Below are 57,671 nucleotides of genomic sequence, written 5' to 3' on the forward strand. Positions count from 1 at the left end.
GAGTCCTGTGGAATACAGAATGCAGGCCGCCAAGGCAGCGTAGGTGGATAATTGTCCAACCTTCGGGGGTCATACCAGAGCGTGCGGAACGATGATCTCACTACCGCTATCGTGCGACGCTCCGCGTCGGCATGCCTTTCAGGACGCTCTGCGTCCTCGTTGCGACACGGCTCAAGACCGGACGCAACAGGTGAAATACGCTACTCAATCGCCTCATACGGCAAGCCCACATAATTCTCGGCAATGGTCCTGCGCCCGGCTTGCGAGCCGACGTAGTAGTCCAGTTCGGTCTGCTGGATGCGCTGGCTGAACGCATCGGTGTCGGGGAAGTTGTGCAGCACCGAGGTCATCCACCAGGAGAAGCGCTCGGCCTTCCACACGCGGCGCAGGCAGATCTGCGAATACTTTTCCAGCAGGTCAGTACGGCCTTCGCGATAGACCTTGAGCAAAATCCGGTACAGCGTGCTGACATCGCTGGCCGCCAGGTTCAGGCCCTTGGCGCCGGTAGGCGGGACAATGTGCGCAGCATCGCCGAGCAGGAACAGGCGACCGTACTGCATGGGTTCAACCACGAAGCTGCGCAGCGGCGCGATGCTTTTTTCGATGGACGGGCCGGTCACCAAGCGGTCTGCCAGATGCTCGGGCAGACGGGCTTTGAGTTCGGTCCAGAAGCGTTCATCCGACCAGTCTTCGACCTTCTCTTCGGCGCTGACCTGCACGTAATAGCGGGTACGGATGGCCGAGCGCATGCTGCACAGGGCAAAGCCGCGCGGGTGATTGGCATAGACCAGCTCTTCATTGACCGGCGGCGTGTCGGCCAGTACGCCCAGCCAGCCAAACGGGTAGACGCGCTCGAAGATTTTCAGCGTTTCAGACGGGATCGATTGCCGCGATACACCATGGAAACCGTCGCAGCCGGCAATGTAGTCGCAGTCCAGGCGCACGGTTTCGCCGTCTTTCACGAACGTGACATAGGGACTGTCGGTTTTTGGGTCGTGGATGTTCACGTCAGACGCGTCATAGACAGTCATCGCACCTGCTGCTGCGCGCGCGGCCATCAAGTCGCGGGTGACTTCAGTCTGGCCGTAGACCATCACGGTTCTGCCACCGGTCAGTGTTTTCAGGTCGATACGCTCGCAGCGCCCGTCGAAGGCCAGCTCGAAACCGTCATGAATCAAGCCCTCGGCGTCCATTCGTTCGCTGACGCCTGCTTCACGCAACAGGTCGGTCATGCCTTGCTCAAGCACGCCGGCGCGGATGCGCGAGAGGATGTAATCGGGGTCCTTGCGCTCGACAATTACGTTGTCGATGCCGGCACGCTGCAGCAGTTGGCCCAGCAGCAGCCCTGAGGGGCCTGAACCGATAATGGCAACCTGGGTTTTCATGGCGATGGTCCTGTTTTTGATCCCTGCCAAGCGTCATCAGCGGGATATGATTGTTTTTGTCTCCTGCATTTTTAATGGATGCCATCGAGATAAGAAGGCAATATTCGACGCATTATCTGGACTTTTCGAGGATCCGGACGGGAGAGCAACACATGGCCAGACCTGCCACTGCAACGATACCGGTGTTCAAGCTTTACGGGGAAACAGCCGCCTGGCCGACCCCGGACCTGATCCATTGCGAGTCGATCCCCGAGCGCAGCAAGATGCACGAATGGGAGATCAAGCCGCATCGCCATGGAGATCTGGTGCAGTTGCTGTATGTGCAGTCCGGCAGGGCGATGCTCAAGGTCGAGGATGTGGTCACCGAGGTCGAGACACCTTCGCTGCAGGTGGTTCCGGCGTTAAGCGTGCACACCTTCAGGTTTGCCGAAGATATCCAGGGGCACATTCTCAGTCTGGCCAAACCCTTGGTGGAGCAGCTTGAGACGGCACTCGACAGCTCGGCAATGCGCACGGCACGGTGTTACGAGCTAGGGGCGGACAGCCATTACGTTGATACGCTGTTCAGCGCCATCGCCCGCGAGTACCGGCAGCCCAGAGCTGGCCGCGATCTGATGCTGCATTCATTGATCAACGTGTTGGCGGTCTGGCTCAGTCGGCGCAGCAGCGAGCATGCTGGCGAAGAAATTCACGCCATGGACCGCGGCCGTGAGCATTTGCAGGTGTTCATGCATCAATTGGAGGCGAGCTTTCGCGAGCACTGGTCCATTCACCAGCATGCGCAGGCCATGGGCATCAGCGCCGCGCATTTGAATTCGCTGTGTCGGCGCCTGTGCAACCAGTCGGCCTTGCAGATCATCAGCCAGCGGCTGTTGCTGGAGGCCAGGCGCAACCTGATCTACACCACCATGACCATCAATCAGGTGTCCGACAGCCTCGGGTTTTCCGAGCCTGCTTATTTTTCGCGCTTCTTCAAACGTGCTACCGGGCAGTCACCCAAAGCGTTTCGTCAGCAGAAATAAAAACGGGGCGCTAAAGAGCGCCCCGTTTGCCTGCCGGTTATTGCCGTGGGATCAGGCCACGACCTGATAGCACGGCACGTAGGCCGCGCCACCGGGCAACTTCATCCGGTGCTGATCGACAAACGCCTGCAGCAGTTTGTCCAGCGGCCCCATGATCGAAGGATCGCCCTGAATCTGATAAGGCCCGTGCTCCTCGATCAGGCGAATGCCCTTGTCCTTGACATTGCCCGCGACAATCCCGGAAAACGCCCGGCGCAGGTTGGCGGCCAGCTCGTGAGTGGGCACGTCGTGGTTCAGTTGCAGTTTCGACATGTTCTCGTGAGTCGGATCGAAAGGGTGCTGGAAGCTTTCCTCGATCTTCAGCAACCAGTTGAAGTGAAACGCGTCATTCCGCTCGCGGCGGAACTGCTTCACTTCTTTCAGGCCCTGAGTCATCTGCCGGGCGACGTCTGCCGGGTTGTCGATGATGATCTGGTAATGACGCTGCGCTTCTTCACCCAGCGTGGCACCGACGAACGCGTGCAACTGTTGCAGGTACGGCTCGGTATTTTTCGGACCGGTCAGGATTACCGGGAACGGTACGTCCTTGTTGTCCGGGTGCATCAGAATGCCAAGCAGATAGAGGAATTCTTCAGCCGTGCCTGCGCCACCGGGGAAGATGATGATGCCGTGGCCAACGCGCACGAAGGCTTCGAGACGTTTTTCGATGTCCGGCAGGATCACCAGCTCGTTGACGATCGGGTTGGGTGCTTCGGCCGCAATGATGCCCGGCTCGGTCAGGCCCAGATAGCGACCGCCGACAATGCGTTGTTTGGCGTGGGCAATAGTCGCGCCCTTCATCGGGCCTTTCATTACGCCAGGGCCGCAGCCGGTGCAGATATCCAGGCTGCGCAGGCCCAGTTCATGGCCGACTTTCTTGGTGTATTTGTATTCTTCAGTGTTGATCGAGTGACCACCCCAGCACACCACCATCTTCGGCTCTACGCCAGCGCGCAGCGTGCGGGCATTGCGCAGCAGGTGGAACACGTAATCGGTGATGCCCTGAGAATTGCTCAGGTCGATGCGCTGGCTGTCCAGTTCGCTTTCGGTGTAAACGATGTCACGCAGGGCGCTGAACAGCATCTCGCGGGTGCTGGCGATCATTTCACCATCAACAAACGCATCGGCCGGAGCGTTGAGCAGCTCCAGGCGCACACCGCGGTCCTGCTGATGAATTCGCACTTCAAAGCTTTCGTACGCCTCAAGAATGGTCTTGGCGTTATCGACGTGGGCGCCAGTGTTGAGAATGGCCAGGGCGCACTGGCGAAACAGGGTGTAGGTGCTGCCTGAACCGGCCGCGCTGAGTTGTTGCACTTCACGCTGGGACAGGGTTTCAAGGCTGCCTTTCGGGCTTACGGTGGCGTTAATCACTTGTCTTGGGATCATTCTATTTTCCATTAGAGCGATGCAGTCGAGCATCAGGATGGTGAACATTGAGAACATTCACCCCTGTGGAGCCTTTTCTACAGCACTTGGCCGGGAAAGCAAACGCCGGACCGCAGACGTCCCCTGTTTGAGCCTTTGTGCGCCATCGCAGGATTGAATCGGCAAGCGAATTCTTTTGAAAGCAGGCACTTGCCCGGCATGACCGTGCGGCTGAATTTTGACGCGGACAACGGGCAATAGTGAACCTGACCCCGTTAACGGAGTCTGTTAGCTGATGGACTTTCTGGACGGCCTGCACGAAAGGGATCATCAGGTGCTTTTTAAGCGCGCCTGATAGGCAGACATTCCGTCCGGGCAGGAGTTGCAAAACCTTTGATCGCCTGCCGCTCCCATCCTTAGCCGGCCCGTTAAACGAGGCTTTATTTTCATTTCAGATAAAGATAATTATCGCCATGTCTCGTCATTTTTCTGCACTTCTTTCCCGTGCCCCTGGCCTGTTCGCCGTTTCGCGTCGCTTGCTCGGCGCAGGCCTGTTTGGCGCTGTATTGACCGTTGTCATTCCTGGCAACGCACAGGCCGCGGGCAGCGATCGCTGGGTCAGTGACAGCCTCACCACGTATGTTCGCAGCGGACCGACCGATGATCATCGCATAGTGGGGACGCTGAAATCCGGGCAGAAGGTCGAGCTGCTCAGCTCTTCGGGCAAGTTCAGCCAGGTACGCGGCGAAGGCGGTTCCACAGTGTGGATCCCCAGCACTGACCTGCAGGAGGTGCCTGGTCAGGCCGAACGTGTGCCGCAATTGACCCAGCAGGTCACCGAGCTGACCGATCAACTGGCAGGCATCGACAATACCTGGAAGACCCGCGTGCAAGGCATGCAAGAGACCCTTGATGCGCGCAAGAAACTGGTCGACGAACTGGAAGCCCGCACCAAGACCCTCAACGATCAACTGGCCGATTCTCAGGCCGAATTGCGTGCCACTCAGGCGCGGCTCGGCGACGAGAACAAGCAGGTAATGATGCGCTACATGGTTTATGGCGGCAGCATTGCCGGTGCAGGCCTGCTGGTGGGTCTGATCCTTCCGGCGCTGACCAAGGGCCGCAAGAAGAACGATGGCTGGGTGTAAACCTGCCTGAAACATCTGCTCATGCCCGCGCCGCGCGCAGGCATGAGCGATAGGTGACGAGCCTCCCCGAAACTCCCTTCCTGCTCCCGCAATTACGATCCAGCCCGCAAAATTTCTGCATGCCTGCCGCCCGGACAATGCGCGAAGTTGATGTTCGTTCTACAGTTTCTGCCCGTATGGTCGAAAAACTGAGTGTTGCCCTGAACCGCGTGGCTTGTTGCGGGGACGGCGGTAACGGCGAACTGTGTTATGGCATGTTGCCATCAGTTATTATGTGCGTCCTGAAAAATGGGCTGCCGAGTCGGGTCTGAGTGGTTTTCAGGCCGTGGGTCTCATATTTTCACCCTCTCCTGTGCAGGAATCCGGATGCTGGCGTACAACCAAAAAAGCTTTCTTATCGTTGATGACTTCTCTGACTTTCGCAGTTCAGTGCGGTCGATGCTGCGTGAACTGGGCGTCAAGGAAGTGGATACCGCCGACACCGGCGAGCAGGCGCTGCGCATGTGCTCGCAAAAGCGTTATGACTTCGTATTGCATGACTTCAATCTGGGTGATGGCCGCAAGAATGGCCAGCAGGTGCTGGAAGACTTGATGGTCGAGCGGCTGCTGAGTTACGAAAGCGTATTCATCATGGTCACTGCCGAAAACAGTCAGGCGATGGTCATGAGTGCGCTTGAGTGGGAGCCGGACGGTTACCTGACCAAGCCGTTCAACCGTGCCGGGCTGGCCCAGCGCCTGGAAAAGCTGGTACAGCGCAAGACCCTTCTCAAGCCGATTCTGCAGGCCCTCGACCGGCGCAAACCGGCCGAGGTACTGGCCGCGTGCAACAAGCTGATCGAGCAGGACCCGCGTTATGCACCGTTGTGCTTGCGCTACAAGGCGGATGCCTTGCGGGACCTGAAGCAGAACGAGCCACTGGAAGCCTTTCTCAAGACCATTCTGGCTGATCGTGCCACGCCGTGGGCTTATGGCGCATTGGGCAGTCTGCTGCTCAAGCGCGGCAAGACCGCCGAAGCGCAGGCCGTCTATGAACAGGCAATCAAGGCGTTTCCGGCCATGCCGGCGCTGTTCGACGGCCTGGCTGATGTGCTGGTGGCGCTTGGCGATGCCAAACGGGCGCAGACGGTGCTGGAAAGCGCCGTGCGCCTGTCGCCGCTGGCAGTCCGTCGACAGAAGCTGCTGGGCAAGCTGGCGCTGGGCAACGAGGATTTTGAAAGTGCCTCGAAAGCCTATCGCCAGGCGGTTTCCCAAGGCCAGCATTCGCGCTTCAAAGACCCGGAAACCAATCTGGGTCTGGCACATGCTCTGATCAGCAAGGGCGGCGAGCAGGGGCTGGATGCGCGCACGCGTGTCGAGATCAACAACGCCCTTGTCGACGTTGCCAAGGAACACACCGATGACGAAGGTCTGCAAGTGCGCACCCGGCTGATGAAGGCTGCCAGCCTGCAGCACTCGGACCCGGAAACCGCAGCCAAGCTCACCGAGCAGGCGATGGCCAGGCTCGATGGCATGGAGCAGGTGCTCAGCGCCGATGCCGCCCTGATGGTGGCTGCGCAGCTCAAGAAACTGGGCCAGGAAGAAGCGGGTGCCAGTGTTTTGAAGAGCTGTGCTGAAGCCTATGGCGATGATCCGGCGGTGATGAAAAGCGTCGCCAGCATGACCGACGATCCCGCGATTCTGGGAGCCAGCAAGGCTGCCGTCGATTTCAACCTGCAAGGCGTGCGCAGTTACAAGGCCGGCAACCTCACCGAGGCACAGGCGTTTTTCCGCAGCGCCCTGGGCTTGCAGCCGAAGAACATCAGTATTGTGCTGAACATGGTGCAGTCGCTGCTTCATCCGGGGCAGAACCTCGGGCAAGCCGGCATTGACGAGTGCCGTGCCAGCCTGACCGTGCTGGGCAAGATTCCGGAAAGTGATCCGCGTTATGAGCGTTACCAGAAACTCAGGGAGAGGGCGTTTGGCGCATGAGTGAAGAGACAGAGCAGGGCCTCGACTTTTCCATGGTGATCGCCTCCACCGTACATGACATGAAAAACTCGCTGGCGACCCTGACACAGGCGCACAGCGAGTGGCTGGCGAAGCTTTCCGGTCAGCAGCGTGACATGCCGGAACAGGGCGTCATCGACTATGAGTTCGCCAACCTCAACGGCATGCTCGTGCAGTTGCTTGGCCTTTACAAACTCGGTGTCAACCAGTTGCCGTTGCGTCCGGATTACCATGAACTGGACGACTTCATCGAAGCGCAGTTGGCGCACCATCAGGACGTGCTGGCCAGCCGCGGTATCGCCGCGCGCTATGAAATCGATGACATGAGCCCCTTGGGCTTTTTTGACCGTGAACTGGTGGGCTCGGTGGTCGGCAATATCATCGTCAATGCCATCGGCTTTGCCCGCGAGCAGATCGTGATCAGCATCGGTGAAGAAGGCGGTCAGTTGAAGATCACCCTCAATGACGATGGTCCCGGTTACCCGGCGTATCTGATCGAGCGTCAAACCGAATACGTGCAGGGCATCAATCAGGGCAGTGGCAGTACCGGCCTGGGCTTGTACTTTGCTGCGCACATTGCCCGGCTGCATGTGCGCAACGGCATGCGCGGGCGAATCGAAATCGCCAACGGCGGCGTGCTGGGCGGGGCAATGTTCAGCATTTATCTGCCCTGAAACCCGAACTGCAATTGCTGCGAAATATGAGACAACCGCGCACCAGCATTATATTGACGCGGTGCCGCGCACTTGCGTTATCCCGTTGTCGGTAAGCCTGTCATGTTTTTGACTTTGGTGTCCTCAATGCCTGCCTTTTGCCCCTGTCCAGCCCGGTAACAGGGGCTTCCCCGTATGCTCAATGGCTTGGTTCGATTATTGCTAACGTCCTGTCAGGCGCCGGCTTTGGTCCGCGCAGCGTTTTAATCCAATAGCAGGCTGTCCGGGAGCATCGAGATGGAAGACACAGTACTCAGGCTGATCGAAGAAGCGATGGAAGCAGACGAAGGCACCTTGAGCAAAGGACAAAGTCTGGATTGGGACTCCATTGCGGTCCTGACCTTCATGTCGCTTGCGAATGAAAAACTGGACAAGAACCTCTCGGCCAACCGTCTCAACGCTTGCAAGAGTGTGGATGACGTCATCGGTCTCGTTACAGAGTCATAAGCGATCAGGGGCTTTCCAGGCGGTGCCGGTCAGCCCGGAAGAGGAACGTTGGGTGGTGAGTAATCCGTTTTCATTGAGCGGCAAATTGATCATGGTCACAGGTGCCTCTTCCGGCATCGGCAGCCAGGTTGCGATATGGCTGAGTCAGCAGGGCGCCCGGGTGGTGCTGGTTGCCAGAAACACCGAGCGGCTTGAAGCGACAAGGTGCCAGCTTCACGGTGAAGGTCACGGGGTCGAGCCTTTCGATTTGCTTGACGGGCATGCTGTCCCGGCCTGGATGAAAACCCTGGCCAGGACCTACGCGCCCTTCGACGGGCTGGTGCATGCCGCCGGTGTACAGATGCCGCTACCGATTCGAGCCCTGGCAATCGAGCAATGGGAAACGGTATTTGCCACCAACGTGACCTCTGGCTTTTCGCTGATAAAGTCATTCAGGCAGAAAGGGGTCTTCGTTCAAGGGGCCAGTATCGTTCTGCTTTCATCGGTGATGGCTCAGGCCGCCCAGCCTTCCCTGATGGCCTACTGCGCCAGTAAAGGCGCAGTGGAATCGATGGTCCGCGCTGCGGCACTTGAACTGGCCAGAGACGGAATAAGGGTCAATGCCATTGCGCCGGGCATAGTGCGAACCGAAATGACCCGCAAGCTTGAAGATCTGGTCGGTATCGATTCCATGGCCGTGGTTGAGCAGAAGCACCCGCTGGGGTTTGGTGAGCCGCTGGACATAGCCTATGCGGTCAATTACCTGTTGTCTCCGGCGGCTCGCTGGGTGACCGGAACATCGATGGTTGTGGATGGAGGATACCTGGCGCAATGAATGCCAATAGATTGCTCATCGTAGGTGCCGGTGCTTTCGGCCGTGAAGTGCATGCGTGGCTGACCGATTGGGTAGAGAAGAACCCTGGATGGCTTATCGCCGGATTCATCAATGACGGCCCCGGCTCGACCGAACGCTTCGAGCATTATCCGCCTGTCGTTTCGACGGTGGATGGCTACCAGCCAAAGCCTGAAGAGTATCTGGTCTGTGCGATCGGCGACCCGAGCGGCAAGCGCCTGGTTGTGGAAAAACTCCTCGCCAGGGGCGCGCAATTTTTCACCCTCATTCACCCTTCGGTCATCATTGGCGAAAATGTTTCCATTGGTCAGGGTGCGGTGATCTGTCCTTCAACGGTGCTCACGGTCGATCTTCGCATCGGCGCATTTGTAACCCTCAATATTGGCTGTCTGGTGGGGCATGACGCAGACATCGGCGACTTCTCCACCTTGAGCGGGCATTGCGATATCACTGGCGGTGTCGTGCTGGAGGAAGGTGTTTTCATGGGGACGCATGCCAGCGTCCTGCCAAAGGTAAGGATCGGCAAACAGGCTGTGGTCGGAGCGGGTAGCGTTGCAATACGCAATGTAGCCGCTGGCACTACAGTATTCGGTGTACCTGCCACACGCATATCGGGGTAACGCTCATGGGCGCTCATGCCAGGATCGTGAACATAGAATATGAACTGCCTGCTCATTCGCTAGACAATGAAACACTGGCGCGCGAATTTCCCGAGTGGGATGTCGAGAAAATCTTCTCGAAGACCGGTATTGGCGAGCGGCGTATCGTCGACAAGGATGAAACTGCGTCCGACCTTGCGTACCGCGCCTGCGAGAAGTTGTTTCTCAACGGAGATATTCAGCGCAGCGAAGTAGACGCGTTGATTTACTGCACGCAAAGCCCGGATTATGTATTGCCCGCCACCGCCTGCATTCTGCAGCACCGCTTGCAGCTCCCCACCCACTGCGCCGCCTTCGATTTCAATCAGGGCTGTTCAGGCTACATTTACGGACTTGGCATCGCCAAAGGGCTGATCGAGTCAGGGCAATGCCGGAATGTGTTACTGGTGACGGCGGAAACCTACAGCCGCTACATTCATCCGCAGGATAAAAGTGTTCGTACCCTGTTCGGTGATGCCGCGGCCGTGACCCTGCTCAGCGCGACCGAGGGCGGGCCTTTCCTGGAGCGTTTTCGTTATGGCAGTGATGGCTCCGGGGCGGAAAACCTGATGGTCCCGATTGGCGGTGCGCGAAGACCCTCGGCGGAAAACCTTCAGCCTGCCGAGTATCAGGATGACGGCGGCAGTGTGCGTACCGATGCACACCTGTACATGAATGGCCCGGCGATTTTCGAGTTTTCCATGACCCGCGTACCGCAGTTGTTCGCGTCGTTGTTCGATGACGAACTGGGTGTAGCCGATGTCGATCTGTTCGTGTTTCATCAGGCCAACCACTTCATGCTGGATGCCCTGCGTCGGCGTTTGAAGTTGCCGGTCGAGAAGTTCGTTTCTGCCTTCCAGCACTGTGGCAATACGGTGTCGTGCACCATTCCCATTGCGCTGAAGGAATCCTTGAACCGGGGTACGCTGAAACCGGGCGACCGGGTTGCTGCGGTCGGGTTCGGGGTGGGCTATTCGTGGGGGGCGTGCGTCATACGCTGGTAAACATCATCGCTCTGCGTCACCGCCCGGACGCAGAGCTTGTTGTCGGTTTGAATCCTTCCCTGATCAGCCCTTCAGCCAGGCATCGCGCCAGGCTTGCAAGTGATCGGCCTCAAGCATCCAGTTATCGATGACTGCCTGCCTCAAGGCATCGCCCTTGCGTGCGCACTCATCCAACTGGTCAATGTGTTGCTCGATGGCACTGACCCAGGCATTGGTTTCGTTTTCCACCCGAGTGACGGGCAGGTCTTCAGGCACGCTGAGCACATCACTGCAAATGACCGGAAAACCGCAGGCACCAAACTCCAGCAAGGCCACCGGGCTTTTGCTCCGGTTGATCAGATTCGACTCGGCCGGCACCAATACCAGATCCAGATTCAGACTGGCCAACGCCTCGGGGAACAAGGTGCCCTCCACGGGCGAACGCAGTTCATGAATGTAAGGGCGTAGCCAGCGCGTGCAAGGTCCCATGATGACCCACTCCACACGGTCTGCCAGCGCCTTGATGACTTCTGACAGAATCAGCAGGTCGCCTGTTTCTGTCGCCGTGCCTACCCAACCTACACGAGGTCTGGGACGAGTCTGGCGCTGGCTTCGCAGATTGCGCCACGGATCAGGCGCAAGTCGGGTTTCAACCACCTGAATGTTGAGGTGTGAGCCCTCTAGCAGCTCCGCCAGTGCTGTTGTGGGGACGGTGATCAGATCTGCCCGCGCCAGCCCGTGGCGCAGGGAAGCCTGCACTGTAGCGAGTGGCGCAGCGCTCTTGTCGATTTCAGCGTACGCCGGGTAGTGCGGCAGGTCGTAGGCCACCCAGGCGTTGGTGTGGTCCTTGATCGCGTTGATGCTGGCAATCAGGCTTTCATCTATCGGCCCCTGGATGACCACTGCATCCGGGCTGAGCCTGGCAATTTCCACGAATGGAAGCGGCGCATGGCTGATGATGCCGTCTGCCTCGCGCTCGGCGCTCAGGCTTTGCAGCGCGGTGCTGATGCGATTGCCGGCAGCCGCATGATTGCAGGGCAGAGCAAGGACCACCGGCAGTGGACGGTGGGTCAACGGCCGCCAGCTCAACTGCGGGTTGCTCTGGGCGACGAAACTGTCAGTCAGCATCAGGTTCTTGTTGTATGCAGGGTCCCAGGCCATGTAATGCAGCCAGCGGTGGTAGAGCGCGCGCGTCGCGAAATCCAGTGCTTCAGCGTCGCTCTGTGCGTTGTTCGGGCGCAGCGCAACGATGGCGTGCGGTGTCCAGACGACCAGATGCCCGGTGCTGCGCGCCTTCAGGCACAGGTCAACGTCATTGAAGTGCAGGGGGAACAAGTGTTCGTCCAGGCCTTGCACCTCTTCATGCACGGACTTGCGAATCATCAGGCAGGAGCCGCTGACCGCGCTGTAGTTCTGGTCTGTTTCCAGACGTTGCGCATCGCTCGCAGACCCTGCGATGTCGCTGGCAGTGACAGTCGCAGCGGTGCCGTTGAGGCCTATGATGATGCCGGCCTGCACGACATTGCCATCCGTCGAAATGAGTTTCGCGCCGACAACGCCCACTTCAGGGCGCAGTGCGTGGTTGAGCAGGTGGTTGAGCCAGTCCTGCTGGATGATCAGGGCGTGGCTGTCGAGCATCACAAGATAGTCGCCCAGCGCGTGTTCTGCTGCGGAGTTGAGCAGCGCCGAGGGGCTCAGTGCCTGTTCATGGCGGACGATGCGGATCCGTTCCGACTGCATCGACTCGATGGTCGCCAGCCATTGCGTGGTCTGTGCCGACTGGCTGTTGTTGTCGCAGATCAGAATTTCATAGTGCGGATACGTCGTGTTTTCCAGAATGCTCTCTACGCAGGGCAGCAGCGTTTCGAGCTGATCCTGCGAGGTAACGAGAATGGAGACCAGAGGCTGATCGGCATGGCCGTAATCGATCCGGTAAAGTCCCGACTCCAGCGCATGCACCTTACTGCCTGCGTAGCCACGCACGTGCAGATGCCGTTGCACGGTGCGCGCCTGATCGTAGTTCTCCTGTGCCTGCCATAAGGGCGAGATGATCATCGGCTCGCAAGAGTGCGCAAATTCGGTATAGCCCGGACCCTCGATCATGCGCAGGATCAGGTCGAGTTCAATGGCCTGCGCGTGTGCTGGGTCGAAGCCGCCCACCTCCAGAGCTTTTTCACGATTGAACAGCCAGTTGCGGCTGGTTGCCGCCGGGCAGGTCAGTAGGTAATCCAGGCTGAAGTCCGGGCGAAAGGCCAGATGCGCGCCTGCCTGCGCATGCAGGGTCACTTCGTCGCCGAACACTGCGCAGGCTTCGGGCGTTTCGATCATTTTCATGACGGCGCACAGCAGGCCGCTCGAGGTGAACGTCGTGCCAGCGTCGACCAGGATCCACCACGCTTGATCGTTTTCCTGCATCAGCGCGTTGATGACCGTCGCACGGTTTTCCACGCTGGCATCCCGCCAGGGCAGTTGCGCTTGCAGCGGCGTCTGCTGATCCCGGTCGTAGTCGGCAAGGACAAACACCTTGAGCTTGTCGAGCAGCGGCGCGTCGGACGCCAGGCTTTGCAGCGTGCTCAGCACGCTCTCGGGCTGCTGATTGAAATCCGACACGACAATAGCAATAGCAGGGCCGCCGTTGTGTTGTTGCAGGTGCTCGTTGAGCAACGCATGCTGGGCTGGCGTAGGTCTGCGCTGACCGAGCCAGCCAGCGACACGGGTATTTCGAACAGTAGCTTCAGGCCTTCTGTCGAAGTAGGCCAGCAGGTCCATTTCCTGAATATTGTCGCGTTGTGACAGCGGAGCAACCTTGACCTTGCCATTGAGCTCGTCAGGCCTTACCCAGCCCAGCTCTGTGGGAATACGCCTGAAGTTGGCGTGACCTTCGCGAGGCAGGGTCGGGTCTTTTCTGAATGCCTCGCTGCTCTGCTGATCCGACACCCGAAAATAGGACAGCGGGCGGGCGAGCATCGCCAGGTTGCCATGACGCAAGAGCTTTGCGTACATGGCCAAATCACCCAGCCCCCAGATCAGCACCTGTTGCAGAGACATGATGTCCTGCCCGAATACCAGCAGGTCTTCGCGACGACACATGACTGCACTGGGCTCGCCGACGAAGTTGATCGGGTGACTGGCCAGAAAGGACACCAGCTCCGGACCGTCCAGAACGACGTTTTTGCCGAATGGGTAGGCCGTGTAGAGGTTGTCTGCCAGCAGAGTGCCGTTGGCGTCGATCCTCTTTCTGGTCGCGGACACCACTTTGATATCAGGGCTGTCGTGCATGACATCGAACATCAGGCGCACGCAGTCCGGGAGAAGGATGTCATCGTCGTAGAGAAACTTGATGTACTCACCCTGCGCACGCGCTATGGCGTGTGCGATGTTGTGAGGTTCGCCCAGCGGCGTTGCGTTTTTGAAATAGTGAATGGGCCAGCGGCTGTCCGGGCTGAGCTTTTCGACAATAGCCTTGATGCCATCGTCACGGCAGTCGTCGGTAATGATGATCTCGATGTCGTCGTGGTTCTGGCGCAGCGCGCTGGCAAGCGCTGCTTCGAAGAAAGCCGGTTTGTAAGCGGGGATGACAATACTGACCAGGCGTGAAGAACTCATCGCAATACCACTTTTGAAAAAGTTTTAAAAACCAACCGGGCAACGCAGTCGGCGTCCATGATCTGCAGTTGTCGTCAGCTTTTTTGGCCTATATACAAAACCGACTGTTCCGTAATGCCGTGCTGCTTGAAGACGCCTTCACCGAATGCCTGCGAGCCGAGGGCCTTCACGTCGAAACCGGCCTGCGTCAAACGGGACTGGAAGTCTTGCCTAGCATACATCCGCACATGATCGTCCTGGCCGAAGCGCGCCCAGCGCTCATCGACGCTTGGCTCGTCCGGGTCTTCTTCGGTTTCGGTGGCGGTCAGCAGAATCGGCACCATCAGGATGGCAGAGCCGCCTTTGGCCAGTACCCGAAACAGCTCGGACATGGCCTTGCGGTCATCAGGTACGTGCTCAAGTACGTGCGAGCACACGATGAAATCGAAGGACTCGTCGGCATACATGTGCATGTCCATGATATCGACCACGTCATCAGCCAGCGGCGAGAACAGGTCGGCCGAGCGATATCGGGCGTTGGGCAGGCTGCGCAGAAACTTCGAGAGCACCACTGCCGGCGCGATATCGAGGATGCGCAACGGTTTGCCCGGCGGGTTGTCGAGCATGTTCATGGCAAACAGCGCGTAAAGCCGGTCGCGGTCTGACGCCATGCACTCGGGGCAGCTGTATTGCCCGACGTTAAGGGTTTCGAAGTCTTCGATGCAGTAGTGGACGTTCAGGCGGTGGAGGATTTCCAGATGGCTTCTACCCAGCGGATAGAAGTTCGGAAAACGACAGGAGCAGACCGGGCACGTTCGCATTAGCAGTTCTCTTTACTGGCTGTGACGATCACATCAATGATGCTGTCGAAGGCTTCATCCGTCAGGCTGTCGTAGATCGGCAGGCACAGGATCTGACTGGACAGGCCGGTCGCGACACGCAGGCGATCGGGTTTTGCCGAGTCAAGGCCCCGGTACATCGGGAATGTGGAAATGAGCGGGTAAAAGTAACGGCGCGCCAGAATGTTGTGGTCGCGGAACCGCTGATAAAGGTCATCGCGGGAAATCGCGAAGTCTTCGGTGACCAGCACCGGGAAGTACGAGTAATTGTGTTTTTCGGTGCTTTTCCAGAGAATTTTCAGCCCCGGCACCGTTGCCAGCGCATCGCGATAGCGTTCATCGATACGTTGCCGTTTCAAGAGCGCTTCGTCGATGTACTTCAACTGAAGCAGACCGAACGCAGCGTTGATCTCACTCATCTTGCCGTTGATTCCCGGCGCGACTACGGTCACTTCGTCAGCAAAGCCGAAGTTCTTCAGGTAATCGATGCGTTGCTTGGTCTTGGCATCCGGACTGATGATGGCCCCGCCTTCGAAGGTGTTGAACACCTTGGTGGCGTGAAAGCTCAGCACCGACAGATCCCCGTGATTCAGCAGGCTTTGCCCGCGATGCTGGACACCGAACGCATGGGCGGCATCGTAGATGACCTTCAAGCCATAGCGATCGGCGATCTGCTGAATGCGGTCGACGTCACACGGGATGCCGTAGCAGTGTACGGGCATGATCGCCGTGGTAGCCGGAGTGATGGCTTCTTCAATGCGCTCCGGGTCCAGGTTATAAGTACCCGGGTCGATGTCGACAAACACCGGCGTCAGGCTGTTCCAGAGCAGCGAATGGGCGGTTGCCACGAACGAGTAGGGCGTGGTGATGACTTCGCCCTTGATGCGCAGCGCCTGAATGGCGGTCATCAGCGCCAGCGTGCCATTGGAAAACAGCGAGAGATGCTGCACGCCCAGGTACTCGGCCAGCTCCTTTTCAAGCTGCTGGTGAAACGGACCGCCATTGGTGAGCTGGCGGCTTTCCCATATGTGTTCGAGGTAGGGAATGAACTCCTCCAGAGGCGGTAACAGAGGACGAGTTACTGGAATCGGTGCGCTCATGGAGGGTTCTCTGCTCGTGTTTTATCCGATTGCTGTTCGAAAGGGCATCTGCTTCAAGGGCTTCCGGCAAAGGCGTTGCCATTGACATAAAAATGACAGTCGAACTGTTGTGACCGGGGTACACAGCAAGAACCCGGCCAAGACCGCTTTTGCCGGATCAGGTAGAGGTCGGGTAGTGATCCTTCTCACGAAGGTGTTTCAGTGCTTGATATCCCGAACGCCCGCTGCGTATTTTGTACGGGTTGCCGCCGAGCGGCCTGGCCCACGACAAAGGAATGAACCATGACACGCAATGACCCCCATCCGCTGGCACAGCTGCTGATGGGCATTGATGAAGTGGAGTGTGTGACCCCGGACCTGAACGGCGTGCCACGCGGCAAGGTGATGACCGCTGCCGGTTTTCTGCAGGGCAGGCGATTGCAGCTTGCGCGGGGTGTGTTGCTGCAATGCATCATGGGCGGGTACCCGCCGTCACGGTTTTACGGTAGCGATGATGGCGACCTCGCGCTGCTCAGCGATCCGCAGCAGGTCCATCGTCTGCCCTGGAGCGAGCAACCGCGCGCCCTGGCCATCTGCGATGCGGAGGAGTTGAGCGGCGAGCGTTGCATGCTCTCGACGCGCAGCCAGCTCAAGGCCGTCATTGCCCGCTATGCCGCACGTGGGCTGGCCCCGGTTGTGGCCACTGAACTCGAGTTCTTTGTCTTCGCGCCCAACCCCGAGCCGCTGTATCCGTTCGTGCCGCCGACAGGGCTGGACGGACGACGCGAGCAGGGGCATTCAGCGTTCAGTATCAGCTCGAACAATGGCTTGCGGCCTTTTTTCGCCGAGGTATACGCCTGCATGGCGGCGTTGGGCCTGCCGCGGGACACGGTGATGCACGAAATGGGCGTCAGCCAGTTCGAGATCAACCTGCTGCATGGCGACCCGCTGCTGCTCGCCGACCAGACCTTTCTGTTCAAGCACCTGCTCAAGGAAGTCGCGCTCAAGCACGGGCTTATTGTGGTCTGCATGGCCAAGCCGCTCGCGCACACGGCGGGCAGTTCGATGCATCTTCATCAGAGCGTGGTGGCAATAGACTCCGGGGTAAACGTCTTCAGTGACGCAGATGGCCAGCCGACTGACACGTTTCGTCACTTTATCGCGGGTCAGCAGGTCTGCATGGCTGACTTCACCGCGCTGTTCGCGCCCAATGTGAATTCCTATCAGCGCCTGTGCCAACCCTATGCTTCGCCCAATAACGCCTGCTGGTCCTACGACAATCGCGCAGCCGGCCTGCGCATCCCGTCGAGTGCAGCGGCGGCTCGAAGGGTGGAGAACCGTTTGCCAGGCGCCGACGCCAATCCTTATCTGGCCATCGCCGCAAGCCTGGCGGCCGGGCTGCATGGCATCGAGCAAAAGCTGGAACCCACCCCGCCCATGCAAGGCGAGATTGAGGTGCCGGAAGAATTGTCATTGCCGTGTACCCTGCACGCCGCTCTGGAGCGTCTGAAAAGCAGTCAGTTGGCCAAGGAACTGTTTGGTCATGAATTCATCGAAGGCTACATCGCGTCGAAGACCCTGGAACTGACCAGTTTTTTTGACGAGATAACCCCCTGGGAACGGCGCGTTCTGGCTGCTCAGGTTTAAGAATCGCAGTGTTGGGCTCGCCCGGTCGGGCGACTCCCTATTTTTGGAAAGTTGATGCGCCAAATCTGGAAGTCCTTTCGAGCGCTTTATTTTGCCTCGTTGATGATGTTGATCGGCTCAGGTCTGCTGAGCACTTATCTGGCCCTGCGCCTGGCGGCCGACCAGGTCGACAGTCTGTGGGTCGGTGCGCTGATGGCCGCCAACTATTTCGGTCTGGTCCTGGGGGGCAAGATCGGTCACCGTCTGATCGGCCGTGTCGGTCATATTCGGGCCTATGCCACCTGCGCCGGTATCGTTGGTGCTGCGGTGCTAGGGCATGGCCTGATCAGCTGGTTGCCCGCCTGGCTGGTACTGCGGGTGATTGTCGGTCTGGGCATGATGTGCCAATACATGGTCATCGAGAGCTGGCTGAACGAGCAGGCCGCCGCGAAACAGCGCGGCATGGTGTTCAGCGGTTACATGATTGCGTCCTATCTGGGCCTGGTGCTGGGGCAACTGGTACTGGTGGTCCACCCGCAACTGGGCCCTGAGCTGCTGATGCTGGTGGCATTGTGCTTCGCGCTGTGTCTTGTGCCGGTCGCCATGACCCGGGCAATTCACCCCGCACCGTTGCACCCGGCACCGCTGGAGCCGCTCTTCTTCATGAAGCGTGTGCCGCAGTCGCTGACGGCGGTGTTGGGTGCCGGGCTGATCATCGGTTCGTTCTACGGTCTGGCACCGGTTTACGCCGCCGAACAGGGGCTGTCCACCGAGCAGGTCGGTCTGTTCATGGGCTGCTGCATTCTGGCCGGGTTTCTGGTGCAGTGGCCATTGGGGCTGCTGTCCGACCGCTATGACCGATCCGTACTGATGCGCATCTTTGCCGCTGCACTGGTGGTGGCGTCATTGCCGCTGGCGGTGTTTCCGAGTGTGCCGGTCGAAGTCCTGTTCGGCGTCGGCTTTCTCGCCTCGCTGATGCAGTTCTGCCTCTATCCACTGGCGGTGGCATTTGCCAATGACCACGTCGAGGCCGAACGCCGGGTGTCGCTGACGGCCATGTTGCTGATGACCTATGGCATCGGCGCGAGTATCGGCCCGTTGGCTGCCGGCGTGGTCATGAAGCTGTTTGGCGGCCACATGCTGTATGCGTTCGTCTGTGGTGCCGGGGTGATTCTGGTGCTGCTGATCAGACCCAAGGCCGTTACCCATTTGCATCAGGTCGAAAACGCACCGCTGCATCACGTCGCGATGCCGGACAGCATGTCCAGCTCGCCGCTGGTGGTTGCACTGGACCCGCGTGTCGATGAGCAGGTGGTTCAGGAGCAGATGCAGACCACCGTCGAGCCGGAGTCCGAACCTGAGTCTGAGGTGGTGGCCGACGCCGACGCAGAAACCGAGGCACAGGCCGAGCCGGTCGCGGGCACGGAAACAGCCGAAGCTGAAGAGCACGAACGCGAGCGTGAAAGCGAGACCTGGAAGGCTTGAGTGTAGCGGGGGGCAGAGCAGGGGATTACGGTGTGATTGCGGCAGGTTGCCGCAATCACCAGCAAGCAGAAGCGGGGATCAGAAGTCGTCGTCTTTGTCGAAGCGGCGAGCTTCACGCTGCAACTGATAGACGAAACGCTCAACCTGACGCTGCACAAGCCCACTCATGTTGTGGAAGCGCACGCCGGCAAAGGTGGTGTGAAATCTTTCTTCGAAGTGCAGATAACGCAGCTCTACGGGGGCTGTCATTGCTCCGAATGGCAACTTCGCAATAAAGCGTTCGTATACCTGGCCCAACTGCATGCGCTCGGACACATCGCCTTCAAAGCGCAGTTTGCAACCGGTTGCAGAGATGTCCAGCAGTTTGCCGGTCAGAGGGGATTTCAAACGGTCGCCGCCGATCTCGATGTCGACCAGCTGTGCCAGCTTCAGCGCTGCACGAAATGCGTTGCGCCGCTGGTGGTAAATCACTTCTTCAGGCAGCGGTCCGCGGTACAGGCGCTGCCCGTCGGTATCGACAATCTCCATCTGAGACGAGCTTTCCCAGGCGATACGCACGCCGTCGTGAAAACCTTCGACGCGGAAAGACTCGCCATTACTTAAAAAGCGTTCGCCATCACGGGGGATCATTTCGTCGAGCGCCATGACATTGCTGTCACGGTCGACTTCAAGCAGGTAGCTCTGAAAGCGTTGGGCACGCTCATGGAAGGTAATGATCAGAGGATCATGACTCTCGAGTAGCAACCGCAGGTTAGCGGCAATTTCCAAAGGTGTGTTGAGAACCTTCGGGGGCTGCGGAGCATCGTCCGCGCTTGAGCCATTCACGTTCTTGAATCTCCAGGCAAAATACTACGGCAACGCAACAACAGGCATTCTGCCACTACGCACGAAACCTTGATACAGGAAGTTACGCCTGACTCAGAGGGCGTGGTTTTGCTCTAAGCGCAGTTGATCCGCGACTGTCATAGAGCGTGGGCGTCTCACCGCCGTTCAGTATGCGAAGCTGATGAGCCGTGCTGATCTGTTGCAGCTGGATCAGACTACCATTCTGCTCGTTCAGCGTCTGGCATTCATTGATCAACGCATTCAGTTCGTCACCGGCCATCAGCAATTGCTCGCCGACATCCGACTGGCTGGCCAGTTGCTGGAGACCACTGCGATTGGCTGGCAGCCCCGTGCCCGCAAGCACCTGGCTACGTTTGCGCCCATGTTGATCGAGAAGAATGACCAGCGCCTGTTTCTGCGCCAGCACCTGCTCCATCTCGCCCATGTCGCGGCCGTGAAGAATCAGGGATTCGGCCTGCAGCAGCTCTAGAAGCTGTCGGGCCGAAACCATGTCGTCAGTGATCATCTGCAACAAAGTAGTGTCTTGCATCGCATGCTCTGGTTTTTAAGCGTCCAGAATATCCAGCGCCAGCCTTGGCTTAGCGTTGGGTTTCGAAATTCAACAGTTTGCTGGCGACACGGTTGCTGTCCACTGTGTAACTACCGTCGGCGATGGCCTGCTTGAGCTCGGCAACGCGAGCACTATTGACGGTTGGCAGATCGGTCAGCTTGTCCGTGATTTTCTGCAACTGTTGAGCCTCACTGCTCAAAGAAAAAGTTTCCCCGGTGCTTTTGACACCTGCGGTGGCTGCAGGGGCTGGCGCATCGGTTTTGACGGTGTCTTTACTGGCACTGGTACGTGTTGTACCGGCAACAGACTGTGAATTGTTAAGGCGACTGAAATCTATGACCATGATTGAAAAAACCTCTGGGTGTTTGGACGCTTGCCTTGTTTTCGGCCAACCCCTATCAAACTTTAGGCCGATTGTGAGAAAGCTTCCCAATAGACGCTTTTCACCGTCGGATATTCCCCGCAGTCTAAAAAAAACACACCCTGTGCGCCAGCATCAATGCATTACATGGCCACTTCCACCTGCCCTGGGCCGGTGACATTCGCTTTGATCACCCGCTGGGAATTAAGGTTTTTCACCCGTATCTGTTCGTTGAAACCTCCGTCGGACATCGCTTCGCCGGGCATACGCACCGCCAGCGAACCGCTGCGGGCGATGATGACCACCTGGTCGCCCTTGTGAATCATTTGTGGCTGTTCCAGCGCCACCGGGGTGACGACCTGGTCGATGACCATTTGTCGGACAACCTTTTGACCGACGGCCTGATCAAGAGAGGCCAGAAATCCCTGGCCCAGGCTGCTCACGTCGCGCTCACGCAGCGCAACGTCTTCTTCAGTAACGATGGCATCGCGTTTCAGCGGGCGCATCACGGTCACAACGTTGCGATACAGCAGCACCTGGGCTGGCACAAATACTGTCCAGGGCGAAGAACCTTCGCAGCGTACCCGCACCGTAACCCGGCCGACCGGGCGCGGGCTTTCCAGTGTGGCTGTCAAATCCTTGTCACAGGCACCCATCCGTAAACGCGGGTCGAGCTGCTTGACCTGTATGTCATGACGCCCGTCAATCTGGTTGGTTGCCAAATAGTCTTCTACTGTGAACTCAAGAAACCCTTGGGTGACGCCGATAAGCTGTTCAGGCAGTGTGAAATTCTCTGCGCGAGCGAGGCTCACCGTGCCACAAAGGCACAGCAGAGCGATTGCGCACAGAAGCCTGCGGGTTTCTAATGCGAGGTGTCGAGAAATTGTCGTCTTTGCGTTCATGAGGTAATAAATAGCAAAGCCCGTGCCGCTTGTTGATCTAGTGTCTGGGCGGCGGTCATTTTGGTAAGGGGGTTCGGCATGGCAGGTGTAATGGATTCGGTAAACCAGCGAACTCAGCTGGTGGGTCAGAATCGCCTGGAGCTGCTCTTGTTCCGTCTCGACGGCAAGCAGCTCTATGGGATCAACGTCTTCAAGGTAAAAGAAGTACTGCAATGCCCGAAACTCACCATCATGCCCAAGTCGAGCAAGATCGTCCGGGGTGTGGCCAATATTCGTGGCGGCACGATCCCGATCATGGATCTGGCGATGGCGACGGGTTCCACGGGCATGATTTCGCTGGTCAACTCCTTCGTCATCATTACCGAGTACAACACCAAGGTTCAGGGTTTTCTGGTGCATTCTGTAGAACGCATCGTCAACATGAACTGGGAAGAGATTCATCCACCACCCAAAGGTACCGGGCGCGATCATTACCTGACCGCAGTCACCCGGGTTGATAATCAGTTGGTGGAAATTATCGACGTCGAGAAGATTCTTGCCGAAGTCGCACCTATTTCCGAAGAAGTGTCGGTCGGTGTGATCGATGCCGAGGTTCAGCACAAGGCAATTTCGCTGCGTGTGCTGACGGTCGATGACTCGTCGGTGGCCCGCAAGCAGGTCAGCCGCTGCCTGGAAACCGTCGGTGTGGAAGTGGTTGCCCTGAACGATGGCCGTCAAGCGCTGGATTACCTGCGCAAAATGGTCGAAGAGGGTAAAAAACCGGAAGAAGAGTTCCTGATGATGATCTCCGACATTGAAATGCCGGAGATGGATGGCTATACCCTTACAGCTGCGATACGTAATGACCCGCGTATGCAGAAGATGCACATCACCTTGCATACCTCTCTGTCCGGGGTATTCAACCAGGCGATGGTCAAGAAAGTCGGCGCTGATGATTTTCTCGCGAAATTCCGGCCTGATGATCTTGCGGCCAGGGTTGTTGCGCGGATCAAGGCAGCAGAATAACCAGCCGGGGGCGTCGTCCCCGGTGATTCACATGATTTGAGAGGCGGCACCTTGTCTACGGGTAATTTGGATTTTGATCAGTTCCGGGTATTTCTGGAAAAAGCCTGTGGCATCTTGCTTGGGGAAAACAAGCAGTATCTGGTGTCCAGCCGCCTCAACAAACTGATGGAGCAGCAAAGCATCAAGTCGCTTGGCGAGTTGGTTCAGCGCATCCAGACCCAGCCGCGCAGCGGGTTGCGCGAACAGGTTGTCGATGCGATGACCACCAACGAAACCCTGTGGTTTCGCGATACCTATCCGTTCGAAGTGCTGAAGAACAAAGTGCTGCCCGAGCAGATCAAGGCCAGCCCTGGTCAGCGACTGCGCATCTGGTCGGCGGCCTGTTCATCGGGCCAGGAACCGTACTCGCTGTCGATGTCGATTGATGAGTTCGAGCGCGCCAATCAGGGCCAGCTCAAATCGGGCGTGCAGATTGTTGCCACCGATTTGTCTGGCGCAATGCTCAACAACTGCAAGACCGGCGAGTACGACAGTCTGGCTATCGGCCGTGGCTTGTCGCCGGATCGTCTGCAGCGTTTCTTTGATGTAAAAAGTCCGGGTCGCTGGGTCGTCAAGACGCCGATCAAGAGCCGTGTGGAGTTCCGCTCGTTCAACCTGCTCGACAGCTACGCCTCGCTGGGCAAGTTCGACATCGTGTTCTGTCGCAACGTACTCATCTACTTCTCGGCCGAAGTGAAGAAAGACATCCTGCTGCGCATCCACGGTACGCTCAAGCCAGGCGGTTACCTGTTTCTGGGGGCTTCCGAAGCGCTCAATGGTTTGCCGGATCACTATCAGATGGTTCAGTGCAGCCCCGGGATCATCTATAAGGCCAAGTGACGGTCTGTCAGTTGCCTGCGATAAAAAAAGAGACCTTCAGGTCTCTTTTTTTGTGCGCGGCTGAGAACAGCTTCGATCGTCTGCCCATCGGTTCATGTTTGCGTACTGTTACTCACTAGTTTTGCAAAAGCGTTGGCGGCGGCGCTCTGGTAGCCGTTTTTACGCCGCAGCAGCGCAACCGTCCGCCCAGGCAGAGCAGGGGTCGTCTGAACTTCGCGCAACCCGGGCTGCTCGCGAACGATGGCATCGGGAAGAATGGTCGCCATACGTCCCTGGGCAACGACCTTGAGCAAAATGGCGATCGAGTTCGCCTCCAGGCCGACCGTAGGCTTGAAGTTCTGCGTCTGGCACCAGGCATCCAGCAGCTGGCGAGTGGCGAATCCGGGGGCGAGCAAGGCAAAGCGAAGCGTTTGCAGGTCCTCAAGTGTCAGCGCGGTCTGTTTTTCGGGGGCAGACTTGGCCATGACCAGGCACAGTTGTTCATCGAACAGAGGCTGGCTGTCTATCTCGACGGCATGACTGCCGGCAAAACCGATGGCCAGATCGAGCGCGTCACTGATCAATGCCTCGGTGATCTGCTCCAGAGGCAGCTCTGTGAGGATGATTGCCACGCCGGGATACAGTGCGCTGAAGCGGTCGATCAGCGGCGCTATCAGGTATTCACTGAAGGTTGGCGTGACGCCGAGGCGCAATTGTCCGCGTGACAGGTCGCTGACATCGTTGAGCGCACGCTTCCCGGCCTCCAGCTCAAGCAGGCAGCGACGCGCGTGGTCCAGATACACGCGGCCGGCATCGGTCGGCACGACGCTGCGGCGGGTGCGGTCGAACAGTTGCACACCCAGGCTGCTTTCCAGCTGCCTGATCTGTTGCGACAACGCCGGTTGTGAGACATGCAGGGCCTCGGCCGCCCGGGTGAAATTGCCATGGTCGGCGACTGCCAGCAAATAACGTATATGGCGTAACAGCACGGCATCACCATAAGGCAGGATTATGGCGATGATCATAAATCAGTCTTGGATCTTATGGTGATAGTTGCCGATGCTGTGATTGATGTGAATTCATTCCGGAGGTTTACCTATGCCGCACAGCAACATTTCCAGAGCGCCGCGCCAGAATCTGACTGAACGTGTGCTGCAGGCCAAGACCGCAAAGAACCTGACGTGGGCAGGGCTTGCAGAAGGTACGGGGTTGAGCGTGGTGTATGTCACGGCTGCATTGCTCGGTCAGCACCCATTGCCGGAAGCGGTGGCCGAGGTAGTCGCCGAGCGTATCGGGCTGGACAGGGACGCGGTCGCCGAACTGCAAACCATCCCGTTGCGCGGCAATGTCGAAGACGTCTCCAGTGACCCGACGATCTATCGCTTCCACGAAATGGTTCAGGTCTACGGCACAACGCTGAAGGCATTGGTGCATGAGCAGTTCGGCGACGGCATCATCAGCGCAATCAACTTCAAGCTCGACATCAAGAAAGTCGAAGATCCGGAAGGGGGCGAGCGAGCCGTGATCACCCTTGATGGAAAATTTCTGCCCTATAAACCGTTCTGAGGACGCTGAGATGAGTGATAAAGGAAGACCGCCATTTCCACCCTTTACCCTGGAGACGGCTGTCCAGAAAGTCCGTGGCGCCGAGGATGGCTGGAACTCTCGCGATGCAGCGAAAGTTGCGCTGGCCTACACCGAAGACACGTATTGGCGTAACCGTAGCGAGTTCATCAATGGTCGTGCAGAGGCTCAGGCCTTTCTGGAGCGCAAGTGGCGCAAGGAACTGGACTATCGGCTGATCAAGGAGCTCTGGGCATATACCGATAACCGCATTGCCGTGCGCTATGCCTATGAATGGCATGACGACTCTGGCAACTGGTTCCGTTCGTATGGCAACGAAAACTGGGAGTTCGCTGCAAACGGCCTCATGCAGCGGCGCTTTGCCTGCATCAACGATTTGCCGATCGCCGAGTCCGAGCGCAAATACCATTGGCCACTGGGGCGCCGACCTGATGACCACCCTGGGTTGAGTGAGCTTGGCCTCTGATTCAGTCGTCAAAGAGACCTTCGGGTCTCTTTTTTATTGGGCGTCCGAATGAGGCAATGATGAAGTGCCGCCATTGTCAGGCGGCAAGCCGATACTGGCAAAAAAACGGCACCCCTCTTGCCGCTTTCTTCTCCCACAGCGGAAATGCCTTGCCGCTTTTCTGGCATTGCCGCCTCGCCGCTGGCTGTGGCCCCCGCAATCATTGGCTTTTGCAACATGGCACGCTGATTGCTTTGTCAGTAACAACAGAATCAGGTCAACCGGCAAAGGTTTCCCGAAATGAGCATCAGCTTCGATAAAGCGCTAGGCATACATGAAAAGGCTCTGAACTTCCGGGCTCAGCGTGCAGAGGTGTTGGCCAACAACATCTCCAACGCCGATACCCCGAACTTCAAGGCTCGCGATCTGGACTTCTCGTCGGTGCTGGCTGCCGAAAACGACAAGGTGCAGAACGGTCATTTCGCGCTGAACAAGACCAACAGCCGCCATATCGAAGCCGAAGGCATGGGCAATGATGACGGGACGCTGCTGTATCGCACCCCGTCGCAGCCTTCGCTGGACCAGAACACCGTCGATTCCCAGGTCGAGCAGGCCAGCTACACCGAGAACGCCATGGGCTTTCAAGCCAGCTTCACATTGCTCAACAGCAAGTTCAAAGGGCTGGTTGCAGCCCTTCGCGGAGAATAATTCATGTCACTAGCCAATGTGTTCAACATTGCCGGTAGCGCCATGAGTGCCCAGACCACGCGTCTGAACACTACGGCCAGTAACATCGCCAACGCCGAGACCGTGTCTTCGAGCATGGACCAGACCTACCGCGCCCGTCATCCGGTGTTTGCCACCGTGATGCAGGGTCAGCAGTCCACAGGCGGTTCGCTGTTCCAGGATCAGGGCGAAGCCGGGCAGGGCGTTCAGGTCAACGGCATCATCGAAGACAGCTCGAACCTGGAAGCACGTTACGAGCCCAATCATCCTTCCGCTGACAAGGACGGGTATGTCTACTACCCCAACGTCAATGTCGTGGAAGAAATGGCCGACATGATTTCTGCCAGCCGGTCTTTCCAGACCAACGCCGAAATCATGAACACCGCTAAATCCATGATGCAGAAGGTTCTGACCCTCGGTCAGTGATAGAAGGCGAACGTTATGGCCGATAACACCACAGCAAGCAGCGTCTCATCGACGTTCTTGAACACACTGCAGAATCCGACGCCGACCGCGACGAATTCCACCGGTACGCTGGGCAAGGACGCGTTCCTGCAGCTGCTCGTGACGCAGATGAAGAACCAGAACCCGCTGGACCCACAGGACAACACGCAGTTCGTGGCCCAACTGGCGCAGTTCAGCAGCCTTGAAAGCATGCAGAACCTGACGTCGACGGTTGACACGATTGCAACCAGTTACAAGTCGTCCCAGGCGTTGCAGGCATCGTCGTTGGTGGGTCGCTCGGTGATCATCGATTCGAGCTCCACCACCGTGGATACCACCAAGGGTATGACCGGTTCGATTGTTGTTCCGAGCGCCACTACCGCGACAAGTATCAAGGTTTACGATTCGCAATCGAACCTGGTCGACACCGTCGAACTGGGCGCGCAGAAAGTCGGCACCACCAGCTTTTCCTGGGACGGTACGGACAGCGACGGTACAGCGCTTGCGTCGGGCAACTACACCTTCAAGGCTGAAGGCTCGGTTGACGGCAAGAACACACAGCTTTCGACTTACCTGCCTGCCACGGTCAACAGCGTTACGTTGGGTGTGAATGGTGCAGAAACAATGCTCAACCTGGCCAGCGGCAGTGTTGCCCTGTCCAAAGTTCAAACCATCGGATTGTAGAGCCTACCAGGCGCAGGAGTGAAACATGTCTTTCAATATCGGCCTTAGTGGGCTCTATGCTGCAAACAAGAGTCTCGACGTTACCGGCAACAACATTGCCAACGTTGCGACCACCGGCTTCAAGTCTTCGCGTGCGGAGTTTGCTGACCAGTACGCCCAATCGATTCGCGGCACTTCCGGCCAGACCAACGTGGGCAGCGGCGTAACAACCGCAGCGGTTTCCCAGCAGTTCTCGCAGGGCAACCTGACTACCGGTACTGCCAACAGCCTCGACCTTGCCATCAACGGCAACGGTTTCTTCATGCTCAGCAATAACGGCGAGAAGCTGTACACCCGTGCCGGTGCATTCCACACCGACAAGGAAGGCTACGTCGTCAACAGCGGCGGCATGAAGTTGCAGGGTTACAACGTCGATGCCAACGGCAGTGTGGTGACCGGTGCATTGAGCGACCTGCGCGTGGACTCGTCCAATCTCCAGCCCAAGGCAACTACCGCCATTACCAACGTTGCCAACCTGAATTCGACGACTGCCTTGCCGTCCCTCACCACGTTTGATGCGACTGACACCAAGTCGTACAACATGAAGTACAGCACGCCGACCTACGACACTCAGGGTAACGCGCACACGCTGGATCAGTATTTCGTCAAGACCGGCACCAACACCTGGTCCATGTACTCGCTGATGGACGGTCGCAGCATTTCCGACCCGACCACCACTACGGCCGACAAGAACGACCTGACATTCGACTCATCGGGTAATCTGGTTGTCGCAGCGCCGGGCGCCGTACCAACCGACAGTGCGAACATCAAGTTCAACACTGATGGCACCTTCACTGTCGCCAACTGGGTACCAGGTGTGCAGTCCGGCACCGGCACGACCACCAGTTGGGGCGCGAACGGCGCTACAGGTGCCTCCATCAAACTGAACATGGCCGGCATCACCCAGACCGCGTCGGTCTCGGGCCTGATCACTCAGGACCAGGACGGCTACGCCACTGGCCAGCTCAGCGCAATGAGCGTTGATGCAACCGGTAACCTTTTCGCCACCTACACCAACGGCAAATCCCAGGTGATCGGGCAGACCTCGCTGACCAACTTTGCCAACGTGCAAGGCCTGGCGCAGGCGGGTGGCACCAACTGGCGTGAAACCTTCGCTTCGGGCGTACCGGTCAGCGGCACGCCGCAATCGGGCACCCTCGGCTACATCACTGGTCAGGCGCTGGAAGAGTCCAACGTCGATCTGACCATGGAGCTGGTGAACCTGATCAAGGCGCAGAGCAACTACCAGGCGAACGCCAAGACCATCTCCACTCAAAGCACCATTATGCAAACCACTATTCAGATGACTTGATAGTGTAGAGCGTTAAATAAAGCCCCTTTTCGAAGGGGCTTTTTTTTGCTTGTTTTTTATAAAGTGATGCACGTTCGAGTTTAATTAAACTTGCGGAAAGTTCGGTCAATGTACTTGGAAATCTCCTACGCGCGATGATGTGAGAATCAAAACTCCTCTATGAGTTGCCCTTTGGGGCGAAGGAGTTTTCATGTCGTTCAATACCGCGATCAGCGGCATTCATGCCGCGAACAAAAGGCTGGAGGTGGCCGGTAACAATATTGCCAACTCCGGCACCATCGGGTTCAAGTCCTCGCGTGCGCAGTTCTCGGCGCTGTATTCAGCCAGCCAGTTGGGCAGTGGTCGCAATGCAATAGGTGATGGCGTACGCCTTGCTTCAACACAGCAGAACTTCAATCAGGGCGAAAGCATGACCACGTCGGGTAATCCGCTCGACATGCGTATTCAGGGCAACGGCTTTTTTGTGGTGAGTGACGGTGGGGCTCTTGCCTATACCCGTGCCGGAGCGTTCCTCAAGGATGCGGCGAACTTCGTGGTCGACAGCGAGGGTGGACGATTGCAGGGCTATGCGGCAAACGAGCAGGGCGAGATCAAGCGTGGGTTGCGTACCGACTTGCAGATTGACACATCGAATGTATCGGCCAGAGCCACCACGCGGGTTGCCGAGAACATCAACCTGGACGCCTCGCTGCCTTCGCTCGCGCGCTTGCCGGTCTTCGACCCGGCCGATCCTGCGACCTACACGCGGGCCGTTGGCCGTACCATTCAGGACGCGGGGTCTGGAGCGGGTGCCACTGCGGTGCCCGCGGCGGATCATGAGCTCAAGCAGTATTTCGTCAAGACCGGCGACAGTCAGTGGTCCATGTATGTACTGATCGATGGGCGTAATCCGGTGGACCCGAACAGCGTGGCACCGTTGCATGTCACCCTTGAGCAAAGACCAAACGGATCGCTGTCATACAGCGGCAATAGCCAGCACCTTCGTAAAATCTCGGATACCGAATTTGCCCTGCAAGGCTGGCGGCCGGCTGAAGAGGTCAATGGTGCCTGGGTCAGTAACGGCGCTGCCAACGGCGGCACAGTGTCGCTGCCGCTGAAGGATGGATCGACCAGCATGCTTGACCCTGGTGATGCGTTGATGGATCGCCCGGTACCGGCCTTTGATCCGTCGGACCTGAAGACCTACAGCGATATGTTTGCCAATGCGATTTTCGACAGTCAGGGCAATCAGCACGAGCTGAAGCAGTATTTCGTGAAGGACGGCACCAACAGCTGGCGCATTCATGCGCTGATTGATGGTCGCAACCCGCAGATGCCTGACTCCACCGACCCGCTGACGGCGAACATCGTGTTTGATTCTGGCGGCTGGGTACAGTCGTTGACCGGCGGCCCTGGTTTTGCGAGTACCCATAACAATGCTCTGCAACTGACCGGCTGGACACCGGCCATGCCTGCCGAGCGGGTTACCGGGCGAGAACAGTGGGTGTCCAACGGTGCGGCTGGCAGTGCGAAGGGCATTGCGATCGACTTCACCAACCTGCTGCAGCACAACGCCGCCAGTTCGCGTTCTTCCACTCACGTGGATGGCCATGCGGCGGGGCAGTTGAGCAGCCTGAGCGTGGGGCGCGATGGCATCCTGCGTGCCGGATTTACCAACGGCATGAACAAGAATATCGGTCAGGTGATACTCGCCAGCTTCGCCAATCCGCAGGGGTTGCAGGCGCGCAGTGATACGCGCTGGACCGAATCCGCCGACTCTGGCGTTGCCGACTACGATGTGCCGGGCGTTGGCACGCTGGGCAGTCTCATCGGCGACGGGCTGGAGGGGTCCAATGTCGTCCTGGCCGATGAGCTGATTGCTTTGATCCAGGCGCAGACGGCTTATCAGGCTAACTCCAAGGCCATATCGACAGAGGCGACCGTGATGCAGACGCTGATTCAGTCGACCTGATCAGATTGAACAGTCGGACTTGATGAAGTGACCTTTCAGCCGTGTCCAGCCAGGCCCGGGGCTGGTCTGGGCGCAGACAATCCGGCTGTCGCCCTGCCATTTGTAATAGTGGGCGGGGGCGGCCTGGGCGAGGAGGGCGAAGGTCATCAGGCTCGCGCTGGCGATGCCGGCAATGCACGCACGAAAAAGCATGAGGGTTCCCGTTCAGGGCTGCGGTGTCCGCAAGATTATCACTGTCGATCCTCTTGTCAGCCCATACCAATGAAGTTTTTTTGGCGGTGCTCGCTGCTTGATGATCGGCAGGCGGCAGTCCTCCGCCGCTATTGGGTGGCGCTTTGCCCGCAGGGCATCATCGAATGCCGGTTTTTGCTGGTTAATCAGGCATTTGTATCGAGCCTGACAAGTTGGTTCAAAAATTGCTTTAACCCTTTCAGAACAGCTACAGGCGGCAAGCGTCTGTCGGAGGAGGAAGACTGTGGACAAGTTGCTTTACGTCGCAATGAGCGGTGCATCCGAAAACGCGATCGCGCAGAAGGCTCACGCCAACAACCTGGCAAACGTATCAACCAACGGTTTCATGCGTGACCTTGAACAGGCCCGCTCGATGCCGGTGTTTGGCGAGGTCATGCCGTCGCGCGCCTATGCGATGAGCGAACGTCCGGGGACCGACTTTTCCTCCGGTGCCATGGTTGAGACCGGCCGTGAACTGGACATCGCCGTCAAGGGTGATGGCTGGATTGCAGTGCAGACTCCCGACGGTGGCGAAGCCTATACCCGCAGTTCCGGCATGAACATTGATGCCCTGGGTGTGTTGCGCGACGGCAGCGGTTTGCCGGTAATGGGCAATGGCGGTCCGATTGCCGTGCCGCCTCAACAGCAGATCGAGATCGGTGCCGACGGCACGATCAGCATTCGCTCGCTGGGCGAAAGCCCGCAGGTGATGGCGCAGGTCGACCGGATCAAGCTGGTCAAACCTGACCTCAAGACCATGGAAAAAGGCCCCGATGGCCTGATCCACACCAAGAGCGGCCAGCCTGCTGCTGCCGATGCCACCGTTCAGGTCGAGTCCGGCTTTCTGCAGGCGAGCAACGTCAATGCGGTCGAGGAAATGACCTCGGTACTGGCCTTGTCCCGTCAATTCGAATTGCACGTCAAGATGATGAAGACCGCCGAAGAAGACGATCAGTCTATGGCTCGCGTCTTGCAACTTGGCTAATCAATGACAGCTTGCGCCGACAAACCGGCGCTTGAGGAGAACACACATGCTTCCTGCACTATACGTCGCTAAAACCGGCCTTGCCGCTCAGGACACCAACCTGACCACCATCTCCAACAACCTGGCGAACGTTTCGACCACAGGTTTCAAGAGTGACCGTGCCGAGTTCCAGGACCTGCTTTATCAGATCAAGCGTCAGCCGGGTGCCCAGTCCACTCAGGACAGCGAGCTGCCATCCGGTCTGCAACTGGGTACCGGTGTGCGCATCGTCGGCACGCAGAAGAACTTCACGGCCGGTAGCCTGCAGACCACCAACAACCCGCTGGACCTGGCGGTAAACGGTCGTGGTTTCTTTCAGGTGACCCAGCCGGACGGCACTGTTGCCTACAGCCGCGACGGTACTTTTCACCTGAACGCCAACGGCCAGATCGTGACTGCCAACGGCTACGCCCTTGAGCCTGCGATTGTCGTTCCACAGAACGCCCAGACCTTCACTGTTGGTCAGGACGGTACTGTTTCCGTCACGCTGGCCGGTGCAACCGCCACACCGCAGATCATCGGTAACATCCAGACCGCTGACTTCATCAACCCGGCTGGCCTGCAGGCCATCGGCGGCAACCTTTATCTGGAAACCGGTTCAAGCGGCGCGCCGCAGATCGGCACGCCAGGCCTCAACGGTCTGGGTCCGACCCTGCAGAACACTCTGGAAAACTCCAACGTCAGCACCGTTGAGGAACTGGTCAACATGATCACCACCCAGCGTGCTTACGAGATGAACTCCAAAGTGATCTCGACCGCCGACCAGATGCTGCAGAACCTGACTCAGAACCTGTAAGTGTTTGATGTTGTCGCTCGTAAAACTGCTCAATCCGATGGGGCGCCTGATAAGCGCCTGTTACACCGCGAGGTTTCAAGTGTCATGAACCGCCTTAGTGTTCCGCGTTTTTCAGTGTTGATCGCTTCATTGTGCGGGATCACCCTGCTGTCTGGCTGTGTTGCGCCGACGGCCAAGCCCAATGACCCTTATTACGCTCCGGTGTTGCCGCGTACACCCATGTCGGCCGCTGCCAACAATGGTGCCATCTATCAGGCCGGTTTCGAGCAGAACCTGTACGGCGACCGCAAGGCTTTCCGTATCGGCGACATCATCACCATCACGCTTTCCGAGCGTATGGCAGCCAGCAAGGCGGCCACTTCGGCCATGACCAAGGACAGCACCAACAGTATTGGTCTTACCTCGCTGTTCGGTTCGGGCCTGACTACCAACAACCCGATTGGTGGCAATGATCTGAGCCTTAACGCGGGCTACAACGGCGCCCGTACTACCAAGGGCGATGGCAAGGCCGCACAGAGCAACAGCCTGACCGGTTCGGTCACTGTGACCGTGGCGGATGTGTTGCCCAACGGCATTCTGGCGGTGCGTGGCGAGAAGTGGATGACCCTCAATACCGGTGACGAGCTGGTGCGTATTGCCGGTCTGGTTCGGGCTGATGACATCGCCACCGACAACACTGTGTCGTCGACCCGTATTGCCGATGCACGTATTACCTATTCGGGGACTGGAGCCTTTGCCGATACCAGCCAGCCAGGCTGGTTCGACCGGTTCTTCCTCAGCCCGTTGTTCCCTTTCTGATAGCGGGATAGACATGATCAAGCTCAAGCAACTGATAGCGGCGACCTTGTTGTTGTCCACAGCGTTCGGCGTTCACGCCGAGCGTTTGAAGGACATCGCAAGCATCTCCGGCGTGCGGGCCAACCAGTTGATCGGTTACGGTCTGGTCGTGGGTCTCAACGGTACGGGTGACCAGACCACCCAGACCCCGTTCACCCTGCAGACGTTCAACAACATGCTGTCGCAGTTCGGCATCAAGGTGCCGTCCGGCTCCGGTACTGTGCAGTTGAAAAACGTTGCAGCAGTTGCTGTGTACGCGGATCTGCCAGCGTTTGCCAAACCGGGTCAGACGGTCGACATCACCGTTTCCTCGATCGGTAACTCGAAGAGCCTGCGCGGCGGTGCGCTGTTGATGACGCCAATGAAGGGTGTCGACGGCAATGTTTACGCCATCGCACAAGGCAACCTGGTGGTCGGCGGTTTTGATGCGGAAGGCCGTGACGGTTCGAAAATCACTGTCAACGTTCCGTCGTCGGGCCGTATTCCCGGTGGTGCTTCGGTCGAGCGCTCGGTGCCGAGCGGCTTCAATCAGGGTAATACCCTGACCCTCAACCTGAACCGGTCCGACTTCACCACTGCCAAGCGGATTGTGGACAAGATCAATGAGCTGCTCGGCCCTGGCGTTGCTCAGGCGCTGGATGGCGGCTCGGTACGTGTGACCGCGCCGCTTGATCCGGGCCAGCGTGTCGACTATCTGTCGATTCTGGAGAACCTGGAAGTCGATCCGGGCCAGACCGCTGCCAAGGTCATCATCAATTCGCGGACCGGCACTATCGTGATCGGTCAGAACGTCAGGGTTTCGCCTGCTGCGGTAACGCACGGCAGCCTGACCGTGACCATCACCGAAGACCCGATTGTAAGCCAGCCGGGCGCATTGTCCGGTGGCCAGACAGCGGTCGTGCCGCGTTCGCGGGTCAATGCCCAGCAGGAACTGCACCCGATGTTCAAATTCGGCCCAGGCACCACGCTGGACGAGATTGTTCGTGCGGTCAATCAGGTGGGCGCTGCGCCCGGTGACCTGATGGCCATCCTCGAAGCCCTTAAGCAGGCCGGTGCGTTGCAAGCCGACCTGATCGTTATCTGAGGACTCGATAATGGACATGCCCAAGAGCGGAATTTCGTCAGCGGTCGACTCCGGTGCCTACACCGACGTCAACCGTCTGGCAGCGTTGAAGCATGGCGACAAGGACAGCGTGGCCAACCAGAAGAAGGTTGCTCAGGAGTTCGAGTCGCTGTTCGTCAGCCAGATGCTCAAGGCCATGCGTTCGGCCAACGAAGTGCTGGCCAAGGACAACCCGATGAACACCCCGGCGACGCGGCAGTATCAGGACATGTATGACCAGCAATTGGCGGTCACCCTGTCCACCCGTGGCAACGGCATCGGTTTGCAGGACGTGCTGATGCGTCAACTGTCCAAGGACAAGGGTATTCAGCACGCAGCACCGACCGATACGACGGCCACGCCTGCAACGACTGGCGATACGATCCCGGCCAAAACCGGCCTGGCGACCAGTGTCTATCAGCGTCCGCTGTGGGCCACGCGCTCGGCGGCGGCAGATCAGGCGGCTGCCGCGGTTTCTGCATCTGGTGATGGGCGCAATGACATGGCGGCGCTCAACTCGCGTCGTCTGTCGTTGCCAACCAAACTCACCGACCGATTGCTGGCCGGCATCGTGCCTTCCGCCACCGCAGCCGTCAGCAACAGCCCGGTACCTGCTCGCGCAACCGCCAGCAGCAATGGCAACAACGGCGACTGGACGCTCGACCCCAACCTGGCACCCGCGCCTGAGTACGTGCGTTCCATTGCCCAGCCACCGCTGGCACCGGCCAAGCGCGCATTCAGCAGTGCCGACCAGTTTGTCGAAACGATGTTGCCGCTCGCCAAGGACGCAGCCGCACGCATTGGCGTCGACCCGGTGATGCTGGTGGCGCAGGCTGCGCTGGAAACCGGCTGGGGCAAGTCGATCATGCGTCAGCAGGATGGCAGCAGCAGTCATAACCTGTTCGGCATCAAGGCGGCGGGTAGCTGGAAAGGCGCTGAAGCGCGCGCCATTACCAGTGAGTTCCGTGACGGCAAGATGGTCAAGGAAACCGCAGACTTCCGTTCCTACGATTCCTACGCCGACAGCTTCCACGACCTGGTCAGCCTGTTGCAGAACAACAATCGGTATAAAGAAGTGGTCAATTCGGCCGATAAACCGGAACAGTTTGTAAAAGAATTGCAGAAGGCCGGGTATGCAACTGACCCAGCCTACGCCAGCAAGATTTCGCAGATCGCGAAGCAGATGAAGAGTTACCAGACTTACGCTGCTGCATCGGGCTCTTCCACGACTTTATAAGGTTTTGAATCATGTCGCTGATTTCAATTGGGCTCTCAGGTATCAATGCCAGCAGTGCCGCGATCAACACCATCGGTAACAACACGGCCAACGTGGATACCGCCGGTTACTCGCGTCAGCAGGTAATGACCACGGCTTCGGCACAGATCAATATCGGCCTGGGTGTCGGTTACATCGGCACCGGTACGACGCTGTCTGACGTGCGTCGTATCTACAACAGCTACCTTGATGCCCAATTGCAAACCAGTACTGCCCTGAGCGCCGATGCGGTTGCGTACTCCGGCCAGGCCAGCAAGACCGATACGCTGCTGTCCGACAGCGCGACTGGCGTGTCGACGCAGCTGGCTGACTTTTTCACCAAGATGCAGGGCATTGCCACCAACGCTACGCAGTCCTCGGACCGTTCGGCATTCCTGACTCAGGCTTCTGCGTTGAGCTCGCGCTTCAATTCGGTCGCTTCGCAGTTGTCATCGCAGAATGACAACGTCAATGCCCAGCTCACCACCTTCACCAAGCAGGTCAACGAGCTGACCACGACCCTCGCAAGCCTGAACAAACAGATCACTCAGGCAGGGGCTGGCAACACCACGCCCAACTCGCTGCTCGATTCGCGCAATGAGACTGTGCGCCAGCTCAACGGGCTGGTGGGTGTCAAAGTAATCGAGAACAACGGCAACTACGATATCTACACCGGCACCGGCCAATCGCTGGTCAGCGGTGGCACGTCGTACACCATGTCGGCGACCCCGAGCCCTGCCGATCCTCTGCAGTACAACGTACAAATCGCTTACGGCCAGACCAAGACTGACGTCACCTCGGTGATCAGCGGTGGCTCGATTGGCGGTCTGCTGCGCTATCGCTCGGACGTGCTGGTGCCTGCGACCAATGAGCTTGGCCGTGCCGCGATGGTGCTGGCCGATCAGGTCAACAGCCAGATGAGCCAGGGCATCGACAGCAAAGGCAACTTCGGTTCCAGCCTGTATTCCAACATCAACAGTGCCGACGCCATTTCGCAGCGCAGTACCGGCAAGACCACCAACAGCGCCGGTTCCGGCAACCTGGACGTGAGCATTGGCGATACCAGCAAACTGACCGCCGACGATTATGAAGTCACCTTCAGCGACGCCTCCAACTTCACGGTTCGTCGCCTGCCCAACGGCGAAAGCGTCGGCACCGGTGCGCTGACTGACAACCCGCCTAAACAGTTCGATGGCTTCAGTGTCAGCCTCAATGGCAATGCGCTGGCTGCTGGCGACGTTTTCAAGGTTACTCCGACACGCAACGGTGCCTCGGGTATCTCGGTGGTGTTGACCGATCCCAAGGACATTGCAGCCGCCGCACCATTGACAGCGACTGCCGGGTCCAGCAACTCGGGCACAGGTGGCTTCACGCAGCCAGTGCTCAATACCAAATCTGACATCTACGACAGCGTTCAGACCTCCGACCTGCGTAACGCGATCAAAGACTCCGCGCCGATGAAGCTGGTGATGGGTGCGGTCAGCAGTACCGGTGTGCAGAGCTACACGCTGATTAATGCCAGCGGTGCGCCTGTGCTTGACCAGAATGGCAGCGCGGTGAGTGGCACGATCATTCAGGGTCAGAGCAACGCTGTAAAGCTGAGCATCGGTTACACCGATAACACCACCACCCCGGCTGGCAAGACCGCGTTCGAAGTGCAGATGACCCTGTCCGGTTCGCCATTGGTCAATGACACGTTCAGCATCGGCCTGACCGGTGCCGGCTCTTCGGATAACCGCAATGCGCTGGCTGTGGTGGGGTTGCAGACGGCCAAGACCGTCGGCGTCACCAACGGCGGCGTGGGCACCAGCCTGTCCGGCGCTTACTCCGATCTGGTCTCGGTCGTCGGCACATTGGCAGGGCAGGGCAAGAGCGATGTCACCGCCAGCGCTGCCGTCGTTGCACAGGCCAAGTCCGCGCGTGATTCGGTCTCGGGCGTGTCGCTCGATGAAGAAGCGGCCAACCTGATCAAGTATCAGCAGTACTACACGGCCTCTTCGCAGATCATCAAGGCGGCCCAAACCATTTTCAGCACGCTGATCAACAGCCTTTAAGGAGTCGTGAACCATGCGGATCTCAACTACCCAGTTCTACGAATCCACCAACACCAATTATCAGCGTACGTATTCGAATGTGCTCAAGACCAGTGAAGAGGTCTCCAGCGGCATCAAACTCAACACCGCCAGCGATGATCCGGTGGGTGCTGCACGTGTCCTGCAACTGGCTCAGCAGAACTCCATGCTGACCCAGTACGCGTCGAACATCGGCACGATCAATACCAACATCGTCAATTCCGAGACCGCGCTGACCAGCATCGTCGATACGATGCAGACGGCCCGTGAAGTGATCGTGTCGGCAGGCAACGGTGCCTACACCGATTCCGACCGCCTGGCCAAGGCTGCTGAACTCAAGCAGTATCAGAGCCAGCTTCTCGGCTTGATGAACAGCCAGGACTCCAACGGCCAGTATATTTTTGCCGGGTCCAAGTCTTCGGCGCCGCCGTACGCGCAGAATGCCGATGGCACTTACAGCTACAGCGGGGACCAGACCAGCGTCAATCTGGCGATTGGTGATGGCCTGGTTTTGCCGAGCAACACCACAGGCTATGAAGCGTTCGAGCAAGCCGTCAACACTACCCGTACGTCGTCGACGCTGCTTTCGCCTGCGACCGACGACGGCAAGGTCGGCCTGACTGGCGGTCAGGTGACGTCCACCAGCGCCTACAACTCGGGCTATCAGGCTGGCGAACCGTACACCATGACGTTCCTCAGCGGTACGCAGTTCAAGATTACCGATGCCAGCGGCACCGATGTCACGACCGATGCGTCAACTGCCGGTAAATTCAGCTATGGCTCGTTCGCTGATCAGACCTTCACCTTCCGCGGTGTAGAGCTGACCATGAACATCAACCTGTCAGCTGCCGAATCTGCCACGCCTGCAACGGCCGCTACTGCACTGACCAATCGCAGCTATGAACTGGCCTCGACGCCAGACACGGTCTCGACCTCGCGCAGCCCGGGTAACACATCGGCCGCCACCATCAGCAGTTCGGCAGTGGGCAACACAACGGCTGACCGCACGGCGTTCAACAACACTTTTCCGCCCAATGGTGCGATTCTCAAGTTCACCAGCGCCACTGCCTACGACCTGTATGCGTCGCCTGTCACCAGCAGCAGCAAGCCGGTGTCGAGTGGCACGTTGACCGGTTCGACGGCCAATGCGTCGGGCGTCAATTTTACGGTCAGCGGCACGCCAGCAGCCGGTGATCAGTTTGTCGTGGAGTCCGGCACGCACCAGACCGAGAACATCCTCAATACGCTGACAGCGGCGATCAAGGCGTTGTCGACACCCACTGACGGCAATCTGGTTGCCTCGCAAAAGCTTGATGCCGCATTGGGCTCGGCGCTTGGCAACATTGCCAGCAGCATCGACCAGGCGTCCACGGCGCGCTCCGCCGGCGGCGCACGCCAATTGGCGGCGACGGCGCAAGGCACGACCAACGAGTTGCTGAAGGGTAACAACACGGTTGAGCAAGGCACCTACGTCAACGCCGATATCGTTGAGGCCACCACCCGGTTGACACTGCAGAAGACCATGCTGGATGCCTCTCAGCAGGTATTTGTCCAGTTGTCCAAGCTGAACCTGTTCAGCCAGCTGTAACCCTGGCATTGAGCATCCGCCGTCTTTATTTCAGCGGTGAGGGAGGTTACTTGACCGGTAGCTTCCCGCCGCTCGCGAGTCTGCAATAGTGAATTCAGTCCCCCTCGTCAGTATCGTCATTCCCGCCCTCAATCCCCGGTTCTTCCGCGCCGCGCTACAAAGTGCCTTGAATCAGGTTTACGACAACCTGGAAATCATTGTCTGCGACGATTGCCGCACCGATGAAATCAAGGCCGTTTTCGACGAACTGGTGCCCGCATCCGGCAACCTCGCGCGTTACGTGCGCAACCCGCAGCGGCTGGGGTTTCAGGGCAACCTGCTGAAGTGCCTTGAAGAATCACGCGGCGAATACATCAAGTTTCTGTGTGACGACGACCGCCTCTTTCCGTACTTCATCGCTAACCAGGCAGGCGTTCTGGATGCCTATGAAGACGTGAGTCTGGTCGTTGGCCGACGACATCTGGTCGACATCGATGACTACGTATTGCCACCCCGTCTGGAAAACGTCGGGCTCGTGCCCTACGACGCCGTGTTCAAAGGCGAGGACATGCTGGCGATTTTCGAGCGTACGCCACGCAATTATCTGGGCGGGTTCAGTGCTGCTCTGATGCGCCGTGCCGATGTTATGGAGTACCTGCCTTCGATTGCCCAGTCGGGACAGGGGTTTATCGCACTGCTGGATTTTGCGCTGTTCATATGCCTGTTGCGCCGTGGCAACCTGGTGGCGCTGCACACTATTCAAAACGTCGAGCGCCGACACCCGGATCGTTTCAGCGGCCAGCCCGACGTGATTCAAAAGGCCGCCACTGAATGGGGCTGGCTGAACGAAATGCTCAAGGCACGTAGCGGTGAGCAGGCCCCGGCCCAGGGCTGGGTGCGCTTTTTGCCCTTGCGCAAGGCGCTGGAACAGCCCCGTGAGTGGGACGAGGTCGGCCTTTACGGGATAATGGCCAGCCGTCAGGGTGTCATGCACAGCCGGGTGGGCAGCAAGAGCGAAACCTACGCCGAGCTTTACACCGAGTGGCTGTCGTGTCGGCAATTTACCGCCCCGCAGAGAAAACTGATCGAGAAACGCATCGGACACTGGACGTGGCAGCCGCGCATCGTTCCGGTGGTCGTTGACCCGTTTGGCGATGCCGAAGGGCTGGACATCACCCTGCGCAGCATTGCCGAGCAGGATTACGCCGCTGATTCAGTGGTTGTGTTGACCAATGCCGATGTTGACGATCCGCAGGTGCTGCGCTTCTCGTTGCAGCCGGATTGGGCGCGCCAACTGAACGAAGTGCTGCCGCTGCTGGAGAACGCCGACTGGGTTTATCTGCTGCGTGCCGGGGACCGGCTGACTCAGCCGTCACTGCTGGTGCTGGCAGAGCGAGTCGCGCAAAGCGAGGGCCTGTTGTGCGTTTACAGCGATGAAGGCGCTCTGGTCGATGGGAAATCCAGCGAGCCGATCTTCAAGCCTGATTTCAACCTGGACCTGATGCGGGCCTATCCTTATGTTGGCCGCACGCTGGCGTTCCAGCGCCGCAATCTGCTGGACACAGGCGGCTTCGACCCTGTGCACGGCGAACTGGCACCGCACGATTTCATCTGGCGTCTGGTGGAAGGCGTCGGGCCTCAGTCTGTCGAACACATCGCCGAGGTTCAGGTTGAATCGACCCTGACCTACGCTGAATGGCTTTCGCTGCCTCAGGTGATCGAGCATAACGAGTCGGTCGTATCGGCCCATCTTTCGCGCATTGGCCGAGAGCACGTCATCCACCATGATCAGCTGCCACTGCTGAACCGGATCGAATACCGGCATGCTACAACCCCGCTGGTATCGGTGATCATTACCACCCGGGATCAACTGGCAGCCCTGGAGCGGTGTGTAGAAAGCCTGCTCAGCAACACGACTTACCCTTATTTTGAAGTGCTGATCGTCGACAACGCCAGCGAGAGCGCCGATACCCGCGCCTGGTTTGCCGCGATGAGTGAGCTGGGCAGCGACAAGCTGCGCATTTATGCGCTGACCGAGCCCGGCAGCGAAGCCAGTGCTCAGAACCTCGCCGCGCGGCACGCCAACGGCGATTATCTGCTCATGCTCAGCCCGCATGCTGTGCTGCATCAGGCTGACTGGCTGCAAAGTCTGCTCAACCATGCCCAGCGTCCCGAGGTGGGCATCGTCGGGCCACGAATCCTCACCCCGCAGGGCAATATTCTGTACGCAGGGATGGTGATGGGCATGGACGGGCTGGCGGGGCGGCCCTTCATCAATTATCCGGCAGGCTCAAGCAGCTACATGCAGCGTCTGCAGTTGACGCAGAACTGGAGCGCGGTCAGTGGCAATTGCCTGATGGTCCGCAAGGAAGTTTTCGACCAGGCAGGCGGCATGGAGGCTGCAACCTTCACCCAAGGGCTGCAGGATCTGGACCTGTGCATGCGGGTCGGGCGTGACGGCTACCTGATTGTCGGCACACCCGATTCGTCACTGGTATTGGCCGAGCCTGCCGCCGCCGAGCGCTCTGAAACGTCTCGTCAGGCGCTGGATAACGAGCAGCAATCGTTCTTTGAAAAATGGCTGCCAAAAATGGCTCGCGACCCGGCCTATAACCCCAATCTTCACCTCAGTGAAGTGCAGGCTTTCGATCTTGACCCAGGTCTGCAAGTGGGCTGGGAGCCGTTCTGCACCCGCCATCTGCCGTCGATTCTGGGCATGCTGGTCAACTCGTCGGCAGTGGGTCATTACCGTGTCAGCCAACCGTTGCTTGAGCTGATAGCGGCCGGGCGAGTGGTTGGCCGAATGTCCTATGAGTCGACTACGCCTGTCGAGATCGAGCGCCAGCGTCCGGACGTCATCGTTTTTCAAGGGCGTTATTCCGAACCCAAGATCAAAGATATCGTTCTGGCCAAAAACTACTCCAGTGCCATGCGCATTTTTGAACTGGATGACTACATCATTGATGTGCCCGAGCGGAACGAGCACCGGCGCAGCATGCCCGACAACATTGCCGAGATGCTGCGCAAGGGCATAGGCCTGTGCGACCGCGTGGTGGTGTCTACCCAGCCGCTGGCTCAGGTGCTGTCGAGCATGCACAGCGACATTCGTGTCGTGCCGAACATGTTGGCGACGCACTTGTGGAGCAGCCTCAAAAGCCAGCGCCGCACCTCCGGCAAGCCGCGGATCGGCTGGGGCGGCGGGACCAGTCATCGCGGCGACCTGGAATTGATTGTCGATGTCGTGCGTGAACTGGCCGATGAAGTCGAATGGGTGTTCTTCGGCATGTGCCCGGACTTGCTCAAGCCTTACATTCATGAGTATCACACAGCTGTAAGCCTGCAAACCTACCCGGCCAAACTGGCCAGCCTGAACCTTGATCTGGCCCTGGCACCGCTGGAATTCCATATCTTCAATGACTGCAAGAGCAATCTGCGTCTGCTGGAGTACGGTGCGTGCGGCTACCCGGTCATCTGTTCGGACACCGAGGCGTACCGCGGCCATTTGCCGGCTACGCGGGTCTACACCAACAGCTCCGAAGAATGGTTGCAGGCGATTCGCATGCACCTGTCAGACCCCAATGCGAGCTATCGTATGGGCGACGAATTGCGCGAAACCGTCTTGCGCGATTTCATGTTGCGTGGAGAAAACCTGCAATATTGGGCTAACGGCTGGTTGCCCGACTGACCCGACCTGTTTGATGCGCTCCAGCCACTGATGGCTGGAGCTGTGTTGTTTGCTCTTGCGTTGACCGGGTCTTTTGGTTATCAGGGTTGCTTCTGGTCACCAGGATTAGAGACGCCATCGGCACGCTATCAAGGAAAGCTCATGCAAAGCCATTCTGGAAATGAAACCACACCGTTGAGCCAGCGTTTGACCCTGCTGTTGCTCGCCGAGAATCAGCCGGATTTCCTGCGTCGTGCGCTGAAGTACTACAGCAGTTATCCGTGCAATGTGATTGTGGTCGATGCCTCGCCTGCGCCCGACGCGCAGGTTGCGGAGCGTGCCGGGCTGCAGTACATCCACAACGCCGCCCTCAGTGAAACCGGGCTCAGCGCCAGAATTGCAGAAGGCCTCAAGCAGGTGTCCACGCCCTTTGTGGTGTACGCGCAGGTCGACAGTTTCCTGCTGCCTGACGCACTGACCGAGGCCGTGAGTTTCCTTGAAAGCAACGAGCGTTACGGCGCTTGCCAGGGCTACAGCCTGGGTTACCAGGCCTACGTCGATCATGTGGATTATTTCCGCCGCGACCGTAAGGTTCATGAGGACTACGCGTCTGATCAGGCCGGTGAGCGGCTTCTGGGCTTCATGGGGCAAAGCCTGTCGCTGCTCAATGCCGTGACCCGGACCGGGCTGGCGCGTCAGTGGTTCACTTCAGTGCCTGAGGGCACCGAGCTGCACTGGCAGGAAATCGGCCATATGACCTTTCTGGTTGCGGCCGCCGCATTGCGCATCCTGCCCATCCCCTACGCGTTGCACGTCAATGCCGGCAAGGAGGCAGAGCATCGCTACGGTGCCGCCATCGCAGGCGCAGTCAAGCACATCGATCCCAAGGCCAAAGCCGAGCGCGAAACGCTTGCGCGTCTGCTGGTCTCGTCTCTGGGCGCCGCCAGTGGCTTGGCAGGTGAGCAGGGCGAGCAGCACATACTGGCCGGCCTCGCAGCAATGGCTGAATGCCTGGAAACCCAGCCGTATCAGGGCGGCGAAAAAATCATCAGCTCTGTGTGGAACGTTGCTCTGGCAGAGGTGGACGCGCAGTTCGAGCCTCGCCAGTTCGTTGAACTGCCGTTCTATAACCAGCCGTTGTTCGACGAACTGGCGCGAATCGAGTTTCTGATCCATCTATTGCCGGCAGGGCATGTGCAGATGGAAGGGCTGGAAGCCGTGCTGGTCAAGCAGGCCGAGCTGTTGCGTGTACAGAGCAACCCGGACGCCGAGTCGCTTTTGAGCCGTCTGTGGCAAGCCTATGCACACTACGCCTTCAGTCACAGCGTCGTGCAACGACTGGCCGAAGAATTGGGCAAGTCCGAGGACGAGGAAGACATCGAATGCGCTGAGCGTATTGTTGCCTGGGGCCAGCGTCTGCAGGCTGATTCCGCTTTCGATAACAGCCAGCTGTTGCGTGGCATGCCTTCCGGCAAGTTGCTCGACTGGCTCGATTCGCGTGATCCGGCACCGGCACAACTGAAAAAGCTCACCACGCAGCTGGCGCGTCGGCCAGCCGGTTCGCAAATCGGTATTTTGCTGCTTGATCTGGAAGCCGACGTGTTCAAGCTGCAGGCAACCTTCGACAGCCTGATCAACAGCCATTATCGAGCGTTCAAGGTCGTGGTATTCACCACCGGTGATCTGCCGGCAACCACCAGCCTGAACGACACCCTGCACTTCGTCAAAGTCGCCGAAAACAATTATGTCGACAAGATCAATCAGGTCGTCAAACAGGCCTCCAGCGACTGGTTGATGCTGGTACAGGCGGGTGAAGAGTTCACCCGCAGCGGTCTGCTGCTGGCCAGTGCCGAGTTGATTGACGCCGGGCAATGCCGGGCCGTAGCTGTGGATGAGATTCACCGTCAAGCCAACGGCACCCTGGCGCCGTTGTTCCGTCCGGGCTTCAACCTTGATCTGCTGCAAAGTGTGCCGACACTGGCCGCTCGGCACTGGCTGATTCGCCGCCAATTGCTGGTCGAGGCGGGCGGCTATTCGCGAGAGTTTCCCAAGGCGCTGGAATTCGACCTGCTGCTGCGTCTGATCGAGCAAGGCGGCATGAGCGGTCTGGCTCATTTGAGCGAGCCGGTGCTGATCTGCGATGCCCCCGAACCCGAAGATAATCAGGACGAGCAAAAGGCGCTGACACGTCATCTGGGCCAGCGTGGTTATCAGGCTGAGGTCAGTTCGGCGTTGCCCGGCACCTACAAGATCGATTATCGCCATGCCCATCGGCCGGTGGTCTCGATTCTGCTCCACAGCCAGGACAATCTGCCGGAACTGCAACGTTGCCTGCACAGTATCCTGCAACGCACCCGCTATCAGCGCTATGAAGTGCTGATCGGTGATAACGCCAGCACCTCTGCCGAATTGTCGACCTGGCTCGACCAGCAGCAACAGCTGTCCAGCCGGGTACGCGTATTTCGCGCCGAGCAGCGTGTCAGCACGGCGGCCTTGCGCAATCTGGTCAGCCAGGAAGCCAAGGGCGAGTACCTGATTCTGCTGGATGCCGAAAGCCAGATCGTCAATGTCGGGTGGATCGAGTCGTTGCTCAACCAGGCGCAGCGTCCGGAAGTGGGCGTGGTCGGCGTGCGTCTGGTGGACCGTGAAGGAACCATTACCCAGGCAGGTCTTGTTCTTGGACTCAATGGCGGTGTCGGTTCCGGCTTCGTTGGCGAGCCGAAGACGTCACGTGGCTATATGCAGCGACTGGTGGTCGAGCAGAACTACTCCGCCGTGTCATCAGCCTGCCTGATGATTGCCAAGGCGTTGTACGACTCACTGGACGGGCTGGACGAAGAGGCTTTTGCCGAGTCGCTGGGCGATGTCGACCTGTGCCTGAAGGCTGCACAGGCGGGCTATCTGACCGTCTGGACCCCGCATGTTCAGGTGGTTCATTCAGGCGTGGTAAATGCTCCCGAACCAGCGCTTGGCGCGCTGAGCGGAAAGTGGGCGGCGCAGTTTGCCCAGGACGAAGCTTATAACGCCAATCTCGATCTCAACGGCAAGGGGTTCACGCTGGCGGTTTAAGCTGCATGCATCATGCGATCCGGCTGTTTTACGGCCGGATCGTCTCCCTTCTGCTGTGGCGTCATTTTGTTTTTTCCCTCCGCCAATAATCGCAAAGCGTACAAACCGGCGTGACCTGCGGGTCATAACGTGCATCTTCACTGTATTGTGTTACAGGGAGCGACACGCGCCTGGCTTGCTTTCACATGCCTTGCGCCCTGAAAATGTCTGCAATCACCCTTATTCGGTAGCGCCCTGATCTTATCGGGACGAAAAATGACCTGTTTACTCATCGGGAAGCCATGATGATTGGCATTAAAAGCATAGCGAGTTACGTGCCCACTGCTGGCGTGGATAACTACGCTCAAGGTGCCAGTTTCGGCAAGGATGAAGATTTCATCCTCGGGAAAATCGGTTCCACGTTTCTGCCGCGTAAAGACGCTGGCCAGGAAACCTCGGACCTGTGCGTTGAAGCGGCCAATACCCTGTTTGCCAACAACCCGCAGCTCAAGCGCGAAAGTATTGACGTTTTGATCGTCGTCACCCAGAACGGCGACGAAGAGGGGCTGCCGCATACCGCAGCCATCGTTCAGGACAAGCTGGGTCTGTCGACCAATGTCGCTGCGTTCGACATTTCGCTGGGCTGTTCCGGCTATGTCTATGGCATCTACGCGATCAAGGGGTTCATGGAAGCGGCAGGGCTGAAAAACGGTCTGCTGATAACCGCTGACCCGTATTCGAAAATCGTCGACCCGCAGGACCGCAACACCACCATGTTGTTTGGCGATGCAGCCACAGCGACCTGGATGGGCGAGGACGCTGCCTGGCAACTGGGCAAGGCTAAATTCGGCACCGACGGTTCGGGTGCGCCGCACTTGAAGGTCAGCAACGGCGTGTTTTTCATGAACGGTCGCCAGGTGTTCAATTTTGCGCTGCTGAAAGTACCGGCGCACCTGCATGAACTGTTGGGAGAGTCAGACCTGACGCCTGACGATATCGATGCTTTCTGCATTCACCAGGGCAGCGCTGCCATTGTCGATGCCGTGGCGCGCCGCTTTGAAGACAAGCCCGAGAAGTTTCTCAAGGACATGGTTGAGACGGGTAACACCGTGTCGTCGAGTATTCCATTGCTGATTGAAAAGCACGTACTCAACTCTTCGTGGCATCGAGTAGCGCTGAGCGGTTTTGGCGTGGGGCTTTCCTGGGGTTCTGCGATTATCTATAAAGTCTGAATCGCCGCAGGCTAAAACAGCGCCCGTGACTAGTTCACCGGGCGCTTTTTTTTGAATAATCGATTCTGGTCACATTTTTGAACTTCTACAGTGGCCTGCTCTTTCTGGAACGTGAAGTTCAGACAACGGGTTTCCTCGCGTCATGTTGGTTTGGTTTCGCCTCAAACCCTTGTTTTATAAGGGTTGCAGGCATGATGGCAAAATATTCAAAAAAAACACTCAAGCAACCTGCCATCGCGACGATAACTATTACGAAGGTTCTCTAGGCACACCCGGCGCTTGCAGGGGCCGGAAGCCACGTAGTACCAAACCAACGAGGAATTCATCATGGCTTTAACAGTAAACACCAACGTAGCATCGTTGAACGTCCAGAAGAACCTGGGTCGCGCTTCCGACGCACTTTCGACCTCGATGACTCGTCTGTCTTCCGGTCTGAAAATCAACAGCGCCAAAGATGACGCTGCCGGCCTGCAAATCGCTACCAAGATCACTTCGCAGATCCGCGGCCAGACTATGGCGATCAAAAACGCCAACGACGGTATGTCCCTGGCGCAGACCGCTGAAGGCGCTCTGCAAGAGTCGACCAACATTCTGCAGCGTATGCGTGAACTGGCTGTTCAGTCCCGTAACGACAGCAACAGCTCCACTGACCGTGACGCGCTGAACAAAGAATTCACCGCGATGAGTTCCGAGCTGACCCGTATCGCTCAAAGTACCAACCTGAACGGCAAGAACCTGCTTGACGGTTCCGCCAGCACCATGACTTTCCAGGTTGGTTCCAACTCGGGCGCTTCGAACCAGATCACTCTGACTCTGAGCGCAAGCTTCGACGCCAACACCCTGGGTGTCGGTTCGGCTGTCACCATCGCCGGCTCCGATAGCGCCGCTTCGGAATCAGCTTTCTCTGCAGCCATCGCCGCCATCGACTCGGCTCTGCAGACCATCAACTCCACCCGTGCTGACCTGGGTGCTGCACAAAACCGTATGACCAGCACCATCTCCAACTTGCAGAACATCAACGAAAACGCCAGTGCTGCACTGGGTCGCGTACAAGATACCGACTTCGCTGCTGAAACTGCACAGCTGACCAAGCAACAGACCCTGCAACAGGCTTCCACCTCTGTTCTGGCTCAGGCTAACCAGCTGCCATCCGCTGTACTGAAACTGCTTCAGTAATAGCGACATGAGTTTTAGCGGGGGAGTGCGTAATAGCGCTCTCTCGCTTTTTTACTTTCGGAGGTGATGGTTATGGATATGAGTGTAAAGCTGAACGTTTCTTATCCGGCCGCCCAACCGGCGAGTCAGGCTCCAGTGCCAGACAAGTCTGTTGACAAGCCTGCCGATACGCCGTCAGTCGAGCGTGTTGCCGCTACAGCGGAAAGTAAAGGCTCGGATCTGCACAAGGATGACTCCCACGACGAGGCGAAAGTCAAAGCCGCGGCAGAAGACATCCAGAAATTTTTTCATTCGGTGAAGCGCAATCTCGAGTTTTCGATCGATGAAGCTTCTGGCAAAGTGATCGTCAAGGTCATTGCCAGTGACTCGGGTGAAGTGGTAAGACAAATTCCCAATGCAGAAATCCTGAAGCTGGCCGATAGTCTGAGTGATGCGAACAGTTTGTTGTTCCGCGCCAAGGCCTGATTGTCAGTACGGTATTTGTTGCCGTTTTGCGTGACCTGTGAAAAGGCAGTAAAACCGGCGACATTCTTGAAGGGAGAAGCAAAATGGCAAGTCCAATTACATCTTCAACAGGCCTGGGTTCGGGTCTGGCAATCACGGCCATCGTTGAAGGTCTGGTGGGTGCGGAGAAAGCGCCCAAGCAAAATCAGATCGACAAGCAGACCGCCGCTACAACCGCATCGCTGTCGGGTGTGAGTCAGCTGACGTCGGCATTGGCTGCGTTCCAGAAAACCCTGGATACCCTGGGCAGCTCCACGACGCCTGCGTTTCAGGGCTTTGCTGCGACATCTGCCAACGAAGCGGTGGTCAAGGCAACCGCCGGTAACACGGCCGTCAACGGTACTTACGCGATCGGTATCACCCAGCTGGCAACGCCTTCCAAGGTGGCCACAGCCGCACTGAATTCCACGCAGGCAAGTGCTATTCCGAGTGGTACCCTGAAAATCACTCAGAATGGCACTGATTACAGTGTCGCGATCGACAAGACCTCGACGCTGCAGGAAGTGCGCGACAAGATCAACTCGTCGCTGCAGGGTAAAGGCATTACTGCCAACATCATCAACGACGACAATGGTGCTCGTCTGGTTTTCAGTTCTACCACCACCGGCAAGGGTAGTGATATTTCGGTCGTGGGGGCTTCCGGTCAGGAAGCGCTGAATATCGATGGCACCAAGCTGATGAGCGACACCAGCACGGGCACCGATGCCAACGGCAAGGCGATTCCCGGCGCTGGCGCGATTACCGCGACCGCCAAGGACGCTGCTTTCACTGTTGACGGTCTGAGCCTGACCAGCAAGACAAATACAGTCAGTACCGCGATTTCCGGGTTGACCTTCGATCTGGTCGCGCCAAGCGCGGCTGGAGCAACCACTACCGTTACGGTGGCGACCAATACCGATGGGTTGAAGGCGTCGCTGCAGTCCTTTGTGGACTCCTACAACACGCTGGCCACCCTGGTGACTTCCCTGACCAAGGGCTCGATCAGCGACAAGGGTGTTTTCACGGCGGCCGCGCTTACCGGCGATGCCACGCCGCGCGCACTGTTGGCGACTATCCGTGATCAGTTGGCGAATGCCTCTTCAAGTGCTGGTCTCAGTGCTCTTTCGCAGTTGGGCATCAAGACCCAGCAGTCCAATGGTACGTTGTCACTGGACACCGTTACATTCACTGCAGCACTGAACGACAAAAAACTGGGCAGTCAGATCCAGACGATGTTCACCGGTACGGGCGCAACAAATGCCGACGGTACGGTTGATGGCGGTCTGGTTTCGCGTATGACCAAAGCGCTTCTGCCGTATACAAAGTCTGACGGTGTTCTGGCCAGTAAAACCAGCAGTCTGACTAAAATCCAGACCCGAATTGCCAGTGATCAGGACGCACTTGATCGTCGTATTGCCAGCTTGACGACCAGTCTGACCAAGAAATACAACGCCATGGACCTGGTGGTCGGGCAGCTCAAGGCGACCGCTACCAGTATCACTTCGATCTTCGAAGCGATGAACGCGCAGAAAAACGCTTCTTAAATTCTTTTTACAGAAGTATCCAGAACCCGACTCCGTGTCGGGTTTCTGCTTTTAGGCTAAAGTTTCTGCGCCATGCGTCGATAGCTTGAGTATCAGTATTATGGATTTGCGACGAGGTCCCCTTTATGAATCCGATGTTAGCGTTGCGGCAGTATCAGAAGATCGGCTCCCAGGCTCAGACCTCGGAAGCCAGTCCTCACCGTCTGGTTCAAATGTTGATGGAGGGTGGCCTTGACCGTATCGCTCAAGCCAAGGGTGCCATGGCACGCAAGGACATCGCCAACAAAGGCGTGTTCATCAGCAAGGCGATCGGCATCGTAGGCGGTTTGCGTGAAGGGTTGGACCTGGAGAACGCGCCCAGCGAAGCGCTGGTCAGGCAGGACAGCCTCTATCACTACATGATGACGCGCCTGGCCGAAGCCAACGCGCGCAACGATCAGAAGATGCTCGACGAGGTTGCCGGGCTGCTGATTACCGTCAAGGAAGGCTGGGACGCTATCGGTACCGCACAAGCACAACAATAAGTTGCTGCCCTGAGGAGAACAACAAGATGAGTGCTGCGCTCAAGCGTATCGAAGAAACCCGGGAAGCCCTGGTGGGGGCGCTTGCCGAACGCGACTGGGAGGCTATCGTCAAACTTGACCTGGCGTGTCGCGAATGTGTCGATGCGGTGGTCAGCGAAGCACCTGCTGACGAACCGGCTCTGCGCAGCAATCTCGAGGAGTTGTTGGGGGTCTACAGGCAACTGATTGATGTTGCAACCGGGGAGCGTCAAGCAGTCGTCGATGAAATGACTCAAATCCAGAATGCGAAGAACGCGACGAAGGTATACCATCTGTTCGGTTAATGTTTAATTGTCATTTTTATTGTTCGACAAGAATTTCGCCATAAATTTGACTGTGTTCGTTTTTTTGACTTAACTAGTGATGTTTACTATTTTCTGGCGTCTCAAGGTTTATACGGCTGAGATGCCAAGCTGCCCCCCAATCATGGGCATTGAGTTGACTAGGGAAGTTGCTATTGCATGTGGCGTGAAATCAAGATTCTGCTAATCGATGACGATAGCCAGCGCCGCCGGGATCTGGCGGTTATCCTGAATTTTCTTGGCGAAGAAAACCTCTCCTGTTCAAGCCAGGACTGGCAGCAGGTGGTCGGCTCTCTGGCATCTCCGCGAGAAGTCCTTTGTGTGCTGGTCGGTAGCGTAAATGCTCCGGGCAGCCTTCAAGGGCTTCTTAAGACCATCGCAGCATGGGATGAGTTCCTTCCTGTGCTGCTTATGAGCGAAAATTCTTCTGTCGAGCTGCCGGAGGACCTGCGCAGGCGGGTTCTTTCCGCGCTCGAAATGCCGCCCAGCTACAGCAAGCTGCTCGATTCCCTGCACCGTGCCCAGGTCTATCGCGAGATGTACGACCAGGCCCGCGAGCGTGGGCGTCATCGTGAGCCGAACCTGTTCCGCAGTCTGGTGGGGACCAGTCGCGCGATTCAGCATGTGCGGCAGATGATGCAGCAGGTCGCTGACACTGACGCCAGCGTTTTGATTCTCGGTGAGTCGGGGACTGGCAAGGAAGTGGTAGCGCGCAACCTGCACTATCACTCCAAGCGCCGCGATGCACCGTTTGTGCCGGTCAACTGCGGTGCCATTCCGGCCGAGCTGCTCGAAAGCGAGTTGTTCGGGCATGAGAAGGGCGCGTTTACCGGGGCAATCACCAGTCGTGCCGGCCGTTTCGAGCTTGCCAACGGCGGTACGCTGTTCCTTGATGAAATTGGTGACATGCCGCTGCCTATGCAGGTCAAGTTGCTGCGCGTGTTGCAGGAACGCACTTTCGAGCGCGTGGGCAGCAACAAGACGCAGAGCATCGACGTGCGCATCATTGCCGCGACGCACAAGAATCTCGAAAACATGATCGAGCTTGGCAGCTTCCGCGAAGACCTTTATTACCGTCTCAATGTGTTCCCCATCGAGATGGCGCCGTTGCGCGAGCGTGTTGAAGACATTCCGCTGTTGATGAACGAATTGATTTCGCGCATGGAGCATGAAAAGCGCGGCTCGATTCGTTTCAATTCCGCCGCCATCATGTCGCTGTGTCGTCATGCCTGGCCGGGCAACGTTCGCGAGCTGGCCAACCTGGTCGAGCGCATGGCGATCATGCACCCTTACGGCGTGATCGGCGTGGCCGAGCTGCCGAAGAAATTCCGCTATGTCGATGACGAAGACGAGCAGATGGTCGACAGCATGCGCAGCGATATCGAAGAACGCGTTGCCATCAACAGCAACACGCCGAACTTCGCGTCGGGCGCAATGCTGCCGCCTGAAGGTCTGGACCTGAAAGACTATCTGGGTGGTCTGGAACAGGGTCTGATTCAGCAGGCGCTCGACGACGCGAACGGCATTGTTGCCCGCGCTGCAGAGCGTTTGCGGATTCGTCGCACCACGCTGGTCGAGAAGATGCGCAAGTACGGTATGAGCCGTCGCGAAGGTGATGAACAGGCAGATGATTGACGCCTGTCTGTAGCGCCAAAAATCAAGCCCCTGAATTTTCAGGGGTTTTTTTTCGGCACGAGGATTGCAAAGTCCCTCTCAACACACCGTTTACTGACGGTTCGCCACGAGAGAGATGAACTATGTCCCAGGCCGCCCAACTGACTTCTGCCCTATCTGCTCAGGCTCAATACTCCCCGGAGCTGGAAAGTCGTCAGGGGCTTGAGCAGGCGTTCTCGCTGTTCAATCAAATGTCGGCGCAATTGACTGACTCCTATGGTCTGCTCGAAGCGCGTGTCACTGAACTCAAGGGCGAACTGGCCCATGCCGGTGCCCAGCGCCTGCAAGAGCTGGCGGAAAAGGAGCGGCTGGCCAATCGCCTGCAGAACCTGCTTGATCTGCTGCCCGGTGGCGTAATCGTTATTGATGGCATGGGCGTGGTTCGCGAAGCTAACCCTGCGGCAATTGATCTGCTGGGCCAGCCATTGCTGGGCATGCTCTGGCGTCACGTCATCAGTCGGTGTTTTGCCCCGCGTGAAGACGATGGTCATGAAGTCTCGCTCAAGGACGGCCGCAGGCTTTCCATTGCAACCCGCTCGCTGGACGCCGAGCCCGGGCAGTTGGTGCTGCTTAATGACCTGACCGAAACCCGCCGTCTCCAGGAACAATTGGCGCGTCACGAGCGGCTGTCATCGCTGGGTCGGATGGTTGCTTCTCTGGCGCATCAGATTCGTACGCCGTTGTCGGCCGCCATGATCTACGCCAGTCATCTGACCGAGCAGGAATTGCCGGTGGAAACCCAGCAGCGCTTCGCCGCACGGCTCAAGGATCGTCTGCATGAGCTCGAGCATCAGGTTCGCGACATGCTGGTGTTTGCCCGTGGCGAGTTGCCGCTGACGGATCGCCTGACGCCCGTTGCCTTGTTTCAGGCTTTGCAAAACGCTGCGGTCACCCATGTGCAGGGCGTACCGGTGCGTTGGCAGTGCGACAGTATTGAAGGCGAGTTGCTGTGCAATCGCGACACCTTGGTCGGTTCGTTGCTCAACCTGATTGAAAACGCCGTCCAGGCCAGTGCTGGCCGGACACTGCTGAAAGTTCATGTGTACAGCCGCGGCAATGTGTTGCGCATATGCTTCAGCGATAATGGCAGTGGCATGGACAAGGCTGCGCTGGCGCGTATCGGCGAGCCGTTTTTCACCACCAAGACCACCGGCACCGGGCTCGGTCTGGCGGTGGTAACCGCCGTTTCGCGTGCACATCAGGGCGGCGTGCATTATCTGTCGCGGGTCGGTCGTGGCACCTGTGCAATCGTCAGCCTGCCATTGATTCCGTCTTCCGGCTCGTTGGGTAGCAACTGATGTCGATCAACGTGCTGTTGGTCGAGGACGACCGTTCACTGCGCGAGGCGCTTGGCGAAACCCTGGAATTGGCCGGCTATGGATACCAGGCGGTCGGCTCTGCCGAAGAAGCGCTGGTCGCTGCCGAGGCGCAACCGTTCAGCCTGGTTGTCAGCGACGTCAACATGCCGGGCATGGACGGTCATCAGTTGCTGAGCCTGTTGCGCAGTCGGCATCCGCAACTGCCGGTATTGCTGATGACCGCCCACGGAGCCGTTGATCGAGCGGTCGATGCCATGCGTCAGGGCGCGGCCGATTATCTGGTCAAGCCTTTCGAGCCCAAGGCTCTGATTGCTTTGGTTGCGCGACATGCACTGGGTCGCCTGGAACCTGCCGAGCGTGACGGGCCGATTGCTGTTGAACCCGCCAGTATCCAGTTGTTGAACCTGGCCAGGCGTGTGGCGAAGAGCGACTCCACTGTGCTGATCTCCGGCGAGTCCGGCACAGGCAAGGAAGTGCTGGCGCGTTTCATTCATCAAAATTCGCCACGTGCCGATAAGCCTTTTATTGCGATCAACTGCGCTGCGATTCCGGACAATATGCTGGAAGCGACGCTGTTCGGTCATGAAAAGGGCTCGTTTACCGGCGCCATTGCCGCGCAGGCCGGCAAGTTCGAACAGGCTGACGGCGGGACAATCCTGCTTGACGAGATTTCCGAAATGCCACTGGGGCTGCAGGCCAAACTGTTGCGTGTGTTGCAGGAGCGGGAAGTCGAGCGCGTGGGTGCGCGCAAGCCGATCATTCTGGATATTCGCGTTGTGGCTACTACCAACCGCGATCTGGCAGGGGAAGTGGCGGCGGGGCGCTTTCGCGAAGATCTGTTTTATCGCCTGTCGGTATTTCCACTGGCCTGGCAGGCGCTGCGTCAAAGGACTGCCGATATTCTGCCACTGGCCGAGCGGCTTCTGGCCAAGCACGTCAATAAAATGAAGCACGCGCCGGTTCGTCTTTCTGCCGAGGCGCAGCAGTGTCTGGTCAGCTACCCCTGGCCTGGCAATGTGCGTGAGCTGGATAACGCCGTGCAGCGAGCCTTGATTCTGCAGCAGGGCGGGGTGATACAGGCGCAGGATTTCTGTCTGTCCGGGCCGGTGACAAGTCTTCCAGCCGCTGCCGTGGTGGAGGGGGTGCCGTCTTTGCCTGTCACATCCTCGCCTGATAATGCAGGTGCTGGTGGCAATGCGGAGTCTGTCGGTGCACTGGGTGATGACCTCAGGCGTCGCGAGTTTCAGATGATTATTGACACGCTGCGTGCGGAGCGTGGTCGTCGCAAGGAGGCCGCCGAGCGCCTGGGTATCAGCCCGCGTACCTTGCGTTACAAGCTGGCGCAGATGCGCGATGCCGGGATGGATGTGGAAGCCTATCTGTTCGCTACCTGAGCCGGTGCCGCTGATCGGTGGTTGTGATCGCCGGTCACTGAATATTCGTATAAACGGCGCAAGCCGGAAATATCCGGATACCCCCATGAATACGGGAGGTCTGGAGTGATTTGATGTCGGGCAACATGGCATTCCCATTTGGTGTGGCAAATAGCCGCCATCTAGCTGGCACCGTTGTTGCTATGTCTTCTGTACCCGCTGAATCAGTGTCAAAAATTTGCGGGCCTTACGAGAGAAACGTCCATGAGCCAAGGTGTTGAATTTAATCGCTTGATGTTGGATATGCGGGCCATGCAGATGGATGCGATGTCTGCACCCAAGCCCGTGTCCGGCGCGCAGGAAGCCGGCGCCAGCAGCTTTGCCGACATGCTTGGCCAGGCCGTCAACAAGGTCGCGCAGACCCAGCAGGCCTCCAGTCAGCTGGCCAATGCATTTGAAATCGGCAAGAGCGGCGTGGATCTGACCGACGTCATGATTTCGTCGCAGAAAGCCAGCGTGTCTTTTCAGGCGTTGACCCAGGTGCGTAACAAGCTGGTTCAAGCTTATCAAGACATCATGCAGATGCCGGTTTAAGGGACGTACTGAGTCATGGCCGAAGCAACTGCCGATCCCGTTCCAGCAAGAGCGGGCGCTTCCGATAAGAAACCGTTGTTCGGTTTGTCTTTTCTGGAAAACCTTTCTGAAATGACCATGCTGCGTCAGATCGGCCTCATGGTCGGTCTTGCCGCGAGCGTGGCCATCGGCTTTGCCGTGGTGCTCTGGTCCCAGCAGCCTGACTATCGTCCGCTTTATGGCAGCCTGGCGGGCATGGACAGCAAGCAGATCATGGACACCCTGACTGCGGCGAATATCAACTACACCGTCGAACCCAATTCCGGCGCGCTGCTGGTCAAGTCCGATGATGTGCAGCGTGCGCGTATCCAGCTGGCGCAGGCAGGCGTGGTGCAGAACGACGCCAACATCGGTTTCGAAATCCTCGACAAGGATCAGGGTCTGGGGACCAGTCAGTTCATGGAAGCCACGCGTTATCGTCGTGGTCTGGAAGGCGAACTGGCACGTACCATCTCCGCCCTGAACAACGTCAAGGGTGCCCGTGTGCACCTGGCGATTCCGAAGAGTTCGGTGTTTGTCCGTGACGACCGCAAGCCAAGCGCTTCGGTACTGGTCGAGCTGTATGCTGGCCGCTCGCTGGAGCCCAGCCAGGTTATGGCCATTATCAACCTGGTGGCCACCAGTGTTCCCGAGCTGAGCAAGTCGCAGATCACCGTTGTCGACCAGAAGGGCGCTTTGCTGTCAGATCAGGCGGAAAATTCCGAACTGACCATGGCCGGCAAGCAGTTCGACTACAGCCGTCGCATGGAAGGCATGCTGACCCAGCGCGTGCAGAACATTCTGCAGCCGATTCTGGGCAATGATCGCTATAAGGCTGAGGTCTCGGCAGTGGTCGATTTCAGCGCCGTCGAATCGACCGCCGAAAGCTTCAACCCTGACCAGCCTGCCTTGCGCAGC

At 58.2% G+C, this 57,671-nt stretch carries 50 protein-coding genes (1 of these 50 running past the window's edge); 39 read left to right on the forward strand and 11 right to left on the reverse strand.

Going from position 1 to position 57,671, the window contains the following annotated elements; genetic code table 11:
- Positions 1-200: 200 nt before the first annotated feature.
- Positions 201-1,385, reverse strand: a complete 1,185-nt coding sequence (gene pobA, locus RYC17_RS12450) for a 4-hydroxybenzoate 3-monooxygenase (protein WP_005731534.1) — start codon at positions 1,383-1,385, stop codon at positions 201-203.
- Between the two features lie 152 nt (positions 1,386-1,537).
- On the opposite strand from pobA, the gene RYC17_RS12455 reads away from it, so the two are divergent.
- On the forward strand, positions 1,538-2,407 hold the full coding sequence (locus RYC17_RS12455; RefSeq protein ID WP_058408785.1) for a helix-turn-helix domain-containing protein: 870 nt from the start codon (positions 1,538-1,540) through the stop codon (positions 2,405-2,407).
- A 51-nt stretch (positions 2,408-2,458) separates the two neighbouring features.
- Here RYC17_RS12455 and ppnN read toward each other — a convergent pair whose 3' ends face one another.
- Positions 2,459-3,832, reverse strand: a complete 1,374-nt coding sequence (gene ppnN / locus RYC17_RS12460) for a nucleotide 5'-monophosphate nucleosidase PpnN (RefSeq protein WP_002554339.1) — start codon at positions 3,830-3,832, stop codon at positions 2,459-2,461.
- Between the two features lie 452 nt (positions 3,833-4,284).
- Here ppnN and RYC17_RS12465 point away from each other — a divergent pair, with 452 nt between their 5' ends.
- The 7 genes from RYC17_RS12465 (at position 4,285) to RYC17_RS12495 (ending at position 10,579) form a co-directional block, all read left to right on the forward strand.
- Positions 4,285-4,959 carry a TIGR04211 family SH3 domain-containing protein gene (locus RYC17_RS12465; protein WP_316903256.1) on the forward strand — a complete coding sequence of 225 codons (675 nt, stop codon included), beginning with the start codon at positions 4,285-4,287 and terminating at the stop codon, positions 4,957-4,959.
- A 366-nt stretch (positions 4,960-5,325) separates the two neighbouring features.
- Positions 5,326-6,927, forward strand: coding sequence for a tetratricopeptide repeat-containing response regulator (locus RYC17_RS12470; RefSeq protein WP_002554337.1), 1,602 nt, complete (start codon positions 5,326-5,328; stop codon positions 6,925-6,927).
- Entirely contained in the window at positions 6,924-7,619 is a 696-nt protein-coding gene (locus tag RYC17_RS12475; protein WP_005759355.1) for a sensor histidine kinase, read from the forward strand. The genes RYC17_RS12470 and RYC17_RS12475 overlap by 4 nt, the downstream gene beginning before the upstream one ends.
- A gap of 276 nt (positions 7,620-7,895) precedes the next feature.
- The gene (locus tag RYC17_RS12480) at positions 7,896-8,105 is read left to right on the forward strand and encodes a hypothetical protein (RefSeq protein ID WP_058401306.1); all 210 of its coding nucleotides are present in this window, start codon (positions 7,896-7,898) and stop codon (positions 8,103-8,105) included.
- A gap of 52 nt (positions 8,106-8,157) precedes the next feature.
- A complete protein-coding gene (locus RYC17_RS12485) occupies positions 8,158-8,919 on the forward strand; it encodes an SDR family NAD(P)-dependent oxidoreductase (RefSeq protein WP_058401337.1) in 762 nt (253 codons plus the stop codon).
- Positions 8,916-9,557, forward strand: coding sequence for a dTDP-4-amino-4,6-dideoxy-D-glucose acetyltransferase VioB (gene vioB, locus RYC17_RS12490; protein WP_058401307.1), 642 nt, complete (start codon positions 8,916-8,918; stop codon positions 9,555-9,557). Before RYC17_RS12485 ends, vioB begins: the two co-directional genes overlap by 4 nt.
- Before the next feature lie 5 nt (positions 9,558-9,562).
- Positions 9,563-10,579 (forward strand): ketoacyl-ACP synthase III, encoded by a 1,017-nt coding sequence (locus RYC17_RS12495; protein ID WP_057455990.1) that lies wholly within the window; start codon positions 9,563-9,565, stop codon positions 10,577-10,579.
- A gap of 63 nt (positions 10,580-10,642) precedes the next feature.
- Here RYC17_RS12495 and RYC17_RS12500 read toward each other — a convergent pair whose 3' ends face one another.
- The 3 genes from RYC17_RS12500 to vioA form a co-directional block, all read right to left on the reverse strand.
- Positions 10,643-14,164: a glycosyltransferase gene (locus RYC17_RS12500; RefSeq protein WP_316903258.1), complete on the reverse strand. Its 3,522-nt coding sequence runs from the start codon at positions 14,162-14,164 to the stop codon at positions 10,643-10,645.
- 74 nt (positions 14,165-14,238) lie between these two features.
- Positions 14,239-14,964 carry a class I SAM-dependent methyltransferase gene (locus RYC17_RS12505; protein WP_057402142.1) on the reverse strand — a complete coding sequence of 242 codons (726 nt, stop codon included), beginning with the start codon at positions 14,962-14,964 and terminating at the stop codon, positions 14,239-14,241.
- Positions 14,964-16,082, reverse strand: coding sequence for a dTDP-4-amino-4,6-dideoxy-D-glucose aminotransferase VioA (vioA, locus tag RYC17_RS12510; RefSeq protein ID WP_002554329.1), 1,119 nt, complete (start codon positions 16,080-16,082; stop codon positions 14,964-14,966). The genes RYC17_RS12505 and vioA overlap by 1 nt, the downstream gene beginning before the upstream one ends.
- A 384-nt stretch (positions 16,083-16,466) precedes the next feature.
- Between vioA and RYC17_RS12515 the strand changes: the two genes are divergently transcribed.
- Together RYC17_RS12515 and RYC17_RS12520 are read left to right on the forward strand one after the other, a co-directional pair.
- Positions 16,467-17,708 (forward strand): glutamine synthetase family protein, encoded by a 1,242-nt coding sequence (locus RYC17_RS12515; protein WP_161936592.1) that lies wholly within the window; start codon positions 16,467-16,469, stop codon positions 17,706-17,708.
- 54 nt (positions 17,709-17,762) lie between these two features.
- Positions 17,763-19,172, forward strand: coding sequence for an MFS transporter (locus RYC17_RS12520; RefSeq protein ID WP_004664422.1), 1,410 nt, complete (start codon positions 17,763-17,765; stop codon positions 19,170-19,172).
- 78 nt (positions 19,173-19,250) lie between these two features.
- On the opposite strand, the gene RYC17_RS12525 is transcribed toward RYC17_RS12520, so the two are convergent.
- The 4 genes from RYC17_RS12525 to flgA all read right to left on the reverse strand — a co-directional run bounded on the left by RYC17_RS12525 (position 19,251) and on the right by flgA (position 21,831).
- Positions 19,251-19,997 carry a flagellar brake protein gene (locus RYC17_RS12525; RefSeq protein WP_004658708.1) on the reverse strand — a complete coding sequence of 249 codons (747 nt, stop codon included), beginning with the start codon at positions 19,995-19,997 and terminating at the stop codon, positions 19,251-19,253.
- 82 nt (positions 19,998-20,079) lie between these two features.
- A complete protein-coding gene (locus RYC17_RS12530; protein ID WP_058401311.1) occupies positions 20,080-20,547 on the reverse strand; it encodes a flagella synthesis protein FlgN in 468 nt (155 codons plus the stop codon).
- Between the two features lie 49 nt (positions 20,548-20,596).
- On the reverse strand, positions 20,597-20,911 hold the full coding sequence (flgM, locus tag RYC17_RS12535) for a flagellar biosynthesis anti-sigma factor FlgM (RefSeq protein WP_002554324.1): 315 nt from the start codon (positions 20,909-20,911) through the stop codon (positions 20,597-20,599).
- A 161-nt stretch (positions 20,912-21,072) separates the two neighbouring features.
- Positions 21,073-21,831, reverse strand: coding sequence for a flagellar basal body P-ring formation chaperone FlgA (gene flgA / locus RYC17_RS12540; RefSeq protein ID WP_002554323.1), 759 nt, complete (start codon positions 21,829-21,831; stop codon positions 21,073-21,075).
- A gap of 78 nt (positions 21,832-21,909) precedes the next feature.
- Between flgA and RYC17_RS12545 the strand changes: the two genes are divergently transcribed.
- A complete protein-coding gene (locus RYC17_RS12545; RefSeq protein ID WP_002554322.1) occupies positions 21,910-22,836 on the forward strand; it encodes a chemotaxis protein CheV in 927 nt (308 codons plus the stop codon).
- A 51-nt stretch (positions 22,837-22,887) separates the two neighbouring features.
- Positions 22,888-23,715, forward strand: a complete 828-nt coding sequence (gene cheR, locus RYC17_RS12550; protein WP_005744560.1) for a protein-glutamate O-methyltransferase CheR — start codon at positions 22,888-22,890, stop codon at positions 23,713-23,715.
- A gap of 92 nt (positions 23,716-23,807) precedes the next feature.
- Here cheR and cynR read toward each other — a convergent pair whose 3' ends face one another.
- On the reverse strand, positions 23,808-24,719 hold the full coding sequence (cynR, locus tag RYC17_RS12555; RefSeq protein WP_193600959.1) for a transcriptional regulator CynR: 912 nt from the start codon (positions 24,717-24,719) through the stop codon (positions 23,808-23,810).
- 73 nt (positions 24,720-24,792) lie between these two features.
- On the opposite strand from cynR, the gene cynS reads away from it, so the two are divergent.
- From cynS to RYC17_RS12590, 7 genes are all read left to right on the forward strand, one after another.
- On the forward strand, positions 24,793-25,260 hold the full coding sequence (cynS, locus tag RYC17_RS12560; RefSeq protein ID WP_058408779.1) for a cyanase: 468 nt from the start codon (positions 24,793-24,795) through the stop codon (positions 25,258-25,260).
- A gap of 10 nt (positions 25,261-25,270) precedes the next feature.
- Positions 25,271-25,744, forward strand: a complete 474-nt coding sequence (locus tag RYC17_RS12565; RefSeq protein ID WP_058401315.1) for a DUF1348 family protein — start codon at positions 25,271-25,273, stop codon at positions 25,742-25,744.
- Positions 25,745-26,023: 279 nt separating this feature from the next.
- A complete protein-coding gene (gene flgB / locus RYC17_RS12570) occupies positions 26,024-26,431 on the forward strand; it encodes a flagellar basal body rod protein FlgB (RefSeq protein WP_002554317.1) in 408 nt (135 codons plus the stop codon).
- Between the two features lie 3 nt (positions 26,432-26,434).
- On the forward strand, positions 26,435-26,875 hold the full coding sequence (gene flgC / locus RYC17_RS12575) for a flagellar basal body rod protein FlgC (protein WP_002554316.1): 441 nt from the start codon (positions 26,435-26,437) through the stop codon (positions 26,873-26,875).
- 15 nt (positions 26,876-26,890) lie between these two features.
- A complete protein-coding gene (gene flgD, locus RYC17_RS12580) occupies positions 26,891-27,577 on the forward strand; it encodes a flagellar hook assembly protein FlgD (RefSeq protein WP_058408778.1) in 687 nt (228 codons plus the stop codon).
- A 25-nt stretch (positions 27,578-27,602) separates the two neighbouring features.
- Positions 27,603-28,928: a flagellar hook protein FlgE gene (gene flgE / locus RYC17_RS12585; RefSeq protein ID WP_054078063.1), complete on the forward strand. Its 1,326-nt coding sequence runs from the start codon at positions 27,603-27,605 to the stop codon at positions 28,926-28,928.
- 190 nt (positions 28,929-29,118) lie between these two features.
- A complete protein-coding gene (locus tag RYC17_RS12590; RefSeq protein WP_122281110.1) occupies positions 29,119-30,879 on the forward strand; it encodes a flagellar hook protein FlgE in 1,761 nt (586 codons plus the stop codon).
- Here RYC17_RS12590 and RYC17_RS12595 read toward each other — a convergent pair whose 3' ends face one another.
- Positions 30,880-31,071, reverse strand: a complete 192-nt coding sequence (locus RYC17_RS12595; protein WP_122258547.1) for a hypothetical protein — start codon at positions 31,069-31,071, stop codon at positions 30,880-30,882.
- 283 nt (positions 31,072-31,354) lie between these two features.
- Between RYC17_RS12595 and RYC17_RS12600 the strand changes: the two genes are divergently transcribed.
- The 20 genes from RYC17_RS12600 to fliF form a co-directional block, all read left to right on the forward strand.
- Positions 31,355-32,095 (forward strand): flagellar basal body rod protein FlgF, encoded by a 741-nt coding sequence (locus RYC17_RS12600; RefSeq protein ID WP_058401318.1) that lies wholly within the window; start codon positions 31,355-31,357, stop codon positions 32,093-32,095.
- Positions 32,096-32,141: 46 nt separating this feature from the next.
- Positions 32,142-32,930 (forward strand): flagellar basal-body rod protein FlgG, encoded by a 789-nt coding sequence (gene flgG, locus RYC17_RS12605; protein ID WP_058401319.1) that lies wholly within the window; start codon positions 32,142-32,144, stop codon positions 32,928-32,930.
- An 84-nt stretch (positions 32,931-33,014) separates the two neighbouring features.
- Entirely contained in the window at positions 33,015-33,728 is a 714-nt protein-coding gene (gene flgH / locus RYC17_RS12610) for a flagellar basal body L-ring protein FlgH (RefSeq protein ID WP_003370084.1), read from the forward strand.
- 13 nt (positions 33,729-33,741) lie between these two features.
- The gene (locus tag RYC17_RS12615; protein WP_058401320.1) at positions 33,742-34,851 is read left to right on the forward strand and encodes a flagellar basal body P-ring protein FlgI; all 1,110 of its coding nucleotides are present in this window, start codon (positions 33,742-33,744) and stop codon (positions 34,849-34,851) included.
- A 10-nt stretch (positions 34,852-34,861) separates the two neighbouring features.
- Positions 34,862-36,106 (forward strand): flagellar assembly peptidoglycan hydrolase FlgJ, encoded by a 1,245-nt coding sequence (gene flgJ / locus RYC17_RS12620; protein WP_122281109.1) that lies wholly within the window; start codon positions 34,862-34,864, stop codon positions 36,104-36,106.
- 11 nt (positions 36,107-36,117) lie between these two features.
- The gene (flgK, locus tag RYC17_RS12625) at positions 36,118-38,178 is read left to right on the forward strand and encodes a flagellar hook-associated protein FlgK (protein WP_122258545.1); all 2,061 of its coding nucleotides are present in this window, start codon (positions 36,118-36,120) and stop codon (positions 38,176-38,178) included.
- A 13-nt stretch (positions 38,179-38,191) separates the two neighbouring features.
- Entirely contained in the window at positions 38,192-39,784 is a 1,593-nt protein-coding gene (locus RYC17_RS12630; protein WP_058408774.1) for a flagellar hook-associated protein 3, read from the forward strand.
- Between the two features lie 88 nt (positions 39,785-39,872).
- A complete protein-coding gene (locus RYC17_RS12635; RefSeq protein ID WP_058401324.1) occupies positions 39,873-43,448 on the forward strand; it encodes a glycosyltransferase in 3,576 nt (1,191 codons plus the stop codon).
- Between the two features lie 141 nt (positions 43,449-43,589).
- Positions 43,590-46,496 (forward strand): glycosyltransferase, encoded by a 2,907-nt coding sequence (locus RYC17_RS12640; protein ID WP_122258544.1) that lies wholly within the window; start codon positions 43,590-43,592, stop codon positions 46,494-46,496.
- 284 nt (positions 46,497-46,780) lie between these two features.
- On the forward strand, positions 46,781-47,707 hold the full coding sequence (locus RYC17_RS12645) for a ketoacyl-ACP synthase III (protein WP_316903355.1): 927 nt from the start codon (positions 46,781-46,783) through the stop codon (positions 47,705-47,707).
- Between the two features lie 327 nt (positions 47,708-48,034).
- The gene (locus RYC17_RS12650; protein WP_058401327.1) at positions 48,035-48,883 is read left to right on the forward strand and encodes a flagellin domain-containing protein; all 849 of its coding nucleotides are present in this window, start codon (positions 48,035-48,037) and stop codon (positions 48,881-48,883) included.
- Between the two features lie 72 nt (positions 48,884-48,955).
- A complete protein-coding gene (locus tag RYC17_RS12655; RefSeq protein ID WP_002554300.1) occupies positions 48,956-49,348 on the forward strand; it encodes a flagellar protein FlaG in 393 nt (130 codons plus the stop codon).
- A gap of 83 nt (positions 49,349-49,431) precedes the next feature.
- Positions 49,432-50,910 (forward strand): flagellar filament capping protein FliD, encoded by a 1,479-nt coding sequence (gene fliD, locus RYC17_RS12660; RefSeq protein WP_058401328.1) that lies wholly within the window; start codon positions 49,432-49,434, stop codon positions 50,908-50,910.
- A gap of 125 nt (positions 50,911-51,035) precedes the next feature.
- Positions 51,036-51,434: a flagellar export chaperone FliS gene (gene fliS, locus RYC17_RS12665; RefSeq protein ID WP_058401329.1), complete on the forward strand. Its 399-nt coding sequence runs from the start codon at positions 51,036-51,038 to the stop codon at positions 51,432-51,434.
- 26 nt (positions 51,435-51,460) lie between these two features.
- Complete coding sequence (gene fliT / locus RYC17_RS12670; protein ID WP_002554297.1) at positions 51,461-51,757, forward strand: flagellar protein FliT; 297 nt, start codon at positions 51,461-51,463, stop codon at positions 51,755-51,757.
- 177 nt (positions 51,758-51,934) lie between these two features.
- Positions 51,935-53,410 (forward strand): transcriptional regulator FleQ, encoded by a 1,476-nt coding sequence (gene fleQ, locus RYC17_RS12675; protein ID WP_004664450.1) that lies wholly within the window; start codon positions 51,935-51,937, stop codon positions 53,408-53,410.
- A gap of 122 nt (positions 53,411-53,532) precedes the next feature.
- The gene (locus RYC17_RS12680) at positions 53,533-54,747 is read left to right on the forward strand and encodes a sensor histidine kinase (protein WP_230016522.1); all 1,215 of its coding nucleotides are present in this window, start codon (positions 53,533-53,535) and stop codon (positions 54,745-54,747) included.
- On the forward strand, positions 54,747-56,162 hold the full coding sequence (locus RYC17_RS12685) for a sigma-54 dependent transcriptional regulator (protein ID WP_316903264.1): 1,416 nt from the start codon (positions 54,747-54,749) through the stop codon (positions 56,160-56,162). Before RYC17_RS12680 ends, RYC17_RS12685 begins: the two co-directional genes overlap by 1 nt.
- Before the next feature lie 243 nt (positions 56,163-56,405).
- A complete protein-coding gene (fliE, locus tag RYC17_RS12690) occupies positions 56,406-56,735 on the forward strand; it encodes a flagellar hook-basal body complex protein FliE (RefSeq protein ID WP_002554293.1) in 330 nt (109 codons plus the stop codon).
- Positions 56,736-56,750: 15 nt separating this feature from the next.
- A protein-coding gene (gene fliF, locus RYC17_RS12695; RefSeq protein ID WP_002554292.1) for a flagellar basal-body MS-ring/collar protein FliF crosses the window boundary here: on the forward strand, positions 56,751-57,671 show its 5' portion. It continues 864 nt past the right edge of the window; the window shows 921 of its 1,785 coding nt (coding positions 1-921); the start codon lies at positions 56,751-56,753; the stop codon falls past the right edge of the window.

This window comes from Pseudomonas syringae group sp. J248-6, from assembly GCF_032586995.1.
Lineage (GTDB): Bacteria > Pseudomonadota > Gammaproteobacteria > Pseudomonadales > Pseudomonadaceae > Aquipseudomonas > Aquipseudomonas amygdali.

What these genes read in the sequence shown, in the direction of transcription:
- flgH (WP_003370084.1), top strand. Translation starts at nt 33,015, where the DNA reads ATGAACCGCCTTAGTGTTCCGCGTTTTTCAGTGTTGATCGCTTCATTG.
- vioB (WP_058401307.1), top strand. Translation starts at nt 8,916, where the DNA reads ATGAATGCCAATAGATTGCTCATCGTAGGTGCCGGTGCTTTCGGCCGT.
- RYC17_RS12645 (WP_316903355.1), top strand. Translation starts at nt 46,781, where the DNA reads ATGATTGGCATTAAAAGCATAGCGAGTTACGTGCCCACTGCTGGCGTG.
- ppnN (WP_002554339.1), bottom strand. Translation starts at nt 3,832, where the DNA reads ATGATCCCAAGACAAGTGATTAACGCCACCGTAAGCCCGAAAGGCAGC.
- RYC17_RS12595 (WP_122258547.1), bottom strand. Translation starts at nt 31,071, where the DNA reads ATGCTTTTTCGTGCGTGCATTGCCGGCATCGCCAGCGCGAGCCTGATG.
- RYC17_RS12615 (WP_058401320.1), top strand. Translation starts at nt 33,742, where the DNA reads ATGATCAAGCTCAAGCAACTGATAGCGGCGACCTTGTTGTTGTCCACA.
- RYC17_RS12530 (WP_058401311.1), bottom strand. Translation starts at nt 20,547, where the DNA reads ATGCAAGACACTACTTTGTTGCAGATGATCACTGACGACATGGTTTCG.
- RYC17_RS12455 (WP_058408785.1), top strand. Translation starts at nt 1,538, where the DNA reads ATGGCCAGACCTGCCACTGCAACGATACCGGTGTTCAAGCTTTACGGG.
- flgM (WP_002554324.1), bottom strand. Translation starts at nt 20,911, where the DNA reads ATGGTCATAGATTTCAGTCGCCTTAACAATTCACAGTCTGTTGCCGGT.
- cynS (WP_058408779.1), top strand. Translation starts at nt 24,793, where the DNA reads ATGCCGCACAGCAACATTTCCAGAGCGCCGCGCCAGAATCTGACTGAA.
- fleQ (WP_004664450.1), top strand. Translation starts at nt 51,935, where the DNA reads ATGTGGCGTGAAATCAAGATTCTGCTAATCGATGACGATAGCCAGCGC.
- RYC17_RS12640 (WP_122258544.1), top strand. Translation starts at nt 43,590, where the DNA reads ATGCAAAGCCATTCTGGAAATGAAACCACACCGTTGAGCCAGCGTTTG.
- RYC17_RS12480 (WP_058401306.1), top strand. Translation starts at nt 7,896, where the DNA reads ATGGAAGACACAGTACTCAGGCTGATCGAAGAAGCGATGGAAGCAGAC.
- RYC17_RS12680 (WP_230016522.1), top strand. Translation starts at nt 53,533, where the DNA reads ATGTCCCAGGCCGCCCAACTGACTTCTGCCCTATCTGCTCAGGCTCAA.
- flgE (WP_054078063.1), top strand. Translation starts at nt 27,603, where the DNA reads ATGTCTTTCAATATCGGCCTTAGTGGGCTCTATGCTGCAAACAAGAGT.
- RYC17_RS12475 (WP_005759355.1), top strand. Translation starts at nt 6,924, where the DNA reads ATGAGTGAAGAGACAGAGCAGGGCCTCGACTTTTCCATGGTGATCGCC.
- flgG (WP_058401319.1), top strand. Translation starts at nt 32,142, where the DNA reads ATGCTTCCTGCACTATACGTCGCTAAAACCGGCCTTGCCGCTCAGGAC.
- pobA (WP_005731534.1), bottom strand. Translation starts at nt 1,385, where the DNA reads ATGAAAACCCAGGTTGCCATTATCGGTTCAGGCCCCTCAGGGCTGCTG.
- RYC17_RS12655 (WP_002554300.1), top strand. Translation starts at nt 48,956, where the DNA reads ATGGATATGAGTGTAAAGCTGAACGTTTCTTATCCGGCCGCCCAACCG.
- RYC17_RS12590 (WP_122281110.1), top strand. Translation starts at nt 29,119, where the DNA reads ATGTCGTTCAATACCGCGATCAGCGGCATTCATGCCGCGAACAAAAGG.
- flgJ (WP_122281109.1), top strand. Translation starts at nt 34,862, where the DNA reads ATGGACATGCCCAAGAGCGGAATTTCGTCAGCGGTCGACTCCGGTGCC.
- flgA (WP_002554323.1), bottom strand. Translation starts at nt 21,831, where the DNA reads ATGAACGCAAAGACGACAATTTCTCGACACCTCGCATTAGAAACCCGC.
- cynR (WP_193600959.1), bottom strand. Translation starts at nt 24,719, where the DNA reads ATGATCATCGCCATAATCCTGCCTTATGGTGATGCCGTGCTGTTACGC.
- RYC17_RS12495 (WP_057455990.1), top strand. Translation starts at nt 9,563, where the DNA reads ATGGGCGCTCATGCCAGGATCGTGAACATAGAATATGAACTGCCTGCT.
- RYC17_RS12505 (WP_057402142.1), bottom strand. Translation starts at nt 14,964, where the DNA reads ATGCGAACGTGCCCGGTCTGCTCCTGTCGTTTTCCGAACTTCTATCCG.
- flgB (WP_002554317.1), top strand. Translation starts at nt 26,024, where the DNA reads ATGAGCATCAGCTTCGATAAAGCGCTAGGCATACATGAAAAGGCTCTG.
- RYC17_RS12545 (WP_002554322.1), top strand. Translation starts at nt 21,910, where the DNA reads ATGGCAGGTGTAATGGATTCGGTAAACCAGCGAACTCAGCTGGTGGGT.
- RYC17_RS12650 (WP_058401327.1), top strand. Translation starts at nt 48,035, where the DNA reads ATGGCTTTAACAGTAAACACCAACGTAGCATCGTTGAACGTCCAGAAG.
- RYC17_RS12520 (WP_004664422.1), top strand. Translation starts at nt 17,763, where the DNA reads ATGCGCCAAATCTGGAAGTCCTTTCGAGCGCTTTATTTTGCCTCGTTG.
- RYC17_RS12515 (WP_161936592.1), top strand. Translation starts at nt 16,467, where the DNA reads ATGACCGCTGCCGGTTTTCTGCAGGGCAGGCGATTGCAGCTTGCGCGG.
- fliD (WP_058401328.1), top strand. Translation starts at nt 49,432, where the DNA reads ATGGCAAGTCCAATTACATCTTCAACAGGCCTGGGTTCGGGTCTGGCA.
- fliS (WP_058401329.1), top strand. Translation starts at nt 51,036, where the DNA reads ATGAATCCGATGTTAGCGTTGCGGCAGTATCAGAAGATCGGCTCCCAG.
- RYC17_RS12685 (WP_316903264.1), top strand. Translation starts at nt 54,747, where the DNA reads ATGTCGATCAACGTGCTGTTGGTCGAGGACGACCGTTCACTGCGCGAG.
- fliT (WP_002554297.1), top strand. Translation starts at nt 51,461, where the DNA reads ATGAGTGCTGCGCTCAAGCGTATCGAAGAAACCCGGGAAGCCCTGGTG.
- RYC17_RS12470 (WP_002554337.1), top strand. Translation starts at nt 5,326, where the DNA reads ATGCTGGCGTACAACCAAAAAAGCTTTCTTATCGTTGATGACTTCTCT.
- flgD (WP_058408778.1), top strand. Translation starts at nt 26,891, where the DNA reads ATGGCCGATAACACCACAGCAAGCAGCGTCTCATCGACGTTCTTGAAC.
- flgC (WP_002554316.1), top strand. Translation starts at nt 26,435, where the DNA reads ATGTCACTAGCCAATGTGTTCAACATTGCCGGTAGCGCCATGAGTGCC.
- RYC17_RS12630 (WP_058408774.1), top strand. Translation starts at nt 38,192, where the DNA reads ATGCGGATCTCAACTACCCAGTTCTACGAATCCACCAACACCAATTAT.
- vioA (WP_002554329.1), bottom strand. Translation starts at nt 16,082, where the DNA reads ATGAGCGCACCGATTCCAGTAACTCGTCCTCTGTTACCGCCTCTGGAG.
- flgK (WP_122258545.1), top strand. Translation starts at nt 36,118, where the DNA reads ATGTCGCTGATTTCAATTGGGCTCTCAGGTATCAATGCCAGCAGTGCC.
- RYC17_RS12465 (WP_316903256.1), top strand. Translation starts at nt 4,285, where the DNA reads ATGTCTCGTCATTTTTCTGCACTTCTTTCCCGTGCCCCTGGCCTGTTC.
- RYC17_RS12565 (WP_058401315.1), top strand. Translation starts at nt 25,271, where the DNA reads ATGAGTGATAAAGGAAGACCGCCATTTCCACCCTTTACCCTGGAGACG.
- fliE (WP_002554293.1), top strand. Translation starts at nt 56,406, where the DNA reads ATGAGCCAAGGTGTTGAATTTAATCGCTTGATGTTGGATATGCGGGCC.
- RYC17_RS12500 (WP_316903258.1), bottom strand. Translation starts at nt 14,164, where the DNA reads ATGAGTTCTTCACGCCTGGTCAGTATTGTCATCCCCGCTTACAAACCG.